The following is a 55,095-nucleotide window of genomic DNA, read 5'->3' as shown; positions in this document are numbered from 1 at the left end:
CCGTCTTCAACGAGCACGGCGAGCCGCGCTACGACCGTCTCGCCACCGGACTCGTCGCCGTCGCCGGGGTGGCCATCGTGCTGGGCCTGGCCCGGCGCATCTTCTACAAGGGGTGACCCCCTGATCGTCGACCGGGCGGTCTATCGCGAGGGCCTCCGTCACGAGTGCGGCGACCTCAGCGACGATCTCGCCAGTGTCCGCGCCGGCGACCCCCACGACTTCCTCTGGATCGGCCTGAAGGACCCGACCGACGCCGAGTTCGCCGTGGTCAACGACGAGCTGGGGCTCCACCCGCTGGCGGTCGAGGACGCCGTCTCCGGTCGGCAACGGGTCAAGATCGAGCGCTACGGGTCGACGGTCTTCGCCGCCGTCAAGACGTTGGCCTACATCGAGGCGACCTCCGACATCGAGACCGGCGAGATCATGGTCTTCGTCGGGGACCGCTTCGTGGTGACGGTGCGCCGAGGTGACGTGGCCCCGCTCGCACCCGTGCGGCGTCTGCTGGAGGCCGACCCCCAGCACCTCGCGGCCGACGGCGCGGCCGGCGTGCTCCACGCCGTCCTGGATGCCGTGGTGGACACCTATGTGGAGATCGACCGCGAGGTGGCCGCCGACCTCGACGACATCGAAGAGGCGGTCTTCGGCAGCAACGACCCCGCGCACTCCGGCGCGATCTACCGGTTGAAGCGCGAGGTGCTGGAGTTCCGCCGGGCCGCCGCACCCCTGACCCACCCGGTCTCCTGGCTCGCCAGTGAGGAGGGGCCGATCGGGTCGGCCGAGCTGCGACTGCGCTTCCGTGACGTGAGTGACCACCTGATCCGTGTCGCCGACCACGTCGAGACCTACGACCGGCTGCTCGCCGACATCTTCAACGCCCACCTGGCGCAGATCTCGATCCAGCAGAACAACGACATGCGCAAGATCTCCGCGTGGGTGGCCATGGCGGCGGTGCCGACGATGGTGGCCGGGATCTACGGCATGAACTTCGACCACATGCCCGAGCTGCACTGGACCCTGGGCTACCCGCTGGTGCTGGGCCTCATGGCGGTGGCCTGCCTGCTGCTCTACCGAGCGTTCCGCCGCAGCGGCTGGCTCTGACATCCTGGGCCGGTGGACAGGGAGGATCTGGTCCGGCTGCGCCGGGTGCGTGACCTGATCGACCGGGAGTATGCCGAGCCGCTGGACGTCCCGCGGCTCGCCCGGGAGGCGCTCATGTCCGTGGGCCACTTCCAGCGCAGCTTCAAGGAGGCGTTCGGGGAGACGCCGTACTCCTGGCTGATGACCCGTCGGGTCGAGCGGGCGATGGCCCTGTTGCGCTTCGGCGACCAGAGCGTGACCGACGTCTGCATGGCCGTCGGCTTCACGTCCCTGGGGTCGTTCAGCGCCAGGTTCACCGAGCTGGTGGGGGAGACCCCGAGCGCCTACCGGGCGCGCGGCCACGACGAGCTGGTCGGCATCCCGGGCTGCTTCGTCAAGCACGCGACGCGGCCCACACGCAGCCGGTCAGGATCGGAGAAGCGCGAGGAGCGTGACGCGCCCTAACGTGGCGCACATGGAAACCACCCAGGCCACGAGCCCGATCCTCAACAACTGCTTCGTGATCGTCGACGACGTCGACGCCGCGATGTCCTTCTATCGCGACGCCATCGGCCTGGAGGTCAACCAGGACGTCTCCCAGGGAGACTTCCGGTGGCTCACCTTCACCCCGCCCAACCAACCCGACATCGAGATCGTGATCCAGGACTACCGGGCGTTCGGTGTGCCGATGAGCGAGGACGACAAGGCCGCCGTGGCCGACCTGATGGCCAAGGGTGTCCTGTCCTCGCTCGTGTTCGAGGTGGGCGACGTCGACGCGCTCTTCGAGCAGGTGCGGGCCACCGGTGCCGAGGTGCTCCAGGAGCCGGCCGACCAGTTCTACGGCGTGCGCGACTGTGCCTTCCGGGACCCGGCCGGCAACATGATCCGGTTCAAGACGCCGCTGGCCGCGCCCGGGGCCTGAGATGTGCTGGCCGGGGCGGGCGAGGACGCTAGCCGACCCCGACGTGCTCGGGGCAGTCGACGCGCAGGTCCCCGCGCGCAAGGTCCATGGCCAGGAGCGTGCAGTGGTGCCGACCCGGCACCAGCTCCTTGTGGAAGCGGCAGGTCAGGCAGGTCCGCGCCACCGTGATCACCCCGGCGTCGACGAAGCCGGCGATGAGTCCGAGCAGCGACCGGAGCGTGTCCTCCTGGGCAGTCGGGTCGAGTGCGGCGACCGCATCGCGTAGCGGGCCGTCGACCTGCTGGAGCTCCGTCGCGAGAGCCGCTCCTCGGGGCGCCAGCTCGACCACCCTGCGTCGGGCATCGGCCGGGTCGCGCCGCCGGGCGAGCAGACCCTTGCGCGCGAGAGTGTGCACCGCATCCGTGACCGTGGGCTGGCTCACCGCGAGCTCGCGCGCCAGCTGGCCGACCACCGGCTCGGGCGGGGCCCCGTCGGCGACGACGCGCAGCAGGTCGAGCTGCAACGGGGTCAGGCTGTGTCGCTCCGCGACCGTCTGGCGGTGCGCCCGCTGGGCGCGGGCCAGCCGGTCCAGGGCAGCGACGATCCGGCCGGGCAGGTCAGCGGGGCGGTCGCCGGAGGTCACCACATCTGCGGACTGTACGGGCGTGCCCACAACGCCACGGACAGGACGACAGCCTTGAACCACGCCTGGTGCTGCGCCTCGACCTCCGCGGGGTCGGCCCCCTCGACCTCCAGGAACGGCCGGACCGTCAGGGTGATCGGCACCGCGAGGGCGATGAGGTCGCGCAGGGCGACGTGCGACGCGGGGGAGTCCACGTGGTCGGTGCGGCTCTTGGACGTCGTGTGCCGCAGCGCGATCTCCTCCTGGTAGGCCAGCCACTGGGCGTTGTGCTCGCGGGTGCAGAGGTCGGTGATCCAGAGCCCGAAGCGCTTGCGCACCGCAGCGAGGTAGTCGGCGTCGGGCTCGCCGTCGGCACCGGCGAAGGCCGCCACGAGGTGCGGGTTCCCGGCGACGAAGCCGTACCAGACGTCGAGGATCGCCTCGGTCTGCGGCGCGAGGACCTCGCCCGCGCGCCGGAGGGCCGCGGCGTCGTCCTCGGTCCACAGCACGGACGCGTGGAGGGCCGCGAGCTCCTCCGCGGAGACGGGTGACGGCGGCAGGTGGCGGGAGTCGTGGGTGTAGCCGGCTGGTGCGTCGGTCGATGTCTCAGACATTGCTGCTCCTCGGTGAGGTGATCGCCAGATACCCATAGGACTCCTATCTATCCCTGCTGTCAAGGGTCCGGTGCCCGCAGCCGGAAAACCGGTCGTCCCGGCTCGTGGTGGCGGCTACGGTCGCGGCATGCCCGACTCCGTGTTCGACGACCCCCGCCTCGCCCCGCTCTACGACATCCTCGACCCCGACCGCAGCGACCTGGACACCTACCTGGCCATCGCCGACGAGATCGGCGCCCGGTCGGTCCTGGACGTCGGCTGCGGGACCGGCACCCTCGGCATACTCCTGGCCGAGCGTGGGATCGAGGTGACCGGCGTGGACCCGGCCGGTGCCAGTCTGGACGTGGCCAGGAGCAAGCCGTATGCCGAGCGGGTCACCTGGATCCACGGCGACGCCACCACCCTGCCGCCGCTGCAGGTGGACCTGGCCACGATGACCGCCAACGTCGCCCAGGTCTTCCTGACGGACGAGGACTGGGCTGCCACCCTGGCCGGGGTGTACGCCGCTCTTCGGCCGGGCGGGCACCTGGTCTTCGAGACGCGGGTGCCGGCCGTGCGCGCCTGGGAGGGCTGGACGCCCGAGCGCACACGCGCCACGACGGACGTGCCCGGTCTCGGACCGGTGACCGAGTGGATGGAGGTCACCGACGTCCGGGAGGACCCCCTGCTGGTGAGCTTCACCGCCCACAACGAGTTCCCGGACGGGGAGGACGTCGTGTCCACCTCCACGCTGCGGTTCCGCTCGCGCGAGGAGCTGGACGCCTCGCTGGGCAGGGCCGGGTTCGACGTGCGCGAGGTGCGGGACGCGCCCGACCGGCCGGGGCGCGAGTGGGTCTATCTCGCTCACCGCCCGTTGTCCACCGCGTGATCTGTAGGTCTCGCCCGGAGGCCCGAGCGGGCTGGAGCCGGGGGAGGTCCACCTCGTCCCTGAGTCTCAGGTCAGCTCGTCATCAACCCATGTCGGGCGCGCGACGCGCAGCCCGGCCAGCGTGAGCACGACGCCGCTGGCCATCAGCAGCAGGAGCACGATCGTCCAGCCGCCGGTGGCCTGGTAGAGGAGGCCGACCACGAAGGGCCCGATCGCGGCCAGCACGTAGCCCAGTGGCTGCACGAACCCCGACAGCCGGGCCGTGACCTGCGGGTCGCGGGAGCGGGCGGTGATCATCGTGATGGCCGTGGGGAAGGCAAACCCGGACACCCCCAGGATCATCGCCCAGAGCCAGGGCGCCGTCGCCGGCGCCAGCAGCAACCCACCGTTGCCGATCACCAACAACACACCGAAGCCGTACATCCACGGCTTCAGCGACGGAGAGCGCGCGATCACCGTGGGCATCATCAGGGCGCCGATGAGCGTGAGTGAGGTCAGGAGGGACATGAGTATGCCGGCGTACCCGGCGGAGAGGCCCGCGTCCCGGTAGATCTGGGGGAGCCACCCGAACTGGATGTAGGCGTTCATCGCCTGGATGCCGAGGAGCACCGCAAGGGCGATCGCGGTGGGGGAGTTGGCGATCCGTCCCGGACTCGCTGCTCGCGTCCGCGACCCGCGCCCTCCGGGAGTCTGCCGCTCGCGCAGGGCGATGAGCCCCCAGGGCACCGCCGCTGCCAGCGCGACGATCCCCCACGAGCCCAGGGCCGCGCGCCACCCCAGGCCGGAGGCGGCGCTGACGGGGGCCACGAGCGCGGCAGCCGCGGCACCACCGAGGGTCAGGCCGACGCTGTAGACCGTCATCAGGCGGACCCCCCCGTCGGTCGAGTGCCGCTTGATCCAGGCGGGCACCAGCACGTTGCCGATCGCGGCGCCGCCCAGGGCAAGTGCGGACAGCAGCAGGAACAGGAGGGTGCTGTCGATCGCGGCCCGCGCGACCAGACCCACGACCACGGCGAGCAGCCCCAGGAAGATGCCTGTCGTCATACCGACCCGTCGGGCGAGCAGCACGGCGACGGCCCCCACGGCACCGAAGCAGAGCCCCGGCAGTGCGGTGACGAACCCTGCGGTGCCGGTGCTCATGCCGAGTCCGGCCATGACCTCCTCCAGCACCGGTCCGACCGACGAGGCGCCCGGCCGCAGGTTGATCGCGATCAGGATGGTGGCGACGAGGGCGAGGCCGGCGCCGACAGGACGGGCGCGGCCGGCGTGCTCAGCCGGAGTCGTCACTCCGCATCGAGGTGCTTGACCACGCGGGCGGGGTTGCCGACCACGACGACACTGCCCGGCACGTCCCTGGTGACAACCGACCCGGCCCCGACCACCGCGTTGTCGCCGATGGTGACGCCGGGCAGCACGATGGCGCCGCCGCCGATCCAGACGTTGTCCCCGATGGTGATCGGCGAGGCCGCCTCCAGCCCGTCGCGGCGCGGACCGGGCTCCACGGGGTGCCACGGGGTGAGCAGCTGGACGTGGGTGGCGATCTGGCAGCTGCGTCCGATCGTGATCGGGGCGACGTCCAGGGCGGTCAGCCCGTAGTTGACGAAGGTGCCCTCGCCGATGCTGATGTTGCTCCCGTAGTCGACCCACAGCGGTGGCCTGACCTCCACGCCGTCGCCCACCTCACCGAGCAGCTCGCCCAGGACGACCCGTGCCGCGTCGCGGTCCTCCACGTAGGCGTTCGCGTAGTCGACCGCCAGCTGTGTGGCGCGGTAGGTGCCCTCGTCGATGCGCGGGTCGTCCGCGCTGTAGAGGTCACCGGCGGTCATGCGCTCGTAGTTGGTGCGGTCGTCTCCGGCGAAGTGGTCGGTCACACGGCCCAGGCTAGCCGCGCAGGTCGGTGGGGCTGATGGTGGCGGTCAGCGCGGCGCCGTAGGCGCGGTAGCCCTCGGTGGTGGGGTGGAAGGCGGCGCCCGGGGGCGCGATCGCCCCGTGCAGCCAGGGGTCGTCGGCGTTGACCCCGTGGCCCTCGAACCGTGAGGTGACGTCCACGAACCCGAAGCCGTGAGCCACGGCCCGGTCCGCGATCACCTGGTTGAGCAGGTCGGCGGCGTCGTTGGCGGCCTGCTGCTCGGCGACGGACATGAGCAGCCCCGGCGCCTGGGGGACCGTGTAGTCACCGGAGCCGGGCGAGAACAGGTGGGCGTAACCGGTCACCACCACGTGCGCGTCGGGCGCGGCCGCGGTGACCGAGGCGAAGGCGGTGTCCAGCACGGCGGGCAGCGCGCCCGCGATCAGACCCTCGACCGCCGCGATCTGGGCCAGACAGGTCGCGTCGTCGACCACCAGACAGACCGCGACGGTCTGGCTCCAGGGGATGTCGTTGCCGCCGATCGTCAGGGTCACCAGGTCGGTGTCTGCGTCCAGGGCGCCCAGCTGCATCGCCAGGCTGTTGCCCGAGGGGCCCGCCGTGGCGCCGGGGACGGCGGCGAGGTCGTCGAGGGCGATCTGCATCCGTCCGTCCAGGACCTCGGGATAGGCGGCGCCGTCAGGGGCTCCCGACCCGGCGGCATACGAGTCGCCGATCGCGTCGTAGGTGACGGCGGTCGGGGCGGCCGACGCCGGCCCGACCGCGACCAGCAGGGGCAGGAGCAGACCGGTGGTGGCTGCCAGGGACGTCATCGTCCGGGAGGAGGGGTTCATGCCAAGCCAGCGTATCGCCCTCCGGACCCCCTGCACAGGGGGAAGATCGCCCCCGGGATGGCGGCCAGGGGTGGACGGCAACGGCGTGGTCCGGTAGGACTGCGGCGTGGAGTTCTCCTGCACCGGACCGGTCATCGAGTGGCGCGGGCCGGCACCGTTCTGGTTCCTCGCGATCCCCCCGGAGGAGAGCGAGGACATCAAGGAGGCGGCGCGCGGCCTGGAGTACTGGGGGCAGGTCGCCGTCGAGGTCCGCATCGGGCAGACCGACTTCCGCACCGCCCTGTTCCCCAGGGAAGGGTGCTACCTGCTGCCCCTGCGCGTGGCGGTCCGCAGGGCAGCCGGCATCGAGCCCGGCGACCGGGTCACCGCGTCCATGACCCTGGCCGAACGACGCGTGTGACCATGCCGGCACGGCACCGGTGAGCAGGCAGTGACCTGGCCGCGGCCCGCGCTCGCCATCGACGTGGGAGGTCAGCCGACCTCGTCGCGCGCCGCCACGAAGGCCGCCACACACGCTCGGACGTCGTCCTCGGAGTGCGCCGCGGACAGCTGCACCCGGATCCGAGCCTGCCCCCTGGGCACGACGGGGAAGGAGAACGCGATGACGTAGACACCCCGGTGCAGCATCGCGTCGGCGATCTCCGTGGCCTTCCGGGCGCCGTCCTCACCGGGGAACATCACCGGCACGATCGGGTGCTCACCCGGCAGCAGGTCGAAACCGGCGTCGGTCATCAGCGACCGGAACAGCTCGGCGTTGGCCCGCAGCCGGGCCCGGGGCTCGTCGGAGTCGCGGGCGATCTCCAGGGCCCTGGCCGACCCGGCGACCACCGACGGGGCCACGGCGTTGGAGAACAGGTAGGGGCGCGCGCGCTGCTTGAGCAGGTCGACGATCTCCTGGTGGGCGGCCACGTAGCCGCCGGAACCGCCACCCAGGGCCTTGCCGAGCGTGCCGGTGAGGATGTCCACGCGGCCCATCACGCCACAGTGCTCGTGCGAGCCGCGCCCGCCCTCGCCGATGAAGCCGGTGGCGTGCGAGTCGTCCACCATGACCATCGCGCCGAACTCCTCGGCGAGGTCGCAGATCTCCTCCAGCGGCGCCAGGTAGCCGTCCATCGAGAACGCCCCGTCGGTCACGACGACCGTGCGGCGCGCGTCGGCGGCCGCCTCCAGCTGGGCGCGCAGGTCGGCCATGTCCCTGTTCCTGTAACGGAAGCGCTGCGCCTTGGACAGCCGCACCCCGTCGATGATCGAGGCGTGGTTGAGCTCGTCGGAGATGATCGCGTCCTCGGGCCCGAAGAGCACCTCGAAGATGCCGCCGTTGGCGTCGAAGCAGGAGGGGAACAGGATCGCGTCCTGCGTGCCGACGAAGTCGGCGATCGTGCGCTCCAGGTCGCGGTGCTGGGCCTGGGTGCCGCAGATGAACCGCACCGAGGCCATCCCGAAGCCCCACTCGTCCAGCGCCGCGTGGGCGGCCGCGACGACGTCCGGGTGGTCGGCCAGACCCAGGTAGTTGTTGGCGCAGAAGTTCAGCGCCTCCGCCTTCAGGTCGTCCGCGGTCTTCGTGGTGACGTGGGAGGACTGTGGCGAGGTGAGCTCCCGCTCGACCTTGAACAGTCCGGCGTCCCGGATCGACTGCAGCTCGTCTGCGAGAGCCTGCTTCACGGCATACATCTGATCAGCTCCAATCCATGATGACCTTGCCGACCTCGCCCGTCCGGGCCGCGGCGAAGGCGTCGGCCCACTGCTCCGCGGGGAAGCGGTGGGTGATGACGGACCGGATGCGCTCGCGGAGCTCCTCGGAGGTCTGCAGCATGAACGTCATCCGGTACCAGGTGTCGTACATCTCGCGGCCGTAGATCCCCTTGATCGTGATCATCCGGGTGATCACCGGCCCCCAGTCGATCGCGAACGGCTCCTTGGGGAGGCCGAGCAGGGCGACCTTGGCGCCGTGGGTGGCGTTCTCGATCATCTCCGCCAGGGCGCTGGGGGAGCCGGACATCTCCAGGCCCACGTCGAACCCCTCGGCCATGCCCAGCTCGGCCTGCACCGGGCGCACCCGTTCCCGCGAGACGTTGACCACGCGGTCGGCGCCGGCCGCGGTCGCCAGGCCCAGCCGGTAGTCGGACACGTCCGTGACCACGATGTAGCGGGCGCCGATGTGCCGGGCGATCGCGGTGGCCATGACCCCGATGGGCCCGGCGCCGGTGATCAGCACGTCGTCGCCGGACATCGGGAAGCTCAGGGCGGTGTGCACCGCGTTGCCCAGGGGGTCGAAGACCGCGCCCAGGTCGGGGTCGATGTCATCGGGCTGCTCCCACACGTTGGTCGCGGGGACGACGACGTAGTCGGCGAAGGCGCCGTCGCGGTTCACACCCAGGTTGGAGGTCTGGACGCACATGTGCTGCCGGCCGGCCCGGCAGTTGCGGCAGCGCCCGCAGATCACGTGCCCCTCGGCCGAGACCCGCATGCCGACTCGCAGGTCGTACTTCCCGTCGCCGGTCGCCACACCCTCGCCCAGCGCGACGATCTCGCCGTAGAACTCGTGCCCGACCGTGAGCGGCGGCTTGAGCATGCTGGCGGCCCAGTCGTCCCAGGACTCGATGTGCAGGTCGGTGCCGCAGAGGCCGGCGCGGAGCACCCGGATCTTGACCTCACCCGGACCGGCCTCGGGCTCGGGGACGTCGATGAGCTCGAGGCCGGGACCGGCGGTGGTCTTGACGAGGGCGCGCATGGGGTCCATCCTGACGCACGCCGTCCTCGATTTCCGACTCGCCCCACGGCGGTGCTAAAGTTCCTCGCTGTTGCGCCATTAGCTCAATCGGTTAGAGCAACTGACTCTTAATCAGTGGGTTCGGGGTTCGAGTCCCTGATGGCGCACCACCAGATCCCCGTCCGGAGCACTCCGGGCGGGGATCTCTCGTATGCCGTGCCCGTCACCTGGTGTCGTCCGGCGGCTCCTGTCCCTACGGCCACACCCTGTCGGACGGCGCCCCTGCCCAACCTTTGGCAGACTGGCGAACTGGACCCGACACCGACTCCAGGAGGGTTTGCCCAGTGAGTCCCGAGCCGAGCGCTCCCGCCAAGGTCAGTCTGTGGGCCGTGTTGAAGCGCACGGTGGCCGAGTTCAGCGATGACGGCGCCACCGACCTCGCTGCGGCGCTGACCTACTACAGCGTGCTGTCGCTCTTCCCGGCGATCCTGGCGCTCACCTCGCTGCTCGGTGTCTTCGGGCAGGGGCCGCAGACCACCCAGGCGCTGCTGGACGTGGCCCTCGACATGGGTGCCACGGAGAAGCAGCTGGAGCCCATCCAGGGCTACATCACGGGCCTGCAGGAGACCGGCGGTGCCAGCATCGCCCTCTTCATCGGTCTGGCGGGCGCCCTGTGGGCCGCCTCCAACTACGTCAACGCCTTCTCGCGGGCGATGAACACGATCTTCGACGTCCGGGAGGGGCGCCCGGTCTGGAAGCTGCGCCCCGTGATGGTGCTGATCACCCTGGTGGTGCTCCTGCTGGTGGTGGTCGTGGCCCTGTCGCTGGCCCTGTCCGGGTCGGTGGCCTCCGCCGTCTTCGGGGTCATCGGGCTCAGCGAGGAGGCCACGATGGTGTGGGGTCTGGCCAAGTGGCCGGTGATGTTCCTCATCGTCGTGCTGGCCATCGGACTGCTCTACTGGGGCACACCGAACCTGAGGCGCAGGTTCCGCTGGTTCAGCCCGGGCGCGCTGGTGGCGATCGTGGCGATGGTGATCGCTGTGGCCGGGTTCGGCTTCTACGTCTCCAACTTCGGCAACTACGGGGCGACCTACGGTGTGATGGCCGGCGCGATCCTGATGCTCCTCATGCTGTGGGTGATCAATGTGGCCCTGTTGTTCGGCGCGGAGTTCGACGCCGAGTTCGAGCGCGGCAGGGAGCTGCGCGCCGGCCTGCCGTCCGAGGAGGAGCTCCAGCTGCGCCCGCGCGACGACCGCCAGCTGATCAAGAAGTCCGAGAAGCGCCAGGAGATCATCGAGGAGAACCGGCGCATCCGCATGGGGGCCTCTCGTGAGCACACCAGACGGGACGGACCCAGCCAGACTTAGCCAGGATCCGACGTCGCTCCGGAGGTGTTCGATGGAGACGATGCCGGGATCGGTGCCATGTTCTCTGGCGGGTCCGATGCGTGAGGGGCCTGCTGCCGATGACCTCGCCCTGCTCACCTCCGACCGGCCCCTGCCCGACCTCCGTCTGGAAGGGGTGCGGACGCTCGGGGCTGGTCGCCCGGACGTGCCACGTCACGAGGTCGGGGGGGCCTCCGGAGCCGTCGCGATCAGGTGCCGCGAGCCGTCGAGCAGGAGCGCCGCGCCGAGCGTCGTGAACCGGACGGGCACGACGATCCGCCCCTCGCCGTCGGGGGCGTAGGCCTGGGCGACCGCGCCGGTCATGATGTTGTGCGCCCGGACCGTGTCCCCGACGCGAAGGTAGACGAAGGCGCCACCCAGGCCCACGACCGTCGTGTCCGCGTCGACCGAGAGGGACCAGAGCTCCGTGCCGTCGGGGCTCAGGGCCTGCAGGTTGGCCCCGTCGTGCCGGATCGTGTTGCCCGTCGTCGAGTCCACCCACGTGCCCTCCTCCTCGCTCACCTCGGAGCCCGCCTGCGGGCCGGGGGGTGCGACCGGGCCCCAGACCGGCTCTCCGGTCTCGAGGTCGTAGCCGCTGACGGTGGACCCGCCGTCCGCGGGCTCAGTCGGCTCGGTGTCGGGCAGGACGGCGAGGGTGCGGCCGTCGGCGCCGGTCCTGATCGAGAAGTCGGTGCTGCCGGCTGGGCGGTCGGCGGCCCACAGCACCTCTCCGTGGACGTCGACCGCGGTGAACTCCAGGCTGCCGTCCTCGTGCTCGGTCGCGCCGAGGAAGATGCCGTCCGCGTGCTGCGGCGGGAGGTCCCAGCCGGGGTCGACGACCGTGAGCCCCTCGAAGGACAGCGGGAGCCACAGCTCGGAGGTGTCCACCTCGGGGAGAGTGCCATCCGACGGGTGCGGGTCACGCTGCAGCTCGCGCGCCTGCACCGGTTGCTGCGAGCTCGCTGACTGTGTCGGCTCGGTGGAGCTGCAGGCGCCCAGGACCAGCAGGCCGGCGGTTAGCCCGGCGACGACCGGGATGGCCCTCACGGTGCCTCGCTCCCCTTCACCGGCTCCCGGCGGCGCGCCCAGACCACGAGGACCAGTCCGGCGAGCACCAGCACCGCCGCGGCGTCCAGCAACGGGTTGGCCAGCACCGAGGACGCCTCCTGCAGCCAGGCCTGCGCCTCATAGGGCAGCAGCTCTGGTGCGCCGACCAGCCCGTTGGTCGTCCAGAACAGGACTCCGACGGCGATGATCAACAGACCCGTCAGGACCGAGGTGGTGTGCAGCTCGCGCCCGAGCACCGGGAACGTCCGGCCACGCAGGGCCGTCCGGCCGCCGACACCGAGACGTTGCCAGAGGGCCGCGATGAGCAGCAGGGGCACCACCATGCCGGCGCCGTAGACGGCCAGCAGGCCGCCTGCGGACACGGCGTCCCCGCGGGCTGCTGCCAGCGTCAGGACCGCACCGAGGATCGGGCCGGCGCAGAACCCGGCGACACCGCCGGCGGCGCCGAGCAGCAGGGTCTTCACCAGCCCCGTCGTCGTGGCAGCCCGCGTCTGCAGCTGGTGGCCACCGGGCAGCAGCCGCGCGGGGTCGAACCCGAGGCCGAGCACCTGGACGACGCCCAGTACGACCAGCAGGATCGAGGAGCCGAGGACGATGGCCTGCCGGTGGGTGACGAAGAGGGACCCCAGGGCACCGGCTCCGACGCCGAGCGGGACGAGGACGAGGACGAGGCCGACATAGAACACCGCCCCGTGCAGGAGCAGTCGCGGCCCGGCCCCGACGGTGGAGCCGAAGAACGCCGGCAGCAGCAGTGCGGCGCACGGGCTGAGTAGGGCGAGCACCCCGCCCAGGAAGGCGCTGACGAGTCCGATGTCCACGGCTCAGCGGGCCTGGCTCAGCGCCGTCTCGAAGGCGTCGACGAACACCTGGGAGGGCTGGGCGCCGACGATCGGCTGGCCGCCGAGGATGAACGCGGGGGTGGAGTAGGCGCCCAGGTCCAGGCCCAGCGTCGCGTTGCGGTCGATCTCCTGCCGGGTCTGGTCCGAGCCCATGTCCGCGGTGAACTGCTCGGTGTCCAGCCCCAGCTCCCCGGCCAGCGTGACCAGCGCCTCCTGGCTCAGCTCCCCCTCGGTGCGGGTCTCGCCCTCGGGGTAGAGCGCGTCGTGGTAGTCCCAGAACGACCCCTGCTGCGCGGCGGCGTAGGAGGCGAGGGCGGCGCGCTCGGAGGCGTCACCGAAGATGTTGACGTCGCGCCACTCGATGCGCAGCTCACCTGCCTCGGCCCGCTCCATCATCAGGGGCAGGGTGTCCTCGCTCCAGCGGGCGCAGTAGGGGCACTGGTAGTCGGAGAAGACGACGAGGGTGACGGGCGCGTCCACCGGGCCCGCGGCCAGCAGGTCGCCCTCGTCGCGCCGCTCGATCTCGGTGAGGTCGGGCTGGACGGGTCCCTGGACCGCAGTGGGGGCCGAGTCATCCGTCGACCCGTCTGCCTGCTCCGTGGCCGCGGCGCCGGCAGGCGCGGCGGAGGAGTCGGGTCCGGCCCCCGGCTCGCGGTTGAGGGCGAAGACCAGCGCGATCAGGAGCGCGGCCACCACGAGGACGGCGACCGGCATCGCCCACCGACGTGCGGGACTCTGCTCTGACGCTGTTGACATGGGGCTCCTCGGGAAGGTCTGGTGGCGTGCCGGATGTCGACCGGCAGCCGTGTGGACGGCTGGCGCCCTTACTATGCCTCATAGTCGACTATGGAACATAGTCGACTTCGGGCATCATGGGGGCATGCGCTCTGTACCCAACCGGTCCGCAACCGGCCGCAGTCTCCCGCTCGCGCTCGGCGCGCTCCGCGCGTGGAGTGCCCGCCAGGTGCTGGTCGCGGCCGGCGCCGCGCTCGTGGTGGCGGTCGTCATCGGCCTGGCCACCGTCCTCATCCCCAACCCGGTCTTCGGCCGGGACATTCCCCCGGTGTGGTGGAACTACCCCGTGTGGCTGGTCACGTCGGCGTTGTCCGGCATGCTCCTGGCGACCTACGTGCGCCCGTCCGGCACAGCGTCGGACGGCGTGCGACCGCCGGACCCCGAGGCCGGTCACGCCGACCGGCGCAGCGGGCGCTTCGGCGTCACGGGCGGGGTGCTCGCGTGGTTCGCCGTGGGCTGTCCGGTGTGCAACAAGCTGGCGCTCCTGGCCCTCGGCTACAGCGGCGCGATCACCTGGTTCGCCCCGCTGCAGCCCTTCCTGGCCGTCGCGGCCCTCGCCCTCACGGCAGCCGCCCTCGTGTGGCGCCTCCGGGGACAGGTCTACTGCCCCGTGACGGCACCGGCCCCGGCGGTGGTGGCATGAGCCGCCGGACGCCCCACGCGTCGGACCTGCCGCGCCTGGGCACGTTGGAGGCGCAGGTGATGGACGTGCTGTGGGACCACGGCCCGGCGACCGTCCGGGAGGTCATCGACCAGCTGGCCGGCTCGCCGGCCTACACCACCATCGCCACCGTGCTCACCAACCTGGACCGCAAGGACCTGGTCACCATCACCAGGCAGGCGCGGTCGACCCGGTATGCCGCTCGGCTGAGCCGGCAGGAGCATGCGGTGAGCCTGATGGACCAGGTCCTGGAGGCGAGCCGGGACCGGACGGCCTCGATCCTGCACTTCGTCGACACGATGCCGGAGAGCGATCTCGCGCTGCTGCGCGACTACCTCAGCGCCCGGGGCCCGGGGGAGCGGTCGTGACGCCCGGACTGCTCGCCGGGCTGCTGGCCGTCGCGCTGCTCGCGGCGGCCGTCCTCGGTCCGTGGATGCTCCGCGGGGCCGCGCCGGCCCTGGTCCACGCCCCTCGGCTGGCCGTCGGCCTGCTGTTCGGCAGTGTGCTCATCTGGCTGGGGACGGCGCTGGCCCTCGGCCCGCTGCTGGCCTGGGTGGTCACCGGTCCGGACGTCCTCCCCGCCCCGGCCGCCCAGGCCTGTCAACAGTGCCTGAACGCGGCCAACCCCTTCCTCAGCGGCGGCACGGTGGACACGGCCGTGCCGGTCGTGCTGCTCCTGGCCCTGCCCGCGCTGGTGACTGCCGCGCTGGGCACGGCGGTCACGCGCGAGTGCTGGCGCCGGCAGCGGGAGTCCCGGCGCACCGCCGACCGGGTGCTGGCCGGAGCCACCCACCGCAGACTGCTCGGCCACGACGTGCTCGTCCTCGACGACGAGCGACCGCTGGCCCTGACCTTCCCGGTCCGCCACGGTGGGATCGCGCTGTCCACCGGCGCGCTGCGCAGCCTCGACCGTGCCGAGCTCGCCGCGGTGCTGGCACACGAGGAGGCGCACCTGCGTCAGCACCACCACCTCGTCACCGGGTTGGTCTCCAGCCTCGCGCGGCACCTTCGGTGGGTGCCGCTGGTGGCGGCGGTGGAGGCGGCCCTGCCGGACTACCTGGAGATCGCGGCCGACAACCACGCCCGCCAGCGCGCCGGCACGCCGGCTCTGGTGAGCGCGCTGGTCCGCCTCGGCGAGCGGGCCTCGCCGGTCCCGGAGGGACAGCTCGCCGGTGCGCTGCACGCGGCGGGTCCCGAGCGCATCCGGCACCTGGTGCTGCCCGGCAGCGGTGCGGCCGGCGCGCTCCCGGTGCTGGCGGTCACCACCCACCTGCTCGTGCTCGCGGTCGTCGGCGCCGCGGTCCACCTGCCCTACCTGCTCGCGGCACTGAACGGCTGCTGAGAACCGCACGCCCGCAGGTCTGGACGTGCGGGAGACAGGACAGGCCCCGGCGAGATCGCCGGGGCCTGTCCGCTGGGGTGAGTGACGGGACTTGAACCCGCGACATCCGCGACCACAACGCGGCGCTCTACCTGCTGAGCTACACCCACCATCGGTGCTGCCTGACGCCGGGGCGTTCGGGCAACGGCGACCATGGTACCTGTTTCAGGGCCGTGGTCCGAACGCGGTCCGCGCTGCCCGGCCGGCCACCCTGGACCGCGCACGGTCCAGCCTCGGCCGGCCCCGCGGCATACGGCCCCGGCAGGTCAGTTGTCGTGCTCGGCCGCGGCCTGTGCCGCCAGGTCCTTGAGGGCCGCCGACTCCAGCCCCGGCTGGGCCTGGAAGACCGCCTGGCGGTAGTAGCGCAGCTCGGTGATGCTGTCCCGGATGTCGCCGAGGGCACGGTGCCCGCCCGTCTTGGCCGGCGCCGCGAAGTAGGCCCGGGGGAACCAGCGACGGGACAGCTCCTTGATCGAGGAGACGTCGATGATCCGGTAGTGCAGGTGCGACTCGAGCTCCGGCATGTCGCGGGCCAGGAACGCGCGGTCGGTGCTGACCGTGTTGCCGCCGAGCGGGGCCTTGCGCGACTCGGGCACCCAGTGGCGGACGTAGGCCAGGACCTGCTCCTGCGCGTCCTCGAGGGTGGTGCCGTCGGCCAACCGGTCCAGCAGGCCGCTGTCGGTGTGCATCTGCCGCACGAAGTCGCCCATGACCTGCAGCGCCGCGTCCGGCGGGCGGATGACGAGGTCGACGCCCTCGCCGAGCACGTTCAGCTCGAAGTCGGTCACCAGCGTGGCGACCTCGATGAGCGCGTCGTTGACGATGTCCAGACCCGTCATCTCGCAGTCGATCCACACGATGCGGTCGGCCTGTGCCTTGGTGATGGTCTCGGTCACGCACCCACCCTACCCAGGACGTTCGGTACCGTGACGCCCATGTCGCAGCAACTACCGCCGTACCGCGGCGACCAGGGGGTGGGGGCGCCCGCCGGGGTCCGACCGGGACCACCGACCGGCAGGCCGCCGGGGCCGCACGGGCCGTATGCCGGGTTCCAGGGGGAGCCGCTCAACGTCACCCCCCGACGGGCACTGCGCCGGTCGGTCCTGTGGGGCGTCTCGATCACCCTGTTCGCCCTCACCGGGCTGTTCATGTCCTTCCTGGTCACCGAGAGCACGGGTGTCACCGCCGCGCTGCTCGGCCTGCTCACCGCCTCCACGGCCCTGGGCATCGTCGTGCCCGTCCTGCTCTGGGTGGACCGCCTGGAGGCCGAGCCCGCCCGGATCATGTGGTTCGCGTTCCTCTGGGGCGCGCTGGTCAGCACCGCCGGCGCGCTGATCCTCAACGAGCTGGGGATGGCCTTCTTCGCCGGGCTCGAGCTGGACCCGGTGTTCACGGGGGCGGTCCTGGTGGCGCCGGTCGTGGAGGAGGTCCTGAAGTGCCTGGGCGTGCTGGTGATCTTCCTGGTGGCGCGGCGCGAGTTCAACGGCGTCGTCGACGGGATCGTCTATGCCGGCATGGTCGCGGTCGGCTTCGCCTTCATCGAGAACATCATCTATCTGGGCGGCGCCTTCAACGAGCTGGGCACCCCCGGGCTGGTCGGGCTCTTCGTGCTGCGCTGCCTGGTCAGCCCGTTCGCGCACCCGATGTTCACCGCGTGCTTCGGGATCGCCCTGGGGCTGATCGCCTACCGCCGGCGGTGGAGCTATGCCTTCGTCCCGGCGCTGGGGCTCCTCGCCGCGGTGTTCCTGCACTTCCTCTGGAACTTCGCCGCGCTGAGCAGCCTGGACGGCTTCCTGCTGGTCTACGTGCTGGTGCAGGTGCCGCTGTTCGTCGGGTTCGTGCTGGTGCTGGTCGTTTCCCGGCGCCAGGAGCGGCGGATGCTGCGTGAGCACCTGACCGGCTACGGCCTCAACGGGTGGTTCACCCCGGCCGAGGTCGCGATGCTCATCTCACCGCGCGAGCGGCGCCGGGCGCGCGCCTGGGCCCGCGGCGTCGGCGGCAGCCGGGCGGAGCAGGCGATGGAGGCCTTCCAGGACGAGTCCAGCGAGCTCGCGATCGCCCGGCACCACCTCGAGCGGGGCGATGAGGACCCGGTCTGGCGGCACCGAGAGCAGGCCCTGCTGCACACGGTGCAGGCGCGCCGGGCCCTCTTTGCCCCGCCCCTGCGCACCCCTCTGCCGTATGCCGCGGGGCAGCACATCCATCCGGCTCCCCACAAGCTGTAGCCGGCTTCCCCGCGCTCCCGGGTAGGCCTAGCGTGGGCGCGCGGGTCTGCCGAGCCACACGCAGAGACAGCCGAGGGCGAGGATGACGGCGCCCCAGACGAGCCAGGCGGTGTCATAGCCCCAGGCCGTCGCGGCGGTGCCGAAGAGCGGGGGAGCGGCCGAGCCGCCGACGGCGCCACCGAGGAGCAGCTGGCCGACGACGGCTCCGGACGTGCCGGGGTGGAGCCGGGCGCCCTTGGCGATCAGCAGGCCACCGAAGGCCCACCCCAGGGCGAACACCAGCACGCAGCCGACCAGCAGTCCACCCAGGTTCAGGGTGGAGATCAGGACGCTGCCCAGTCCTGCGGTGACAAAGGCCGGCCCGACGAGGCTCACCTCGTCCCGGCCGGTCCGGTCCGTCAGGCGTCCGGCCAGCACGCGCCCCACGGCCGCCAGCGAGCCCCCGATCAGCAGCAGGGTGCCCGCCCAGCCCTCGTGGCCCCCCGCGGCCAGCACGGTGTCCGGGATGAAGGTGGTGGAGATGTTCGTCAGGGCGAAGCCCACCCCCATGAGGACGGCCAGCAGCAGGACGTCTCCGCGCAGAGGCACCCGCGGCGTGGCGGCAGGGTGGGTGGGGACCAGCCGGTTGCACCAGAACGTCAGGACCACACCGAGCGAGCTGGTCACCGCGACAACGAGCAGGAAGCTCCACCGCCACGGCAGACCCACCACCGCCAGCAGGCCGAAGCCACCCGCAAGTGCCACGGCGACGGGCTTCGCGCTCTGGAACCAGCCGAACGCCGCTCCGTGGCCGGTGGTGAGCAGCTGGCCGAGGATCCGTCCGATGGACATCTGGATCGCGCTGCTCCCGACGCCGCTCACGCACAGCCCGAGCGCGAGCACGGGGAGGCCGGCGGCCAGCGCCGTGATGACGCCGCCCGTGGCCACCGGCACCAGGGAGAACGCCGCCGCCCGGACGAGGGGACCGGAGTCCAGCCAGCGGCCCAGGGCGAGGGAGGCGACCGCCAGGCCGGCGGTGTAGCTGCCCGCCGCGATCCCGATGCCGGTGGCATCCAGACCGAGCTCGTCCATGATGGCCGGCCCGTTGACGCCGAGCAGGAAGACGGGCAGCACCGACCCGACCGTGACCAGTGTCACCAGGGTGATGATCCGGCCGTGACGGGCGGCGACCACCGCTACTCGACGAGGAACTCGGCGTTGGCGCGGCGGCGCCGCTGCTGGACGACGGTGAAGACGAGCAGGGCCGCTGCGAGCAGGATCACGCCGAGCGAGATCGGCCGCGAGACGAAGATCGACCAGTCGCCGCCGGACATCACGAGACCTCGGCGCAGGTTGCTCTCGATGATCGGGCCCAGGATCAGTCCCAGCGCGACCGCGGCGATCGAGTAGTCGAACTTGTTCATCAGGTAACCGATGAAGCCGAACGCCAGCGCGACCCACAGGTCGTAGACCCGGCCCGTGGCCGCGAACGCCCCGACGAAGGAGAACATCGCGATCCCGGGCAGCAGGATGCTGTAGGGCACCATCGCGATGCTGGCCAGCGGCTTGGCCAGCGCCATAGCGACCACGAACATGAGGATGTTGGCCAGGAACATGCCGAAGAAGAGCGGATAGACCAGGTCCCCGCCACCGGCGAAGAGGCGCGGGCCCGGCTGGATCCCCTGCACCATGAGGGCCCCGAGCATGACGGCCGTGACGGCGTCCCCCGGGATCCCGAGCGTCAGGAGCGGCACCATGGCGCCGCCGGTGACACCGTTGTTGGCCGAGTCCGCGGCGGTCAGCCCCTCGATGGACCCCTTGCCGTACTCCTCGGGGTGCCTGGAGTAGCGCTTGCTCTCGCCGTAGGCGAGGAAGGAGGCCATGGCGCCGCCGCCTCCGGGGAGGATCCCGACGAGGATGCCGATGACCGACCCCAGCGAGATGGGTCGAACCGTCCTGCGGAGGTCCTGGCGCGTCGGGAGCACCCGTCCGATGGTCGCCACGGCGCGGCTGCCGAGGTGCCGCTCGCCCGCGAGACGGAACACCTCCGCCAACGCGAAGAGCCCGATGATGGCCGGGAGGAACGGGATGCCGGTTGTCAGCTCCCGCTGACCGAAGGTGAACCGCGACTGGGTCACCAGGGGGTCCATCCCGACGGTGCCGATGAGCAGACCGAAGGCGGTGGCCACCACGGCGCGCGGCACGGACCGGCCGCTGACAGCGATCACGGTGGTGAGGCCGAGGAGGCCGACGGCGAAGTACTCGGCGGGGGAGAACTCCAGCGCGATCGAGGCCAGGGGCGGCGCCAGGAACGTCAGGGCGATGACGCTGAGGAGGCCTCCGACGACACTGGCCCACGCGGCCAGACCGACCGCCCTGCCGGCCTCGCCCCGGAGAGCCAGGGGATAGCCGTCCAGGATGGTGACCGCGCCCGCGGGGTTGCCGGGAGTCCGCAGCGTGATCGACGTGATCGAGTTGGAGTACATGCTGCCGCTGAAGATGCCCGTCAGCATCAAGAGGGAGTGCAGCGGGTCGAGGTTGAAGGTCAGCGGCACGAGGAGGGCGATCGCCACCGTCGCGGTCAGACCGGGGATGACCCCGACGAGGAGGCCGGCGAGCACGCCGACCATGATCCACAGCATGCTCGCGGGGTTGAGGACCTCGCCGAGGACCTGACCGAAGTCCATCAGAACAGCACTCCCTTCGGCAGCGGGGCGTGCAGGCCCACGGCAAAGCCGTAGTACGCCGCGGCGACCAGGCCCCCGGCGATGAGGGCTGCGCCGACGACGCCCCGGACGCTGCGGTCACGCAGCAGCAGGGAGATGGCGAAGCAGTACAGGAAGGTCGTCACGACGAAGCCCGCATAGGGGGTGACGACGACGTAGAGCGCGCTGAGGACCGTGACGGTGACCGCACGCGCCCAGGTCCGGCGGGAGTCACGGCGCTCCTCGTCCGTCACGGCAGTGACGGGGGCGGCCGGCTCCGTTCTGCGCCGTCGCACCGCGAAGAGCTCCCCGATCGACAGCAGGCTCGCGACGATGAGCACGACCGAGACGATCCCCGGGTACAGACCGGGTGCAGTGACGGCGGCAGCGGTGTCGGGGAACTGGGTCGAGGCGACGAGGATCATCGTCCCGACCACGAGGAAGCCCAGCGGCAGGACCAGCTGCCAGCCGAGCTGCCCCGAGGCCTCGGGATCGGTGGTGTCCAGTGCGTTGTCGGGGTCCAGGTCGCTGGTGGGCACGCTCATCCTGGGGCGACTACTCCGTGAGGCCCAGGTTGGTCAGCAGCTCGGCGACGGTCGGAGCCATGGTGTTGAGCTGCCCGGTGAACTCCTCGGAGTCCAGGTAGGTGAGCTGGAGCTCCAGGTCCTCCGCCTTGGTCTGGAACTCCGGGGAGTCGTAGGTCTCCTTGAGGGCCTCGACCAGTGTCGTGCGCACCTCATCGTCGAGCCCCTTGGGGGCGGCGATGCCCCGGAAGCTCGAGTGCGCCGGCACGTCGTAGCCCAGCTCCTGGAAGGTCGGCACGTCGGGGAACGCCTCGGACCGCTCGTCGGCGAACACGGCGAGCATCAGCAGGGTGCCGTCCTCGACATACTGCTGCGGGGCCGTCGGACTGATCACGATGGCATCCACGTGCTGGCCCACCATGGCGGTCAGCTGGCCGCCACTGCCGTCGAAGGGGACGTAGGAGAACTCGCGGTCGACGCTCTGGGCGAGCAGACCCGCCCCCTGGTGGAAGACCCCGCCCAGCCCGGAGGTGCCGAAGGTCACCTGCCGGTCGGCCTCGACGATCTCGTCGACCGACTGGAAGTCCCCCTCGGAGTGCACGTAGAGCGCGAGGGGCTGCTCCTCGAACTGCATGAGGAAGTCGAGCTCGTCGAGCTGCGTGGCCGACGGGTCCATCGCCTGGTTGGTCAGGATGTCGTAGGTGATCAGGCCGATCGTGTTGCCGTCCGGCTCGGAGGCCGCCAGGTCCGCCCAGCCCTGCGCGCCGTTGGCGCCGGGGATGTTCATGGCCGTCACGGTGGTGCCGAGCGCGTCCTCGAGATGGCTGCCGAACAGGCGCGCGGCCAGGTCGGACGAGCCCCCCGCATCCCACGGGATGACGAGTTCGACGGCGCCGGAGGGATACGTGCTGTCGCCCTCGGCGGTGCCACAGGCGGTGAGGGACAGGCCCAGTCCCACGACGGCCAGAGCCGCCATCTTCTGTCGAGTGTTCATGCTGCTCCTCCTCGTGGCGCCACGGCTGCGTGGCGAACCGCTTTTCACATCGCTGTGGTTGGGGTGCAAGTCAGTATGCAGGCTTGCATGCGAATCGTCAACGGTGAGTTTCTTCGGTCCGGTTGGCGGGCGCCTGCGCCAGGGTCGCCACGAGGTCCGCGACGCCCTCCGGCCGCCGCAGGTCACCGCAGGACTCCCAGACGCGGTCCGCGAACGTGCCGTCGTAGCCGCGCAGGAGCCTGGTGAACCGACGGTGGACCTCGCCGGCGTCCAGGGGGTCCTCCGGGCCGCCGCGCCCCGCCTCGCGCTCGGCCGTCCGAGCCGTGCCGTCGGCGTACCGGACCTCCACCCGGGCCGGTCGCACCCGGTCGTCCTGCAGGTGGCGGCGCGTCGCCTCCTCGTCCGGCACGACCCGGACGCGCGCGGCCAGCCGCCTCAGGGCCGGGTCGGCCAGCGCGCCCGGGTCGGTCTCACCGGGAGCAACCTGACCACGCAGCAAGGCGGCGGCCACGAGCCACGGGATCGAGAACCGGGCGCCCTGGGGGGTCTGCGGGTCCTGGTCATCGAGACGGTCCGCGAAGACGTGCGTGGCCACGGTCACGTCCGTGATGTCGTCGGCGGTGCCGCCCGGCCGGTGGAGCTCGAGGGCCGCGTCGATGGGGGAGTGCGAGAAGCTGCACGCGGCGTGCACCTTGACGTAGGTCTCCAGGATCCGCCATCTCTGACCCAGGCCCTGCGTCGCGGCGGCCGCGGAGTCGGGGGAGGCGCCGACGGCGGCGAGCCAGCCCATGGAGTCCTCGAGCAGGCCGGTCGGCCCCGGGATGCCCTCCGCCACGAGGTCGTTCCCGAGCAGGCCCATCGCCGCCGGCCATCCGCCGTAGAAGTCCTTCACCGCGGCGCCCGCGCTGAAGGCGGAGAACGGGGTGAGCGGGCCGAGGACGATGGTGCCCAGGGCCGCCTCGGTCGCGGCGGCGTCGACTCGCCGCATCCGCGCCGTGGCGACCGTCGCACCGATCGTCCCGACGAGTCCCGGGATGTGGAAGCCGCGCTCGTACTGGGCAGCCGGGCTGATGGCCTCGCCGATCCGGATGCTGGTCTCGTAGGACGCGATGAGACCGCTGAGCAGGTCGTCACCGGAGGTCGGGCGCCGCTGGGCGTCCATCAGCAGGGCCGGAACGGTCGTGACACCCGGGTGGACATGCCCTCCCCGGTGGCCGTCGTCGAGCTCCGCGTGGTGCGTGCTCGTGCCCATGACCGCGGCACCCCAGAACGCCGAGAGGCGCTCGGGGCGGCCCGGCAGGACGCAGTCTCCCGCGGCACCCGCGAGGTGCGCCACCCGCACGAGGCGGTCGGTGAGCGGGGAGCCGGCCTCGGCCAGGGCGATCCCCAGGAGGTCGCGCAGCGCCAGCACGGCACGGTCGATGACAGTCTGCGGTGCGTGCTCGAGGCGTAGCCCGGAGGCGAACGCGCTCAGGCGGGCGGTGAGCGGCGGCATGGGATCTCCTTCGACCCGGTGTCACGGCCGAGTGGCATTGACGCGGAAGGTTTCGCATGCAATATTGCATGCTCAGTGGTGGGATGCAACAGGCATCACCTCAGGCACAGGAGGAACGGGCAAGCATGGCAATGGTGCGAGGAGCTGACGTCCTGGCCGAGTCGTTGATCGGGCTCGGCGTCGACACGATCTTCGGTGTTCCGGGCGACACGGGAGTGGTGTTCTACGACGCGCTCCACGCCGTCCCGGACCAGCTCCGCCACGTGCTGGCGCGGGACGAGCGGCACGCCGCGGCCATGGCCGACGGCTATGCGCGGGTCTCGGGTCGGGTCGGGGCCGTGGAGGTCTCCTCGGGCGGTGGCACGACCTACGTCGTGGGTGGGATGGGCGAGGCGATGGCCTCCGGGGTCCCGGTCCTGCTCATCACCTCCGACATCCACCGCAGCAGCCGCGGCTCCGGCGCCCTGACCGAGATCGACCAGCTGGCGCTCTTCTCGGCGGTCACCAAGCACAGTGCGGTGGTCGAGCACGCCGCGGACATCCCGGCGATGGCGGCGCAGGCGGTCCGAGCGGCGACCGAGGGCCGCCCCGGGCCGGTGGCGCTGATCTTCCCCGAGGACGTCTTCGACGAGCTGGTGGAGCGCGAGACCCTCGACCTGGGGCCCGCTGCCTCGCGGCTCGTCGATGTCCCGGGCCTGCGGGAGGCCGCGCAGGCCGACCGCGTGACCGAGGCGGCGCACCTCCTCGCCGGGGCCGAGCGGCCGGCGATCATGGCAGGGTCCGGGGTGCACAGCTCCCAGGCGTGGAGCGAGCTGGCCGAACTGGCCGAGACCGGGGCGATCCCGGTGGCGACGACGATCCACGGCCGTGGCGTCATCGCCGACACGGACAACTGGGCCCTCGGCGTCGTCGGCAACAACGGCGGCCGACCGTATGCCAACGAGTACCTTGCCTCGGCCGACGTCGTGCTGCTGGTCGGCACCCGGGCCAATGCCACCGACACCAACAGCTGGCAGGGTCCGGCGCGCGAGGGCACGGCCGTGATCCAGATCGACATCGACGAGGACCGCGCCGGTCGCAACTTCCCCGGGGCGGTGCGTCTGGTGGGCGACGCCCGCACGGTGCTCTCCCAGATCCTCGCCGAGCTGCCCAAGGCCGCCGACGACGTGCGTGAGGCACGGGCGGGTGGCGTGGTCGCGACGCGCACGGCCTGGCGGGAGCAGCGGGACCCGGTCGACCTCAAGGAGCACCAGCTGCTGCCGAGAGACGTCGTGGAGCTCGTGGACGAGGTGCTCGGTGGGGCGGCCGTGTGGGTCGCCGACCCGGGGACCCCCACCCCGAATGTCGCGACCTACCGGCAGATCACCACGCCGGGCCGCGACGTCATCATCCCCCGCGGACACGGACCGATGGGCTACGCCATCCCGGCGGCGGTCGGCATCTCGGTCGCCGTGCCCGACCGGCCCGTGGTGTCGGTGACCGCCGACGGTTCCTTCGCCATGGCCTGTGGGGAGCTGGAGACGGTCTCGCGCCTCGACCTGCCGATCCTCTACCTGCAGTTCACGAACCACTCCCTGGGCTGGATCAAGATGCTCCAGCACCTCTATGTCGGCCAGCGCTACTTCGGGGTCGACCCGGGGACCATCGACGCCGTCAAGGTGGCCGAGGGGTGTGGTCTGCGGGCCGAGCGGGTAGCGACCCTTGAGCGGCTGCGCGAACTCGTGGCAGAGTTCGCCCGGAACCCGCAGCCGCTCTACCTGGACATTGAGGTGCCGCACATGATCGACGTCCTCCCACCCGTTCCCGCGTGGCAGACGGCCCTGGACGGGGACGCGGAGAGGCCCGTGTACTGACATGTCGACCTCGGGGAGTCCGGCAGGAGGCCCGGACGGCGGTGGCATGCTCTCGGAGCGGGTGTACCAGACGCTCCGCGCCGAGATCGTGCACGGTGACCTCTGGCCCAACCAGCCGATGATCGAGGCAGAGATCGCTGAGCGGCTCAAGGTGAGCAGGACGCCGGTCCGTGAGTCGATGCAGCGCCTGGCCGCCGACGGGCTGATCGTCTCCCGGCGGCGGCGGTGGGTCGTCTACGAGCACACTCCCGAGGAGATCCAGGAGATCTACGAGGTGCGTGCCGCCCTCGAGGGACAGGCGGCGCGGCTGGCCGCGGACCGTGCCGACGAGGAGGACCGCGCCGTCCTCGCCGGGGTCCTGGACGCCGACGCCAAGCAGCGGTTCCTCTCCGGTCGGGCGCGCGTGGAGGCCAACGAGCAGTTCCACGACGCCGTCGTCCGGGCCGCCCACAACCAGCGGCTCACCTCCGAGCTGATCCGGATGCGGCTCTACGGCTTCAACACCAGGGTGGTCAACAGCTATGACGCCGACCTGCTCAGCCGGTCCTGGAGCGAGCACGAGGCCATTGCCACGGCGATCCTGGAGGGACGGCCCGACCAGGCCGCCGACCTGGCCAGGCGCCATGTCGAGCACTCGATGACCATCATCTTCGAGCGTTCCTGAGCCGGTGCCAGCCTCCGGAGGCGCAGGCCCGGTCGTCCGGTTCGACCACGCGGTCGTCGGGGTGCGGGACCTGGCCGGTGGCCGGTCCGCGCTGGAGGCCGCGGGCTTCACCCCGGCCGGTGGCGGGGTGCACACGGGGCGGGGGACGGCCAACGAGCTGGTGCGCCTGCGGACCGGCTACCTCGAGCTGCTGACCGTCGTCGACCGGACGCAGGCACTGGCGTCCGGCGGCAGCCGGCGCCAGGCTGCCGAGTTCCTGGACAGCACGCCGGCGGGTCTGCTCGGCTTTGCCATGGAGGTCGGGGACGTGGTGGCCTGCCAGCAACGGCTGGCCGGGGCCGGGGTGGCCACGAGCGGGCCCCACGCGATGGCGCGCGTGCAGGCCGACGGCCGCCGGGTGAGCTGGCGCACGGTCCTCATCGAGGACCGGCAGTGGCTCTCGCCGCACCCGTTCCTCATCGAGTGGGACGGCGAGGACGACCGGTGGGCCGGCGCCTCCGCGACCCACCCGAACAGGGCGGACCGTGTCCGTGGCGTCGTGGTCGGCAGCACGGACGTCGACGCGAGTGTCGCGGTGTACCGCGCGCTGGGGGCCAGGGACGTCGTGCCGGCGGGCGACGGCACGACCCTGAGGCTGGCCGACATCACGGTGGACATCCGGGAGGCGCCACCGGGCACGGAGGGCCCTGGCCGGTTGCTGGGCGTTGCGCTCGACGGACAACCGGACGGGGAGCTCGCCCGTCGGCTCCGGGCCGGGGTGCTCGGCACCTGGTTCAGCGTCTAGCGGTAGGTCATGACCCGTCGGTGCGACTGGGATGCGGGTCGGGCCTCACTCGCGGGACTCCTGCCGCGTAGGGGTCGCCTGCACGGCCCCTCCGACACTCGTGGGAGGCCTCGGTGTGTACTGAGCGTGCGACGTGGGGCTCGATGTGCACGCACGATCGGTTGGGCCTGCCTCGATCGATGGCGTCACGGGCGGGCTCATCCACGGACCCGCCGGCGGCCCGAGGTCGCGCTCGTGAGTGACATCAGCGCCCCTATAGGGGAGCAAGAACCACTCACGAGCCGCGAGCATGGAGGGCAAGGGCCCTCACGAGCGCGACCTCAGTCCTCCCACCAGCCGACTGTCGGCAACCTCCGGGCCGGATAGCCCTAGCGTTGCGCGTCGGCGTGCGCGAGCAGCGTCTGGCTCTCCGCGAGGAAGCGCTCGGCGTGCGGACCGAACCAGGAGCCGATCTCCCGGAACCGGGCGATGAAGGCCTCGCGGTCGCCGGCGCGGAGGATCTCCAACGCCTCCGCGAACCGGTCGTGGTAGCGCTCGATCAGGGCCAGGTTGTCGGGTGAGGCCATGATGATGTCCGCGTAGAGTTCGGGGCTCTGGGCGAAGAGCCGGCCGATCATGATCAGCTCCAGCCGGTAGATGGGGGAGGAGAGGGCGAGGAGCTCGTCCAGGGACCGGTCCTCACGGATCAGGTGCAGCCCGTTCGCGAACGTCGCGAAGTGACGCTGGGCCTGGATGAGCCCCATCGCGTGGTCGTGGTCCTCGGCGGACACCTCGTGCAGCCGCGCACCCCAGAGGCGGATCTGCTCCAGCAGCCAGGTGCTGGCGTCCGGGAAGCGGCCCGGCACGTAGGCGACCACCTGCTTGGCCAGGTTGTCCACGTCGGGCCCGAACATCGGGTGCAGACCCAGGACCGGCCCGGGGTGCACCTCCAGCATCGCCGCCACCGGGGCGCCCTTGGTGGAGGTGAGGTCCACCAGCAGGCAGTCCTCCGGCAGGGCGGGCAGGCGGTGCAGCACCTCCACGGTGTCGTGGATCGGCACGCTGACCAGCACCATGCCCGCGTCGGTGAGCAGCTCGTCGGCCCGGTCCCAGTCGTCACGGTCCAGCGTCCGCACCTCGTAGCCGGACAGCCCGAGCATCCGCCCGAAGAGCCGCCCCATGCGTCCCGCGCCGCCGACGATCACGATGTGACGCAGGTCCGGGGCCTGACGGCTGAAGCCGAGGTTCTTCTCGTGGGCGTAGGCCTCCCGCATGCACCGGCGCAGCACGTCCTCGATGAGGTCCGGCGGCAACCCGCGGCGCTCGGCCTCGGCCCGCCGCGCGGCGATCATCCTGCGCTCGCGGTCCGGCGCGTAGATGGGCAGTCCGTGCCGGCCCTTCACCTCGCCGACCTCCGACACCAGCTCGAGACGGCGGGCGAGCAGGGACATCACCTGCTGGTCGACGGCGTCGATCTGGTCGCGCAGCTCGGTCAGGGGGGCCTCGGGGCCGGCCGCGGGGTCGGGATGCTCCATGGCTGCTGAGCGTAGTCGCGCGTCCTGTGGCGGCGACGTCCGCCTTGCTCGCCGCCTCTAGACTGGAGCACCGGTCCGCCGCCGCGGACCACTGCCCCCGTAGCTCAATGGATAGAGCAACGGCCTTCTAATCCGTAGGTTGCAGGTTCGAGTCCTGCCGGGGGCGCCGTGCGGTGCGGGACGGAGGTGCCCGCAGTGCCCCTCAGCCCTGTGGCACCCGGCCCGTCGGCCGGAGGGCTCCCGTATGCGGAGTGGTCGGCGGACCGCTGTTCGGCGGCCTGCCGCGGCCCCGGTTTGTCTGAATGCCCCCGAGGCGGCAATCTTGGGGCGTGACTGAGACGGACTCCGGTGGGGCGCTGCTGCGCGCGGTCGAGCGACTGCGCGCCGCGGCCGAGCGGGTCCAGCTGTCCCTCGACCTGCCCGGCGCCGAGGACGCGCGCCGCACGCGGGGCGACCTGGTCCACCAGCTCGACGACTACGTGCTGCCCCGACTGCGCTCGCTGGACGCGCCGCTGCTGTGCGTCGTGGGCGGGTCGACCGGCGCCGGCAAGTCCACGCTCGTCAACTCGCTGGTGGGGGAGACCGTGTCCCGTGCCGGCGTGCTCCGTCCCACGACGCGTGCGTCCGTGCTGGTGCACCACCCGGATGACCGGGCCTGGTTCACCGGCGACCGGATCCTGCCCGGCCTGGCCCGGGTGACCGGCTCCGTCACCCACGAGGACGACCCCGGCTCGGTCCGCCTGACCTCCTCCGACATGCTCCCGGCGGGCCTGGGGCTGCTGGACGCCCCCGACATCGACTCCGTCGTCACCTCCAACCGCAACCTCGCCCGGCAGCTGCTGGCCGCCGCGGACCTGTGGCTCTTCGTGACGACGGCGGCGCGCTATGCCGACGCCGTCCCGTGGACCCTGCTGCGCGAGGCCGCCGAGCGCGGGACCAGCGTCGCGATCGTGCTGGACCGGGTCCCGCCCGAGGCGATGGAGGACATCCGCGTCCACCTCGCCGAGATGCTGCGCGACCAGGGCCTGGACAAGTCACCGATCTTCGTCATCTCGGAGTCGCGCCTCGGCGAGGACGGCATGCTGCCCGAGCGGGACACCGAGCGGCTACGCGGCTGGTTGCACACCCTGGCGGGCGACGCACGGGCCCGCTCGGTCGTCATCCGCCGCACCCTGGAGGGTGCCCTCGGTTCCCTGGCGGCCCGCTCCCAGCAGCTGACCGACGCCGGCCTGGCCCAGCTCGCTGCCCGGGACGGTCTGCGCGGGGCGGCACGCACGGCATACTCCGACGCGGTGCAGGGCGTGGAGGACGGCATGGAGGACGGCACCCTCCTGCGGGGTGAGGTCCTCGCCCGCTGGCAGGAGCTGGTCGGCACCGGCGAGTTCCTGCGCCAGGTCGAGGTCGGGATCAGTCACCTCCGCGACCGGCTCACCACCTTCTTCACTGGGAAGAAGGGCTCCACCGAGCCGCTCGGCGCGGCGATCCAGACCGGCGCCGCGGCGCTGATCACCTCGCACGCCCAGGTCGCGGCGGGCACTGTCACCCGCACCTGGAAGGGCGCGGACGGCGGCGCTGCCCTGGTCGCCGCGCACCCCGAGCTGGCCAGGGCCAGCCAGGACCTCGAGGGCCGGGTCGAGCGGACGATCCGCGACTGGCAGGGCGAGGTCCTGGAGATGGTCCGCACGGAGGCCGGCAGGAAGCGCACGACTGCGCGCTACCTCGCCTTCGGCGTCAACGCCCTCGCCGTCATGCTCATGCTGATCGTGTTCACCTCCACCGCTGGGCTGACCGGCGTCGAGGTCGGCATCGCGGGCGGCTCGGCCGTCCTGGCGCAGCGGCTGCTCGAGGCCATCTTCGGTGACCAGGCGGTGCGTGAGCTGGCCGCCAGGGCACGGAAGTCGCTGCTGGCCAAGGTCTCCGAGCTGTATGACGCGGAGCTGGCTCGGTACGAGACCGTCCTGGACGAGGTGCACCTGTCTCCGGAGGCCGTCTCCGAGCTCACCGCCGCGGCCGGCCAGGTGGAGGCGAGCCGATGAGCCGCGGCACCCGCCAGCAGACACTGCTGTGGCGCACCGAGCAGCTCGACGATGCCCTCGAGGCCGGTGGGCAGGAGCTGGACCCCGCACGCGCCGAGGCGGCCGGTGCCCTGGTCGAGAAGGTGCGCGAGCGGTGGGCGCTCAAGGGCGGGCGCACGGTCGTGGCGCTGGCCGGAGCCACCGGCTCGGGCAAGTCGACCCTGTTCAACGCCCTCGTCGGCGAGGACGTGTCGGTCATCGGCGCCCGCCGCCCCACGACCTCCAGGGCCACTGCGGCGATCTGGGGTGGCGGGGACGACCCCAGCGAGCTGCTCAGCTGGCTCGGGATCGAGGCGCGCCACCACGTCGGCTCCGGTGACGCGGGCTCGCTGGACGGGCTGATCCTCGTCGACCTGCCCGACTTCGACTCCACGGAGGTGTCGCACCGCGTGGAGGCCGACCGGATCCTGGAGCGCTCCGACGTGTTCGTCTGGGTGACCGACCCCCAGAAGTACGCAGACGCACGCCTGCACAACGAGTACCTCGCCCCCCTGCAGGACCACGAGACCGTGATGCTCGTCGTGCTCAACCAGGTGGACCGGGTCCCGGACGAGGACGGCGTCCAGCAGATCAAGGACGACCTGGCCCGCCTCGTCAGCGCCGACGGCGCCGGTGACTTCGAGGTCATCGGGACCTCCGCGCGGCAGCGCCAGGGACTGGACGACCTCCGCGCGGCGATCGGTGAGGTCGTGGCCCGGCGCAACGCCGCCGAGCAGCGTCTCGTCGGAGACCTGAAGGGCACCGCCCGCCACCTGCTCGAGGACGTCGCCGACGCCGACCCCGCGCTGGACCGGGACGCCGACCGTGCGCTCGTGGCGGCCCTGAAGCAGGCCGCGGGGGTCCCGGTCGTCCTGGACGCCGTCCAGCGCGACTACCTCCGCCAGGCCGGCAACCACGTCGGGTGGCTGTTCACGCGGTGGGTCAGCGCCCTGCGGCCCGACCCGTTGCGACGGCTGCGGCTGGGGGGCAGCGGGGACCGTGCCGTCATCACCGACGCCGACGTCCGGACCGCCCTCGGCCGCTCCTCCCTGCCACCCCCGAGTCCGGCCGCCCGCTCCGCGGTCGACCTGGCCACGCGCCAGGTGGGGGAGGCGGCCGGTGCCGGGCTGCCGCCCCGCTGGGCCGACGCGGTGGCCGCCGCCGCGACCCCGCAGGACGCGGCGCTCGCCGACGCGCTGGACCAGGCCGTGATGAGCACGCCCCTGCGCGCCCGCAACCCGCTCTGGTGGCAGGCCGTCAACCTGCTGCAGTGGCTCCTCGCGCTGGTCGCGATCGGTGGCCTGCTCTGGCTGGTCGTGCTCGCGGCGCTCGGATTCCTGCAGATGCCGCAGGAGGTGCCGACGTGGGGTCCGCTGCCGATCCCGGTGCTCATGCTCGCCGGCGGGCTCCTCGTCGGCATCCTGCTGGCCCTCGTGTCACGGGCGCTGGCCCGCGTCGGTGCCCGGCGGCGGCGCCGGGCCATCGAGGAGCGCCTCGGCGCCGCTGTCGCCGACGTCGCACACGCGCACTTGAGCACGCCGGTGAGCGCCGTCCTCGAGCGACACCGGCAGACGCGGCAGCAGCTGCAGGCCGCCGCGCGCTGACCTCTAGCCAACATCGGGCTGACCACCCTGCCGCCGCGCGCTGACCACCCTGCCGCCGCGCGCTGAGCACCCCCTGCCGGCTCCCGCTGCCGGTCGTCCTCCTCTGCCCGGTCGGGAGACGCGAGCCCTTCCACAGCCGCGCTGCCCGAACTGTGGTCATCCACAGGCCCGACCCGACCCCTCCCACCCCGCGATCCGTCGCGGCACGGTGGTGCACACCCACGAACCCGTGGGACGAACCGAAGGGGAAGCACATGAGGGACGCACTCGTGACCGTGGCGGGCCGGCTGACGGCCAAGCCGACCTGGGGCACCACCAAGAACGGCGACGTGTTCGCCAACTTCGACGTCGCGGTCAACCACGGCTACTACGATCGGGAACAGAACCAGTACATCGAGACGGGCGCCAGCTACTTCAGCGTGTCGACCTTCCGCAACCTGGCCATCAACGTCATCGAGTCGCTCGACAAGGCCACCCCGGTCGTCGTGCAGGGCAAGCTGCGCCTGATGAAGTGGGAGAACGGCGAGAAGCAGGGGATGACCGCGCGGATCGAGGCCAGCGCCGTCGGCCCCGACCTCACCTGGGGCCAGGCAGACTTCACTGTCATCAAGCGCCCGTTCGCGCCCAACAAGGATCCTATGAACGACCCGCACGTCGCTGCCGCGGCCATTGGTGAGGAGTCGGCAGCGTTCGAGGAGTCCCCGGACGACCAGCCACAGGGGGACTCCTACGAGGATGGTCAGGGGCCCGGCTACGCGGACGAGCAGGATCCTGGCGAGGGGCACGAGCAGGCGGCGAGCGACGTGGACGGGCAGGAGACCAGCTACGCCGACGAGCCGGATCCGGTGGGCGTCGTGGCCTGAGACGGCCCGTCCGATCGGGGGTGCGGCTTCGGCGAGCCGTTTCTCGGGAGCGGTGCGACGCTCCCAGAAAGAAGCGTCTAGGAGGCTGTCATGCGAATTCACCGGGACATCTGTGCAGGGGCGGGCGCCATCGCCCTGGCCCTGGCACTGACCGCCTGCGCCGAGGGCACCGCCACCCAGGAGGGTGACGAGGAGACCGCATCCTTCGACCCCGAGGCCGCCCCCACCGGCTCGCTCCAGATCATGGGCTTCGGCGCTGGGGACGAGATCGCCACCACCCGTTACGAGGCCGCCCAGCAGGCGCTGCCGGAGGTCGACTTCACCCTCGTCGAGGGTGACCTCGACATCCAGCAGTTCCTGTCGGCGGTCGCCTCCGGCGAGCCGCCGGACCTGGTCTACGCCAACCGGGACCAGATCGGCACGTTCGCCTCACGGGGGGCGATCGTCCCGCTGGACAGCTGCATCGAGGGCGAGGGCATCGACACCTCGGCCTTCCGCGAGGCCGCCCTCAACCAGGTCACCTTCAACGACCAGGTGTGGGGCATCCCGGAGTTCAACTCCATCCAGATCACCATGGCCAACCAGGAGCTGCTGGACGCCGCCGGCGTCGGCATCGAGGACGTCAACGGCTCGGACTGGGAGGCCGTGACGAGCGCGAGCACCGCGTTGGCGGAGCAGACCGACGGCGGCATCGGCTACGACAGCAAGCTTCCCGAGTTCCTGCCGCTGTGGGCGCACGCCAACGGGGTGGACCTCATCTCCGAGGACGGCCGCACGGCCCAGCTGAACGACCCGGCCGTGGTCGAGGCGCTGGAGTGGGCGGTCGGCATCTACGACGACCAAGGCGGTTTCGCCACGGTGAAGGGGATCCGCGACTCAGCTGACTTCTTCGGCTCGGGCAACCAGTTCGCCAGCAGCACGCTGGGGGCGATGCCCATGGAGCAGTGGTACGTCAACGTCCTCAACGACGTGTCGCCGGAGGCGCCGATGGCCTTCGACACCGTCCAGACACCGGAGGGTGAGCCGGTGGCCTACGCCTCCGGATCCGCCTGGGCGATCCCCGCGGGCACAGACACCGCCGCCGCGGCGTGCCGGTTCATGAAGGTGATGACCGCGACGGACACCTGGCTCGCAGCGGCTCAGGCGCGCGTGGACCTGCGCGAGGAGAGCGGTCAGCTGTTCACCGGCGTGCTCACCGGCAACGTCGAGGCGGACGAGCAGATCCGGGAGATGATCCCGGCAGACGCTCCTGAGCCGTGGGCCTCCGCCATCGAGGCGGTCTACGAGGCCAACGACAGCGCCTTCAGCTTCCCGGCCAACCCGGCCGACGCCGAGTTCAAGACCGCCTGGCAGGACGCCGTCAACCGGGTGCTCAACGGCCAGCAGGAGCCGCAGGAAGCGCTCGACCAGGCACAGGAGGAGGCGCAGGGCGCACTCGATGAGGCCTGGGCCAGCTGGGACGGCGACAGCGGCGGACGATGAGCCACGCCGCACCACACCCTGCACCCCTGACGTCGCAGGACCGCGCCCTGCGGCGGCCGGGGAGGGGACGTGCGCCACGGCGGGCGGGGCAGGACCGTGCGCGGCGACGCCGCAACCTGGCGCCGCTGCTGTTCATCAGCCCCTGGATCCTCGGCTTCCTCATCTTCACCCTGTGGCCGGTGATCTACAGCGCGTACCTGTCGTTCACCGACTACGACGTCATCAACGCCCCGAACTGGGTGGGCCTCGACAACTACCGGCAGCTGGCCGAGGACCCCAAGATCGGGCTCTCGCTGTGGAACACCGCCTACTACACGTTCATCGGCGTGCCGCTGCACATCCTCGTCTCGCTGGCCCTGGCCCTGCTGCTCAACCAGGCGGGGCGGTCCGCCGGGTTCTTCCGCACGGCCTTCTTCCTGCCCAAGATGACCCCGCCGGTCGCCGCGGGCATCCTGCTCCTGCTGCTGTTCAACGGTGAGCAGGGCCTGGTCAACGAGGTGCTCGGCTGGTTCGGCTTCGACGGACCGTCGTGGACCACCGATCCCACGTGGGTGAAGCCCGGACTCATCCTGCTGAGTCTCTGGTCGATCGGCTCCTCCACGATCATCCTGCTCGCCGCCCTGCGCAACGTGCCGAACGAGCTCTACGAGTCGGCCCGGGTGGACGGCGCAGGCTTCCTCCAACGCACGGTCCACGTGACGCTCCCGATGATCTCCGGCACGATCTTCTTCCTGGTCATCGTGAACACGATCGGCCACTTCCAGACCTTCACCGAGGCCTACACCGCCTACTTCGGGTCCGGCAACACGACCTACTCCAACGACGCCGCCCTGTTCTACGTGATCTACCTGTTCCAGCAGGGCTTCGAGTTCCTGCACATGGGTTACGCCTCCGCCATGGCCTGGCTGCTGTTCGTGATCATCATGATCTTCACGGCCATCCAGCTGTGGTTCTCCCAGCGGTTCGTCTTCTACGAGGGAAGGCAGTGATGGCCACCACCACCTCGCTCCCCACCGGCGACACGTTCCCCGAGCCGGAGCTGCTGGCCGTGTCGCGGCCCTCAGAGGCCGCCCGGCGGCGCCGACCCCGGGGCCTGCTCGGCCGGGTCCTCGTCCTGCTGGCCCTGAGCGCCCTCACGATCGTCTTCATCTACCCGTTCGTGTGGCTCATCTCGGCGTCCTTCAAACCTCGTGGGGAGGTGTTCGACAACAAGCTGATCCCCGAGACGTTCACGTTCCAGAACTACCTGGACGTCTGGCAGGAGGCGCCGATCGGGCTGTGGCTGCTCAACACCGCGATCGTGACGGTCCTGGCGGCGGTGACCGTGACCATCTCCAGTGCGATGGTCGCCTGGGGGTTCAGCTACTTCCGGTTCCGCGGACGCGAGGTGCTCTTCGGGGTGGTGCTGGCCACGATGATGCTGCCGGGTGCCGTCACGCTGATCCCGACCTTCCTCATCTGGGACGCCCTCGGGCAGGTCGGCACCCTCACCCCGCTCTGGGCCGGCAACCTGTTCGGGTCGGCGTTCTACATCTTCCTGATGCGTCAGTTCTTCCTCACCCTGCCGCGCGAGACCTTCGAGGCCGCACAGATCGACGGTGCGGGCAACTGGCGGATCTTCACCAGGATCGCGCTGCCCCTGGTCAAACCCGCCCTGGTGGTGACCCTGCTGTTCGAGTTCCAGGCCGCGTGGACGGACCTGATGCGCCCGCTGATCTACCTCCGCGACTCCAGCACCTTCACCATCCCGCGCGGGCTCAAGGCGATGCTCGACCAGTTCGGCTTCGGCGGCGAGTGGCACTGGGAGATCGTGGTCACCGCGAGCGTCATCGCCACGGTGCCGATGATCGTCATCTTCTTCATCGGGCAGCGCTACTTCATCGAGGGCGTGGCCACCACCGGCACGAAGGGCTGAGCGGGCCCCACCGATTCGGGCGGGACCCCCCGCGAGGGCTAGCCTGAGCACCATGGCCGAATTCATCTACACCATGACGCGTGCCCGCAAGGCGGTCGGCGAGAAGCTGATCCTCGACGACGTCACGATGTCCTTCTACCCGGGCGCCAAGATCGGCGTGGTGGGCCCCAACGGGGCCGGCAAGTCGACGATCCTCAAGATCATGGCCGGCATGGACCAGCCCTCCAACGGTGAGGCCCGGCTGTCGCCCGGCTACACCGTCGGCATCCTGCTGCAGGAGCCGCCGCTCAACGAGGAGAAGACCGTTCTCGGCAACGTCGAGGAGGGCGTGGGCGAGATCAAGGCCAAGCTCGACCGCTACAACGCGATCTCCGAGGAGATGGCCAACCCGGACGCCGACTTCGACGCGCTGATGGCCGAGATGGGCCAGCTGCAGGAGGAGATCGACCACGCCGACGCCTGGGACCTGGACGCCCAGCTCGAGCAGGCGATGGACGCGCTGCGCTGCCCGCCCGGCGACGCCGACGTCACAGTCCTGTCCGGTGGTGAGCGCCGTCGCGTGGCGCTGTGCAAGCTGCTCCTCAGCAAGCCCGACCTGCTGCTGCTCGACGAGCCCACCAACCACCTCGACGCCGAGTCGGTGCAGTGGCTGGAGCAGCACCTCAAGGACTACCCCGGCGCCGTCCTGGCCGTCACCCACGACCGGTACTTCCTCGACAACGTCGCCCAGTGGATCGCCGAGGTCGACCGCGGCCGGCTCTACCCCTACGAGGGCAACTACTCCACCTACCTGGAGAAGAAGCGCGAGCGGCTCCAGGTGCAGGGCAAGAAGGACCAGAAGCTGGCCAAGCGCCTGGAGAAGGAGCTGGAGTGGGTCCGCTCCAACGCCAAGGCCAAGCAGACCAAGAGCAAGGCCCGCCTCGCCCGTTACGAGGAGATGGCCGCCGAGGCGGACAAGACCCGCAAGCTGGACTTCGAGGAGATCCAGATCCCGCCGGGTCCGCGCCTGGGCTCCCAGGTCATCGAGGTCGACAGCCTGCGCAAGGGGTTCGGCGACCGCATCCTGATCGACGACCTGACTTTCACCCTGCCGCGCAACGGCATCGTCGGGGTCATCGGCCCCAACGGTGTCGGCAAGACCACCCTGTTCAAGACGGTCGTCGGGCTGGAGGAGCCGGACGAGGGCACCGTCAAGATCGGTGAGACGGTCAAGATCTCCTACGTCGACCAGTCGCGCGGCGGCATCGACCCGAACAAGTCGCTGTGGGAGGTCGTCTCGGACGGCAACGACTACATCCAGGTCGGCAACGTGGAGATCCCGTCCCGCGCCTACGTCAGCCAGTTCGGCTTCAAGGGCCCGGACCAGCAGAAGAAGGCCGGCGTCCTGTCCGGTGGTGAGCGCAACCGTCTCAACCTGGCGCTGACGCTCAAGGAGGGCGGCAACCTGCTGCTGCTCGATGAGCCCACCAACGACCTGGACGTGGAGACGCTCGGCTCGCTGGAGAACGCGCTGCTGGACTTCCCCGGATGCGCCGTGGTCATCAGCCACGACCGGTGGTTCCTGGACCGCGTCGCGACGCACATCCTGGCCTACGAGGGCACCGAGGAGAACCCGTCGGCCTGGTACTGGTTCGAGGGCAACTTCGGCGCCTACGAGGAGAACAAGGTCGAGCGGCTCGGTGCCGACGCGGCGCGCCCGCACCGCGTCACCTACCGCAAGCTCACGCGCGACTGAGCGAGCACCACATGGACCCGCGGGTTCCCGACGGCCCCGTGCCGGCGCGGGGCCCGCGGGTCCGTCGTCCGGCGCCGGTCCGGGCACGGCGGGGTCACCGCCCGGCACCGCTGCCGGACCGCGACGGGGTGCCCCCGGCCCGGTTCAGTATGCCGACCGGCACCTCCTGGGGGACCGTCGCCGAGTTCCTCCTGGACCGGACCAACGGTGCCGCCGAGGTGGCCGGGCGGCTCTCCCGCGGTGAGGTCCTCCTGGGTGACGGGACCGTGGTCACCGAGCACACGGCATACCGGGCAGGGGAGTGGATCTATCTGCACCGGGACGTCGCCGACGAGCCCGAGGTGCCCGGTGAGCTGGGCGTGGTGCACCGGGACGGGCACATCATCGTCGTGGACAAGCCGCCGTTCCTGGCGACGATGCCGCGCGGTGCCCATGTCACCCAGACCATCGTGGTGCGGCTGCGCCGCCGTCCCGGGCTGGAGCAGGTCTCCCCGGCGCACCGGCTGGACCGGCTGACCGCCGGCCTGCTGCTGCTGACCACCGACCCGGGGGTGCGCCGCGACTACCAGGAGCTCTTCGCGCAGCGGCAGGTCGAGAAGGTCTATCACGCTGTCGTGCACCTGGATCCGGCGCTCGAGCTGCCCGGCGAGGTGCGCTCACGGATCGAGAAGCCGAGGGGTCGGCTGCAGGCCGTCCAGGTGCCGGGCGAGCCCAACGCGGTCACCCGCATCGAGCTCCTGGATCGGTCGGGTGCCCTGGCGCTGGTGCGCCTGCGACCCCTGACGGGACGCACGCACCAGCTGCGGGTGCACCTGGCCGGACTCGGTGCCCCGATCGTGGGTGACCCGCTCTATCCGGCTGTCGTTGACGTGGCCCGTGGGGACTTCTCGCGGCCGCTGCAGCTGCTGGCGTCCGAGCTGGCGTTCACCGACCCGCTCAGCGGCGAGCCGCGCCGCTTCGTCACCGGCCGCGCCCTGACTGTCGGCCCGTGGGGTGCGCCGGGAGCCGACGCCCGTGAGTCGGGTGTCGACCTCGGCAACCCGCCGCTGGTCGGTCCGTGATGGACTGGCGCCCATGGAGCAGCAGCCCGTCATCGCCCTCATCCAACCGGCCGACCAGCCGCCCGACCGCATGCTCGGCGCGGCCCGCGCTGCGGAGGAGGCCGGTCTGGAGGAGCTGTGGCTGTGGGAGGACTGCTTCGCGGCCAGCGGGATCGCCCCGGCGGCCGCGATCCTTGCGGCCACGAGCGCCATGCGTGTCGGCATCGGCCTCATGCCCACGCCGCTGCGCGCGCCCTCGCTGACCGCCATGGAGATCGCGACGCTGGCCGCGATGTTCCCCGGACGCTTCCTCCCGGGCCTCGGGCACGGGGTCCAGGACTGGATGACCCAGATCGGTGGCGCGGTCGCCTCGCCGGTCACCCTGCTGCGTGAGCAGCTCTGCGCCATCGGCCCGCTCCTCCGCGGCGAGGAGGTCACGACCAGCGGCCGCTATGTGACGCTCGACCGGGTGCAGCTGCGTTTCCCGCCCGCGGTGGTCCCGCCGCTGCTCGTCGGCGGTCGCGGGCCGAGGACCCTGGCCCTCGCCGGCGCGCTCGCGGACGGTGTGATCCTGGACGACGCCGCGCCGAGGGGCCGGACCGACCCGTCCCGGGTGGCCGAGGCCGTCGGCACCGTGGTCGCCGCCCGCGCGGAGGCGGGGCGAGAGGGCTCACCGGAGGTGGTGGCGTTCCTGCCCACGGCCGACGACGTCAGCCCCGCCCAGCTGGCCGAGCAGATCCTTGTGCTGGGCACCTCGGGTGTGCACCGCGTGGCTGCCTTTGCCGGTGGGGTGGACAGCGCGCCGGCGTCGGGTGACCGGGTAGTGGCCTTCGTCGACGTCCTCGCGGAGGCGCGTGACCTGGTGCGCCGCGGCTGAGGCGCGTGCCCTGGTGCGCCGCCACTGAGGCGCGTGCCCTGGTGCGCCGCCACTGAGGCGCGTCTAGCGTGAGAGCCATGGCTCTGGAGAACATCAACATGCAGGCGCGTGACCCGCAGCGCACCGGCGAGTTCTGGGCGGGTGCGCTCGGGCTCACCGACGGGCGCCTGGGCGCCGACGGGGTCTGGGAGGGTCGGCTGGACCTGCAGGAGCTCTCCCTGGACATCTGCATCGATCCGGTGCCCCACCCGCCACCCCCGGGCTGGAGGCTGCACCTGGACCTCCTCGGCGGCGCCGAGCAGGAGGCCGTCGTGCAGCGACTGCTCGGCCTGGGTGCCCGCCACGTCGACATCGGCCAGGGTGACGTGCCCTGGGTGGTCCTGGCCGACCCCGACGGCAACGCGTTCTGTGTGATGGAGGAGCGCGAGGTCTACCGCGACACCGGGCCGATCGCTGCGCTGCCGCTGGACAGCGCGGATCCCGAGCGCGACGGTGCCCTGTATGCCGCTCTCACGGGCTGGGTGCCCTCCGAGGGGCTCGCGCCGGTGTCCCTGCGGCACCCCAGCCTGCGTGGTCCGTTGCTCGAGCTGTGCGTGGAGCCCGCGCCCAAGGTCCGCCAGAACCGCACGCACCTCGATGTCCGTCCCGAGGCCGTCGGCCCCGACCAGGCCGGGCTCGTCGACCTGGCACTGTCCCTGGGCGCGAGCCGGGCCACCGAGGACTGGGCCCAGGGCCTTCCCTGGGTCGTGATGCGGGACACGTCGGGCAACGAGTTCTGCGTGCTGGCCGACCGGTGAGCAGTCCCGGGTCCGGCGCCTGGCCTCGTGGCCACGGAGCCCGTCCCGCGAGACCGTGACGGGCACCCTCCGCGGCCGGCGCCGCGCACGGTCCGCCGTGCGTACTCGCTGCCGTGCCGTAGGCTGACGCCCATCGGGGTCAGGGAGGTCAGGGAGGTGTGCGACGTGGGTGTCGCAGGGGAGAACGGACGGGTCGAGACGCTGCACTCCCTGGGGGTGCTGGACGCACCCGTGGAGGAGCGCTTCGACTGGATCACGCGACTGACGCAACAGATCTTCGGCGTCTCCTACGCCGGCATCAACCTCATCGACGCCGACCGGCAGTGGAGCCTGGCACACACGGCGCACGATGCTCCCCGGGAGGTGCCGCGCTCGGAGAGCATGTGCGACCACACCATCCGGACGCCGGACCCGCTGGTGGTGCCGGATGCCCGGGGGCGACGAGCGCTTCAGTCACAAGGCGGCGGTTCGGGCCGGGGTTCTCCGGTTCTACGCCGGCCAGCCGCTGGACGTCAACGGGGAGCGGGTCGGTGCGCTCTGCATCGCCGACGACTCCCCACGCGAGCTCTCCGAGGAGCAGGTGGCGCTGCTCGGGGACCTCGCGCACCTCGTCGAGGTCGAGCTGTCCAGGACTCGTGAGCTGTGGCAGGCGGCGGAGGTGCAGCGCAGACTCCTGCCGGCGACGTCGCCGGACCTGCCGGGGTTCGACGTCGCCGGGCGCTGTGTCCAGGCCCGGGTCGTCGGCGGTGACTTCTTCGACTGGCACGTCACGGACGGGCACCTGCAGCTCGTCATCGCGGACGTGATGGGCAAGGGACTGAGCGCGGCGATCCTGGCCGCCAGTGTGCGAGCCACGCTGCGGGTCGCGACCAGGTTCAACCCGCTGGACGTCGCGGTGACGAAGGCGGCCGCGAGCATCGCGGACGACTTCGAGGACCCCGGCACGTTCGTCACGGCCTTCCTCGTCAGTCTGGACTACCGCACCGGCCGGTTGGAGTACATCGACGCAGGCCACGGTCTGGCGATCATCATCGACGCCTCGGGGGAGGCCCGCCGGCTGATCGGTGAGTACCCGCCCTTCGGCATCGACCTCGGGCACGCGTGGCACACCCAGGAGGGCGTGCTCGAGCCCGGGGAGACCCTCATCGCCGTCAGCGACGGCTTCATGGACTTCTTCGACGACCCGTGGGACTCGATCGGCGCCGCGGCCGAGGTCACGGCCAAGGCCACCAGCGCCTCCGGGCTGGTCGACGACTTCATCGACTAGGCCGTGAGCCGCGTGCCCAGGGACGACGTCAGTGTCGTCGCCATCCGGAGGACCCGTTGAGCCTCCGGCGCCTTGCGCTGGTCAGACTGCTGGTCGTCCTCACCCTCGGGACCGGCCTCTGGTACGTCGGATGGCGCTGGATGTTCTCGATCAACTGGGCCAACTGGTGGATCGCCCTGCCCCTCGTCCTCGCCGAGACCTACGCGCTCACCGACGGCTTCCTGTTCGGCATCACCATGTGGCGCGCCCGGCGCCGGCCCGACCCGCCCGCGCCGGCTGCCGATGCGACGGTCGACGTGCTGATCACGACCTACAACGAGCCGGTCGAGATGGTGGCCCGCACCGCTGCCGAGGCACAACGGATCCGGCACCCGCACACCACCTGGATCCTGGACGACGGCAACCGTCCGGAGATGCAGGCCGCGGCAGAGGACCTCGGCGTGGGCTACCTGCGGCGCAGCGACGACTGGTCCGACCGCCCCCGGCACGCCAAGGCCGGCAACCTCAACAACACCCTGTTCGAGACCGACGGGGAGTTCCTGCTCGTGCTGGACGCCGACCAGGTGCCCGACCCCCTTATCCTCGAGCGCACCCTGGGCTACTTCCAGGACCCGGAGGTCGCGCTTGTCCAGACGCCGCAGTGGTTCACCAACGTGACCGACTCGGACCCGCTGGGCAGCCAGGCACCCCTGTTCTACGGCCCCATCCAGCAGGGCAAGGACGGGTGGAACGCCGCCTTCTTCTGCGGGTCCAACGCGGTGCTGCGACGAGAGGCGCTGATGCAGCTGGGCATCGTCGGCTACGTCCGCAGCGTCCGGGAGGCGGTCGACGACTCGCTGCGTGCGTCCCGCAGGGTCATCGCCCGTGCCCGGCGTCGCGCGGCCGACCACGGACCCGTCGCCGTGCGGGCCCTCGACGACGTCGCGGCAGCCGTCCCCGTCGCGCAGCGCCGGCTGCGCAGCGGTGAGCCGCTGGCGGACATCACCTACGACTTCCGACAGGTGGTGCACCAGGGGTCGCGCAGCATCGTCGAGCACGACCTGGAGCAGATCCGCTCCGACCTGCAGGAGCTGGAGGGGCTGTCCGGGGAGGGGACCCCACCGGTGTCGCTGGACGAGGAGCTCGGGCTCCCGGTCGTGGACGACGACGCGATGGACCGCCTCGCTGCGCGTGACTTCTCCCCGCTGGGGGCACTGCAGTCGGTGACCACCCTGCTGCGCGCCGTCGACGTGGACCGCGACGAGGAGGCCCAGCCGATGATGCCGCTGGCCACCATCTCCGTGACCGAGGACATGGCCACGGCGATGCGGTTGCACGGCCTGGGCTGGCGCTCGGTCTACCACCACGAGGTCCTCGCCCACGGCCTGGCGCCGGAGGACCTGCGCACCATGCTGCAGCAGCGGCTGCGCTGGGCGCAGGGCACCATGCAGGTCTTCCTCCGCGAGAACCCGCTCGTGCAGCGCGGCCTGTCGGCCGGGCAGCGGTTGATGTACCTCGCGACCATGTGGAGCTACCTGTCCGGGTTCGCCGCCCTGGTGTTCATCGCCGCCCCGGTCCTCTACCTCTGTTTCGGGGTGCTGCCCGTGAACGCCTACGGTTGGGAGTTCGTGCAGCGGTTCGTGCCCTACATCGTCATCAACCAGCTGCTCTTCCTCGTGGTGGGCTACGGCGTGCGCACCTGGCGGGGGCACCAGTACAGTCTCGCCCTGTTCCCGCTCTGGATCCGTGCCTGCTGGACCGCCGCCGCCAACGTCTTCCTCGGTCGGCCGCTGGGCTTCGTCGTCACCCCGAAGACCCGGCAGGCCACGGAGCCCGGGTTTCCCTGGCGCCTGGTGCTGCCCCAGCTGGTCGCGAGCGTGCTCCTCGTCGTCGCCTGCGTCATCGGTGTCGTGCGACTGTGGACGGGGGCTGCCGACAGCATCACCGGCACCCTGGTCAACATCGGCTGGGTCGCCTACGACCTGGTCGTCATCAGCGTGATCTTCGAGGCGGCACGGTACCGTGCCCCCGAACCCGACAAGGAGAGTGTCGACTGATGCAGATCACTGACAGCGCCCACGGTGAGGTCACGGTCCTGCAGTGCGAGGGCCGGCTGACCATGACCACCGCACGGCCGTTCCGCGAGGCGATCGAGGCCCGCATTACCGGTGGCACGACCCGCCTGGTGCTCGACCTGAGCGCGACGGAGTTCATCGACTCCTCCGGGCTGGGCGCGCTCATCGCAGGCCTGAAGCGGGCCCGCCAGGCCGGCGGAGACCTCCGCATCGCGGGCGCCGGCACCCAGGTGCTCACCGTCCTCAACCTCACCAACCTGGACCGTGTGCTGCGGCCCCACGACTCGGTCGAGGAGGCCTGCGATGGCTGGTGACCAGCACCTGCGCTCTGGGCTGGCCCTGCCGGCGGCCCTCGACGAGGTGCACGATCTCCTCTCCGAGGTGGGCGCGGCGCATCCCGATATCGGGGCGACCGAGCTCATGCGCCTGGAGACGGCGCTGATCGAGCTGGTGGGCAACATCGTCGAGCACGGCCGTCCCCCGGGCGAGGTGGCCTACACAGTGCGTGTCTCTGTCGAGCCCGAGCAGCTCATCGCGGTGCTCACCGACACAGCGCACGACCTCGCCCCGGAGCCGGGGGAGGAGATGCCCGAGACGTGGGCCGAGTCGGGTCGTGGCCTGCCGCTGGCCGGCGCCGTCGTCGACGAGCTCGTGCACCAGCCCACCGAGGGCGCGGCGCCCGGCAACACCTGGCGGCTGCGGCTGCAGCGGGAGCCCGGCGGGGGCTGAGACGCCGGCCGCGCGCGGAGGCCGCCGATCGCCCAGACTGGTGCGATGAGACTCGGGCTGCAGATGTCCTACTGGTCGTGGCCGGACGCGCCACAGTCGATCGGGCCGACCTTCGCCCGGATCGCCCGCGACGCCGAGGGCGCCGGGCTGTCCAGCCTCTGGGTGATGGACCACTTCTTCCAGATCGGGACGATCGGTCCGCCGGAGGCGGAGATGCTGGAGGCCTACACGACGCTCGGGTTTGCTGCCGGGGTGACCTCGCGCATCGAGCTGGGCGCGATGGTGACCGGCGTGACCTACCGGCACCCCGGCATACTCGCCAAGACGGTGACCACCCTCGATGTCCTGTCCGGCGGGCGCGCGCTGCTGGGCATCGGCGCGGCGTGGTTCGAGGGGGAGCACCGCGCCCTCGGGGTGCCCTACCCGCCGGTGGCCGAGCGCTTCGCGCGGCTCGAGGAGACCCTGCAGATCCTCGCGCGGATGTGGGACGGCGACGAGTCGGAGTATGCCGGCACGTACTACCACCTGGAGCGTCCGCTGTGCTCCCCGCCGCCGGTGCGCCGGCCGCCGGTGCTGATCGGCGGCGGTGGGGAGCGCAAGACCCTGCGGCTGGTCGCGCAGTACGCCGATGCGTGCAACATCTTCGACATGGGCCCGGACCGGATCCGCGGCAAGTACGACGTGCTCGCCCGGCACTGCGCCGACCTCGGACGCGACCCCGCCCAGATCGAGCACACGGTGCTGTCGCGGCTCTCCCTGACCCGCTCCGGCGGCGAGACGATGGCCTCGGGCGAGACCTCAGTGAGCGTGGCGCAGGCAGTGGACAAGCTGGGCGAGCTGGCTTCCATCGGGACCGACACCGTCATCCTGGGGATGGCGAACGACACCGACCCCGGGGCCTACGAGCTGGTGGCTGAGCTGGTGGACCAGGTCAGCTCTTGAGCCGGACCATGCCCTCCTGGCCCACCGTGGCCAGCAGCGTGCCGTCCTCGGCGAACATGTGCCCCATGCCCAGGCCGCGCCCACCCTGCGCCGACGGGGACAGCTGGGTGTAGAGGACCCACTCGTCGACCCGGGCCGGGCGGTGGAACCACATCCCGTGGTCCAGGCTGGCGATCCGCAACCGTGGGTCGCCCCACATCACGCCGTGCCGGCGCAGCACCGGCTCGAGCAGGCTGTAGTCCGAGGCGTAGGCGAGCACGGCAGCGTGCAGGTGCGGGTCGTCGGGCACGTCACCGGGCAGTCTCATCCACACCGACTGGCGCTCGCGGGGCTCCACCTCGCTGCCGGGGTAGAGCTGCGGGTCGACGTGCCGCAGCTCGACGGCCCGGGCCGCGGCGTGCCGGGCCAGCGGGTGGTCGATCTGGGCCAGGGCCTGCGCATCCGGGGGGAGCTCCTCGGGCCGCGGGACGTCCGGCATGGGGATCTGGTGGTCCAGCCCCTCGGAGACCTCCTGGAAGGAGGTGATCATCGACAGCAGGATCCGGCCGTCCTGCACCGCGTGCACCCGCCGTGCGGAGAACGACCCGCCGTCGCGCATCCGGTCGACCAGGAACCGGATGGGGCGGTTCGCGTCGCCGGGCCGCAGGAAGTAGCCGTGCAGCGAGTGGATGTGGCGGGCCCCGCCACCGTCCTCGTCGCCGACGGTCCGCCCGGCGGCCACGACGCACTGGGCCAGGACCTGGCCGCCGAAGACGCGGCCGTGCGGCATCGGCTGGCTGCGTCCGGCGAAGACCTCGCCCTCGCTGTCGCGCAGGTCCTCGTCGACACCCTCGACCGAGGCCACCCGCACGCGGGTCTTGCCCTCGAAGGTCAGGTCGAGCACGTTGAGCAGGTCGGTCAGCTGGTCTTCCGGTGTGGTGCTCACGCGGGCACTGTAGTCGACCGGAGGCCCCCTGAGAGGATGGGCGCATGCCCCGTCCCGCTCCCTCCGTGCCGCCCACCGCCGCCACCGTCGAGGTGCCGGTCCGGTGGTCCGACATGGATGCCTATGGCCACGTCAACAATGTGCAGTACCTCCGTTACCTGGAGGAGGCCCGCGTCTACGCCTTCAACCAGTGGTTCGGCCAGGAGCGTTCGCTGCTCGAGGACGGGGTGCTGGTCGCGCGCTCCGAGATCGACTACCTGGCACCCATGACGTTCAACTACCAGCCGGCGCTGGTCACGCTGTGGTGCTCCCGCATCAGCGGCGCCAGCTTCGACATCGCGTATGTCGTGCGGCAGGGCGGCACGGACCTCACCTTCGCGCAGGCCGAGTCGACCCTGGTCACCTATGACCTGACGGCGGCGCGCCCGCGTCGCCTCGCCGACCACGAGCGCGCGGCCATCGAGACGGTCCTCGGTGAGCCCCTGCTGCTGCGCAGCCACAAGGAGCGGCGTCATGAGCACTGACCGCGGCGTCGCCCTGGAGTTCCCGGACGTCGAGAGCCTCCAGGACCTCGGCATCTTCGTCGGTCGCGCCCGGACCCTGATGGAGGAGGGGGCCGTGCGGCTGCAGGTCAGCGGCACCGTCCTGGCCGCGTGGGTGTGCGTCCTGCCCGGGCGCGGGCTCGTCGGTCAGGGTGTCGTGCTCGGCCTGCGCACCATGCCCCTGGCCGCGCTCCGGGGCGCCACCGCCCTGGACGTCACGGTGCCCCTGGCGGCCGTGAGCGACCGGCTGGCCCGCCGCGGCAGCTCCGGAGACGTGGGGACGGTCCTGCCGGTGCCACCGATGACGACGACCGAGCAGTGGACGGCGCTCACCCCGGCCCGGTCGGGGTGGGAGCAGGTCGGGGTCATCCCGGCCGACGACCTCCTGGAGGCCGCTCGGGCGGGCATCGCCGAGATCGCCCAGGGCGCGCCCGAGGGGTCGGGCGGCCATGCCGTGGCGGCGCTGCGCGAGCGGGTCTGGGGCCGACCGGTCGGGGACGGGACCCTGACCGCGGGAGCCGGCCTCGCGGCATACGGCCTGGGGTTCGCCCGACCCGGGGGAGAGGTGAGCGTCTTCCGCGCCGGTCCCTGGCTCCGGGCCAGCACCCCGGTCGGCCACATCCTCACCCGCTGACCGGGGCCCGGTCCCGGCTACTGACCGCCGCGGCGGGGAGTGGACGTGTCCGGGTGCATCGCGATGAACACCGAGTGCGGCGGCGTCTGCGGGTCGCGCGGCCGGTTGTGGAAGTCGTTGACCAGCTCGTAGAGCCGCTTCTGGAACTCCTCGACGTCGCCGCCGTTGATGCGGAGCCGCGCCAGCTCGCGCTGCTCGGGTGGCACGCTGGCGATCTCGGAGACGAACGCCTCCACGATCGGGCCGGTCATGACGCCGGGCGCGTCGAGGTACCAGGACTTGCCGGTCGCCCGGTAGGGGATCTCCCGCGCGCCGCGCTCACCCCGGCGGACCGGCTCGGCCCGCAGGAAACCGGTCTCGACCAGCGTGCGCACGTGGTGCAGCACGGAGGCGGGATTGCGGTCCAGCGCCTCCGCGATCTCCTTGTTGGTCAGCGCCTCGTCCAGGGTGAGACGGAGGATCCGGAGCCGCAGGCTGGAGGCCAGGGCCCGCGCCTCGGTGTCGGTCGCGGCCCGGCGCTCGAAGTGCTCCGCGACGCTGGGAGGGGGGCCGCTGGGCCCGCCTTCTCCCGCGGTCTCCGGGGCGGTTATCTGGGCGTTCTCGCCGGTCATGGGCCTCAGTGTAGGCACGCAAAAGCGTGATTGGCTTGTCTCAATCGCCGGTGTGCCCGCGGGCAGGTAGCGTCGTGCCGTGGACTCACAAACTCTGGTGAACCTCGGTCTGGTCCTGGTCTTCGTGCTCATCGGCGGTGTCTTCGCCGGCACGGAGATGGCGATCGTCTCATTGCGGGACGGACAGGTCCGCAAGATCGAGGCGAGCGGAGCACGGGGCGAGCGGATCGGTGCCCTGGTGCGCAACCCCAACCAGTTCCTGTCCGCCGTGCAGATCGGCGTGACGGTCGCCGGGTTCTTCTCCTCGGCCTACGGCGGGTCGACGATCGCGCCGGACCTGGTGCCGGTGCTGACCGGCTGGGGCCTGCCCGACGGGCTCGCCGACACCGTTGCGCTGGTCGTGATGACGCTCGTCATCGCCTACCTGTCCCTGGTGCTCGGCGAGCTGGTGCCCAAGCGGCTCGCCATGCAGCAGGCGGTGGCGTTCACGAAGGTGCTGGGCCCGCCGCTCAACCTCTTCGCCAAGCTGGTGCGGCCGGTCATCTGGCTGCTGTCGGCCTCGACCAACCTCGTCGTCCGGCTCGTCGGCGGCGACCCGAACGCCAAGGCCGAGGAGATGACCACTGACGAGGTCCGCGAGATCATCGAGGGCCACCAGGGGCTGCGTCCCTACAGCCGCCGCATCCTCACCGATGTCTTTCGCGTGCACGACCGCAACCTCGACCGCGTCATGCGCCCGCGCCCCGACGTGGAGTTCCTCGCCGGCGACCAGACCGTCCAGGAGGCCCACGGGCTGATGGTCTCCTCGACCCACTCGCGGTTCCCCGTGACCGGCCGCTCGGTCGACGACGTGCTCGGGTTCGTGCACATCCGGGACGTCCTCGCCGTGCCGCTGGGGGAGTGGTCCACGCGCCGGATCGCCGACATCACCCGGCCGATCGTGCCCCTCCCGGGGAGCCTGCACGTGCTGCCGGCGATGACCCGGCTGCGCGCGGAGAAGCAGCAGATCGCCCTGGTCGTCGACGAGTACGGCGGCACCGACGGCATCGTCACCATGGAGGACCTCGTCGAGGAGGTGGTCGGGGAGATCTACGACGAGTACGACGCCGTCACCGACCCCGAGGACGCCACGCTCAGCCACGGCGAGTCGCTGGTCGTCGACGGCAGCCTCAACGTCGAGGAGTTCGAGGACCTCACCCAGGTGGAGCTGCAGGGGGACAACTACGACACCGTGGCTGGCCTCGTGCTGGAGCAGCTCGGCAGGCTGGCGACCGCAGGGGACACCGTCGAGTGCTTCGGCCTGCGCCTCGAGGTGCTCGGCATGGAGGGCATGCGGATCGACCGGGTGCGGGTGACCGTCGTGGGCGAGCCCGACGCCGGCTGAGCACCGGACCACGCTTCACCCGAGCAGGCGCCCGAGCCGGGTGCCCGCCCGCCCCGGCCCCTGCGCGCCCGTCCACCCCGCTCGCTGCGGCTCTGCAAAAGGTGGCGTATGCGACGTCTTCTGCAGAGCCGTGGGCGCTGGTGCGGTGGTGCGTTCTGCAGAAGGTGGCGTATGCGACGTCTTGTGCAGAGCCGTGGGCGCTGGTGCGGTGGTGCGTTCTGCAGAAGGTGGCGTATGCGACGTCTTGTGCAGAGCCGTGGGCGCTGGTGCGGTGGTGCGTTCTGCAGAAGGTGGCGTATGCGACGTCTTGTGCAGAGCCGTGGGCGCTGGTGCGGTGGTGCGTTCTGCAGAAGGTGGCGTATGCGACGACTTGTGCAGAGCCGTGGGCGGGCCCGACGGCAGATGGCCCGCCCGCGTCGGCTCAGACGCGGAGCCAGACGGTCGTGTCCGTGGGAACCGTCCCGTCGGTGAGGGCGGCGCTGCTGAGGAGGGGCTCGGCGCCCTCGGGCAGGGGCAGCGGCTCCGCTCTGAGGTTGGTGATCACCCGCACGCCCGAGCCGTCCCGGTCGGTGGTGCGGAACGAGACGACGTCCTCGCCCAGGCCGTCCTCCCACGACAGCTCGCCGACGCCGAGGTCCAGCTCACGGCGGGCCGCCAGGAGCGTGCGGTAGAGCTCCAGCGACGAGCCGTCCACGCCGACCTGGCGGTCGACGGCGAGGGCGCCGTAGATCTCCGGCTGCGGCAGCCAGGTCTGTCCGCTCGGTCCGAAGCCGTATGACGGACGGCCGGCCTCCCAGGGCATCGGCACCCGGCACCCGTCCCGGCCGCGCTCCGCGTGGCCCGAACGCTCCCAGGTCGGGTCCTGGCGCACGTGGTCCGGCAGGGCGGTGTGGTCGGGCAGGCCGAGCTCCTCGCCCTGGTAGACGTAGGCCGATCCCGGCAGGGCCAGCATCAGCGCGGTCGCCGCGCGGGCGCGGCGGGCACCGAGGGCAGCGTTGGGCTGCACGTCGCCGACTCCGATGCCGTTGGGACGCTGGGACCCCACCTTCAGCCCCAGCCTGCTGGCGTGGCGCACGACGTCGTGGTTGGACAGCACCCACGTGCTGGGTGCGCTCACCAGCTCGGCCGCGTCGAGGGAGTCGGTGATCACCTCGCGCAGGTCCGCGGCCCGCCACGGGCACTCCAGGAACCCGAAGTTGAACGCCTGGTGCATCTCGTCGGGACGGGTGTAGGCGACGGCGCGCTCGACCGAGTCCACCCAGGCCTCGGCGCACAGGATGCGGTCGCGGGCCGGGTCGCCCGCGGGGTTGTAGCTGTCGAGCAGCTTGCGCCACTCGCGGTAGATCTCGTGGACGGCGTCCTGGTCCCACATCGGGGCCCGCTCCGGCTCCTCGCCCTCGGTGGCGTGCTCCTCCTCGTGGCTGCCCAGCATGCCGGTGCGCTCGTGCCAGTCCGGCAGGCCCTCGGCCTTGACCAGCCCGTGGGCGACGTCGACGCGGAAGCCGTCGACGCCGCGGTCCAGCCAGAACCGCAGCACGTCCAGGAACATCTCCCGGACCTCCGGGTTCTCCCAGTTCAGGTCCGGCTGGGTCGGGTCGAACAGGTGCAGGTACCACTGCCCCGGGGTGCCGTCCGCCTCCTCGAGCCGGGTCCAGGCCGGCCCGCCGAACACGGACTGCCAGTTGTTCGGCGGCTCGGAGCCGTCGGCCCCCTTGCCCTCCGCGAACATGTAGCGCGCCCGCTCCGCCGAGCCCGGTGCCGCGGCCAGCGCCTGCTGGAACCACGCGTGCTCGCTCGAGGTGTGGTTGGGCACCAGGTCGACAATGACCCGGATGCCGAGGTCGTGCGCCTGGTCGATGAGCGCGTCCGCGTCATCGAGGGTGCCGAAGACGGGGTCGATGTCGCGGTAGTCCGCCACGTCGTAGCCGGCGTCGTTCATCGGCGAGACGTAGAACGGTGACACCCAGATCGCGTCGACGCCGAGGTCGGCCAGGTAGGGCAGCCGGGCGGTGATGCCGGCCAGGTCACCGACACCGTCCCCGTTGCCGTCGGCCCACGACCGGGGATAGATCTGGTAGATCACCGCGTGACGCCACCAGGGGGCGTCGTGGGGCTCGGCCGGGTGGTGGGCGCGCGTGGAGATGGTCACGGGTCACCATTGTGGGCGACCCGGGACCACTCGGCGAAATCTCTGCCCGGGTGACCCTCACCGGTGGTGCCTGGCCCGCCCGAGCTGCCCCTCGGCATACGGCTCAGCGCGCCACCCGCCGGGGGAAGACGTAGGCCGTGAGGGCAGCGGCGACCGCGATGATGCCGAAGCACCACAGGATCGCGACCAACGCGTGGCCGCCCGGCGGGGAGCCGGCCAGCAGGGCCCGGGTCGCCTCGATGACGGGGGTGATCGGCTGGTGCTCGGCAAAGCCGTGGAGCCAGGAGGGCATGGTCGCCACGGGCACGAACGCGCTCGAGGCGTAGGGCAGGAACAGCAGGACGAAGCCGTAGCCGCTGGCTGCCTCGGGCGAGTGGGCCAGGAGGCCGAGCATCGCGAACACGGTCGTGATGGCCAGGATGTACAGCCCCAGGAGGGCGACCACCGCGAGCCACTCCAGCGCACCGGCGGCGGGCCGGAACCCGATGAGCACCGCGGCGAGGACGACCACCGCGGTCGCGAGCAGGTTGCGCGCCAGGCTTGCCACGACGTGTCCGACCAGGACGGTGCCGCTGGGCACCGGCATGGTGCGCAGCCGGTTGATAGTGCCTGTGGTCATGTCCTGGGCGACTCCGACGGCCGTCGAGGCCGCTCCGAAGCCGGCGCATGTGAGCACGATGCCGGGCACGACGTAGTCGAGGTAGTCGCCGCTGGGCGAGATCGCGCCGCCGAAGACGTAGGTGAAGACGAGCATCAGCATCAGGGGCAGGACGACGGCCATGAGGAGGGCCTCGACGTCGCGCAGGCTGTGTCGGGTGGCCCGGCCGACGAAGGCCGCTGAGGCGGTGAGTATGCCGCTGCCCGGCGCGGGCGACGGCGTCCGGTCGGTCGGGGGACGGGTGGGCGTGGTCGGCGGGGCGCTCATCGGGCCACCTCCAGGCCGTGGGGTGCGTTGTCGTCGGGCCGGTCTGCGCTGTCCTCGGTCGGGTGGGCGCGGTGCCCGGTGAGGTGCAGGAAGGCGTCGTCGAGGGTGGGTTGGCGCAGCTCGACGCGCAGCCCCGGTGCGGTCGCCGCGACCTCGGCGCTGACGCGGGCCAGGTCCGCCGCGGACCCGTCGGTGGCGACCTCCTGCACGACGGTGCCGGACCCGTCGAGCACCCGCAGGAACGCCCCGCCGACCAGCGACTTGAGGTGCCCGGCGCTGCCCTGCGCGACGATCCGGCCGCCGTCCAGGACAGTGATCTGCTCAGCGAGCTGGTCGGCCTCCTCGAGGTACTGCGTCGTGAGGAACACCGAGGTGCCCTCGGCCGCCAGCGTCCTGATCTGGTCCCAGAGCGCGATCCTGCTGCGGGTGTCGAGCCCGGTCGTCGGCTCGTCGAGGAAGAGCACCTCCGGTGGCCAGATGAGGCTGATCGCCAGGTCCAGCCGGCGCCGCATGCCTCCGGAGTAGGTCGCCACCCGGCGGCCGCCTGCCGTGGCGATCTCGAAGCGCTCGAGCAGCTCGTCGGCGCGGGCCCGGGCGGCGGCGGGGCGCAGCCCGAGCAGACGCCCCATCAGGACGAGGTTCTCCCGACCGGTCAGCACCTCGTCGACTGCGGCGAACTGACCGGTCACGCTGATCCGGTGCCGGATCCGGCCGGCCTGCGTCGCCGGGTCCAGGCCGAGGACACGCACCGTGCCCGAGTCGTGCGGGACGAGCGTCGTGAGGATGTTGATCAGGGTGGTCTTGCCGGCACCGTTGGGGCCCAGGAGTGCGTGCACTCCCCGTCCCAGTGACAGGTCCAGCCCCCGGAGCACCGGCTCGCCGCCGTAGCCCTTGCTCACACCGGCGAGCTCCAGGACAGGGCTTTCTGTGTACATCATGCACTGAGTATGACATACATAGTGTGCGGCGTAGACGAAAAAACCGGCCCGCTGCATACTGTGGGGCTATGGGCGAGACAACCGAGTCGGGGCTCCCGCGCGTGGTGGCCATTGCCTGGGGCACCCACGCGGCGCCGCAGCGCGGGCCCGCGCGCGGGCTCAGCCACGAACGCATCGTCGAGCGGGCGATCGAGATCGCCGACGAGGACGGGCTGGCCGCCCTGACGATGCAGCGCCTGGCCGAGTCCCTGGGCTTCACGACGATGTCGCTCTACCGCTACGTGGCCAACAAGGACGAGCTGCTCATGCTGATGGCCGGTTCCGAGGTGCTCCTGCCCGCACGGGTCGAGCCCGCAGCCGACTGGCGCGACCGGCTCCGGGTGTGGGCCAGCCAGCTGCGCTCGACCTACCAGGCGCACCCCTGGATGCTCGAGATCGTCCGGGGGCCGGTGTCGGTGCTCCTGCCCGGGTCGGTAGAGATCGTCGACCGGGGGCTGGAGGCCGTGGACGGCCTGGACCTGACCGACCAGGAGCGGATCGGCATCATCCTCGCGGTGAGCTCCTACGTGTCCGCGTTCGCGACCCTCGAGCGTGATCTCGCCGGGCAGGAGGACCTGGAGTTCGGCCCCGAGGCGATGAGTGAGCTGGGCGAGGTGATCACGCCGGCACGGCTGCCCTTCGCCGCGCCGCTGTTCCTGTCCGGCGGTTACGTCGGGGGACCGGTGACCGAGGAGACCCAGGGCGTGGACTTTGAGTACGCCTTCGGGCTCGAGCTGTTGATCGAGGGGCTGGCGGCGCGCGCTGACGCCCGGCAGGCGAGGCCCACGCGCCGCTGAGCACTGGTCCTCGGGTCAGGTCGCGAGGCGCCCGGGAGCCCCGAGGTCCGCACGGTCTGCGGCCGAGGTGCCCGACACCCAGCCCTCCGGGTCCAGCGACGCCCGGCTCCGTCGGGTCTGCAGGCGCGGGAACCGCTCCGCCACGGCTGCCTCCACCTCCTGGTCGCGCGCGGCCAGCACCAGTGACGTGCGGTCGCTCCTGTCCGTCGCGCGGTCACCGGCGCACTGTCGGGACACGTCGCCCCCGGACTCCAGCGACTCGGCGTCCGCCCACTCCTGCTGACCCTCCCGGGCAGCCAGCTCCAGGCGCTCGCCGATCCGCACGGCGAAGGCGGTGAGGAAGCTGCGGCGGAACGAGCGCGTGCGGTTCTGGCCGGTCCAGTGCTCCCGTGACCCCGCGGCTGTCATGGCGGTCGTGGCCTGGACCATGAGGG

At 71.6% G+C, this 55,095-nt stretch carries 56 protein-coding genes and 3 tRNA genes (2 of these 59 cut by a window edge); 35 read left to right on the top strand and 24 right to left on the bottom strand.

Features of this window, described 5'->3' with window-relative positions:
• The 4 genes in view from DA085_RS18715 to DA085_RS18700 are tightly spaced (at most 12 nt apart) and all read left to right on the top strand, a layout consistent with a single transcriptional unit that may run on beyond the window.
• On the top strand, positions 1-116 hold the 3' portion of the coding sequence (locus DA085_RS18715; RefSeq protein WP_109474500.1) for a DUF3618 domain-containing protein. Its footprint begins 166 nt before the window's first position; the window shows 116 of its 282 coding nt (coding positions 167-282); its start codon lies beyond the left edge, outside the window; its stop codon occupies positions 114-116.
• Positions 117-120: 4 nt separating this feature from the next.
• Positions 121-1,098 (top strand): magnesium/cobalt transporter CorA, encoded by a 978-nt coding sequence (gene corA / locus DA085_RS18710; RefSeq protein ID WP_109474538.1) that lies wholly within the window; start codon positions 121-123, stop codon positions 1,096-1,098.
• Positions 1,099-1,110: 12 nt separating this feature from the next.
• Positions 1,111-1,542 (top strand): helix-turn-helix transcriptional regulator, encoded by a 432-nt coding sequence (locus DA085_RS18705; RefSeq protein WP_109474499.1) that lies wholly within the window; start codon positions 1,111-1,113, stop codon positions 1,540-1,542.
• Positions 1,543-1,552: 10 nt separating this feature from the next.
• Positions 1,553-1,999: a VOC family protein gene (locus DA085_RS18700; RefSeq protein WP_109474537.1), complete on the top strand. Its 447-nt coding sequence runs from the start codon at positions 1,553-1,555 to the stop codon at positions 1,997-1,999.
• A gap of 28 nt (positions 2,000-2,027) precedes the next feature.
• On the opposite strand, the gene DA085_RS18695 is transcribed toward DA085_RS18700, so the two are convergent.
• A complete protein-coding gene (locus tag DA085_RS18695; RefSeq protein WP_161958556.1) occupies positions 2,028-2,624 on the bottom strand; it encodes a MarR family winged helix-turn-helix transcriptional regulator in 597 nt (198 codons plus the stop codon).
• Complete coding sequence (locus DA085_RS18690) at positions 2,618-3,214, bottom strand: protoglobin domain-containing protein (RefSeq protein ID WP_109474497.1); 597 nt, start codon at positions 3,212-3,214, stop codon at positions 2,618-2,620. The genes DA085_RS18695 and DA085_RS18690 overlap by 7 nt, the downstream gene beginning before the upstream one ends.
• A 127-nt stretch (positions 3,215-3,341) precedes the next feature.
• Here DA085_RS18690 and DA085_RS18685 point away from each other — a divergent pair, with 127 nt between their 5' ends.
• On the top strand, positions 3,342-4,082 hold the full coding sequence (locus DA085_RS18685) for a class I SAM-dependent methyltransferase (protein WP_109474496.1): 741 nt from the start codon (positions 3,342-3,344) through the stop codon (positions 4,080-4,082).
• A 66-nt stretch (positions 4,083-4,148) separates the two neighbouring features.
• On the opposite strand, the gene DA085_RS18680 is transcribed toward DA085_RS18685, so the two are convergent.
• From DA085_RS18680 to DA085_RS18670, 3 genes are read right to left on the bottom strand one after another with little or no spacing between them, the layout of a single operon-like run.
• Positions 4,149-5,369 (bottom strand): MFS transporter, encoded by a 1,221-nt coding sequence (locus DA085_RS18680; protein WP_109474495.1) that lies wholly within the window; start codon positions 5,367-5,369, stop codon positions 4,149-4,151.
• Positions 5,366-5,908, bottom strand: coding sequence for a sugar O-acetyltransferase (locus DA085_RS18675; RefSeq protein ID WP_109474536.1), 543 nt, complete (start codon positions 5,906-5,908; stop codon positions 5,366-5,368). The genes DA085_RS18680 and DA085_RS18675 overlap by 4 nt, the downstream gene beginning before the upstream one ends.
• 55 nt (positions 5,909-5,963) lie before the next feature.
• Complete coding sequence (locus tag DA085_RS18670; RefSeq protein WP_202619313.1) at positions 5,964-6,782, bottom strand: SGNH/GDSL hydrolase family protein; 819 nt, start codon at positions 6,780-6,782, stop codon at positions 5,964-5,966.
• 106 nt (positions 6,783-6,888) lie between these two features.
• Between DA085_RS18670 and DA085_RS18665 the strand changes: the two genes are divergently transcribed.
• Positions 6,889-7,182 carry a DUF1905 domain-containing protein gene (locus DA085_RS18665; protein ID WP_109474494.1) on the top strand — a complete coding sequence of 98 codons (294 nt, stop codon included), beginning with the start codon at positions 6,889-6,891 and terminating at the stop codon, positions 7,180-7,182.
• Between the two features lie 71 nt (positions 7,183-7,253).
• Here DA085_RS18665 and DA085_RS18660 read toward each other — a convergent pair whose 3' ends face one another.
• Entirely contained in the window at positions 7,254-8,453 is a 1,200-nt protein-coding gene (locus tag DA085_RS18660) for a glycine C-acetyltransferase (RefSeq protein ID WP_109474493.1), read from the bottom strand.
• Between the two features lie 4 nt (positions 8,454-8,457).
• A complete protein-coding gene (gene tdh, locus DA085_RS18655) occupies positions 8,458-9,513 on the bottom strand; it encodes an L-threonine 3-dehydrogenase (protein WP_109474492.1) in 1,056 nt (351 codons plus the stop codon).
• Between the two features lie 72 nt (positions 9,514-9,585).
• Between tdh and DA085_RS18650 the strand changes: the two genes are divergently transcribed.
• Positions 9,586-9,662: transfer RNA gene (locus tag DA085_RS18650), tRNA-Lys, on the top strand.
• 219 nt (positions 9,663-9,881) lie between these two features.
• The gene (locus DA085_RS18645) at positions 9,882-10,859 is read left to right on the top strand and encodes a YihY/virulence factor BrkB family protein (protein ID WP_161958555.1); all 978 of its coding nucleotides are present in this window, start codon (positions 9,882-9,884) and stop codon (positions 10,857-10,859) included.
• A gap of 192 nt (positions 10,860-11,051) precedes the next feature.
• Here DA085_RS18645 and DA085_RS18640 read toward each other — a convergent pair whose 3' ends face one another.
• From DA085_RS18640 to DA085_RS18630, 3 genes are read right to left on the bottom strand one after another with little or no spacing between them, the layout of a single operon-like run.
• The gene (locus tag DA085_RS18640) at positions 11,052-11,924 is read right to left on the bottom strand and encodes a hypothetical protein (RefSeq protein WP_109474490.1); all 873 of its coding nucleotides are present in this window, start codon (positions 11,922-11,924) and stop codon (positions 11,052-11,054) included.
• A complete protein-coding gene (locus DA085_RS18635; RefSeq protein WP_109474489.1) occupies positions 11,921-12,763 on the bottom strand; it encodes a cytochrome c biogenesis CcdA family protein in 843 nt (280 codons plus the stop codon). The genes DA085_RS18640 and DA085_RS18635 overlap by 4 nt, the downstream gene beginning before the upstream one ends.
• A gap of 3 nt (positions 12,764-12,766) precedes the next feature.
• Positions 12,767-13,540, bottom strand: coding sequence for a DsbA family protein (locus DA085_RS18630; RefSeq protein ID WP_109474488.1), 774 nt, complete (start codon positions 13,538-13,540; stop codon positions 12,767-12,769).
• Positions 13,541-13,664: 124 nt separating this feature from the next.
• On the opposite strand from DA085_RS18630, the gene DA085_RS18625 reads away from it, so the two are divergent.
• Genes DA085_RS18625 through DA085_RS18615 form a run of 3 tightly spaced genes read left to right on the top strand, consistent with a single transcriptional unit; the run spans position 13,665 to position 15,582 of the window.
• Positions 13,665-14,222, top strand: coding sequence for a hypothetical protein (locus DA085_RS18625; RefSeq protein WP_109474487.1), 558 nt, complete (start codon positions 13,665-13,667; stop codon positions 14,220-14,222).
• The gene (locus DA085_RS18620) at positions 14,219-14,608 is read left to right on the top strand and encodes a BlaI/MecI/CopY family transcriptional regulator (RefSeq protein WP_109474486.1); all 390 of its coding nucleotides are present in this window, start codon (positions 14,219-14,221) and stop codon (positions 14,606-14,608) included. The genes DA085_RS18625 and DA085_RS18620 overlap by 4 nt, the downstream gene beginning before the upstream one ends.
• Positions 14,605-15,582 carry a M56 family metallopeptidase gene (locus tag DA085_RS18615; protein ID WP_202619312.1) on the top strand — a complete coding sequence of 326 codons (978 nt, stop codon included), beginning with the start codon at positions 14,605-14,607 and terminating at the stop codon, positions 15,580-15,582. Before DA085_RS18620 ends, DA085_RS18615 begins: the two co-directional genes overlap by 4 nt.
• A gap of 73 nt (positions 15,583-15,655) precedes the next feature.
• On the opposite strand, the gene DA085_RS18610 is transcribed toward DA085_RS18615, so the two are convergent.
• Positions 15,656-15,731 (bottom strand) — tRNA-His (locus DA085_RS18610).
• A 156-nt stretch (positions 15,732-15,887) separates the two neighbouring features.
• Complete coding sequence (orn, locus tag DA085_RS18605) at positions 15,888-16,517, bottom strand: oligoribonuclease (RefSeq protein WP_109474485.1); 630 nt, start codon at positions 16,515-16,517, stop codon at positions 15,888-15,890.
• 39 nt (positions 16,518-16,556) lie between these two features.
• On the opposite strand from orn, the gene DA085_RS18600 reads away from it, so the two are divergent.
• Positions 16,557-17,846, top strand: coding sequence for a PrsW family intramembrane metalloprotease (locus DA085_RS18600; protein ID WP_109474484.1), 1,290 nt, complete (start codon positions 16,557-16,559; stop codon positions 17,844-17,846).
• Positions 17,847-17,873: 27 nt separating this feature from the next.
• On the opposite strand, the gene DA085_RS18595 is transcribed toward DA085_RS18600, so the two are convergent.
• The 5 genes from DA085_RS18595 to DA085_RS18575 all read right to left on the bottom strand — a co-directional run bounded on the left by DA085_RS18595 (position 17,874) and on the right by DA085_RS18575 (position 23,543).
• A complete protein-coding gene (locus tag DA085_RS18595) occupies positions 17,874-19,019 on the bottom strand; it encodes an MFS transporter (RefSeq protein ID WP_161958554.1) in 1,146 nt (381 codons plus the stop codon).
• Between the two features lie 2 nt (positions 19,020-19,021).
• Positions 19,022-20,512, bottom strand: a complete 1,491-nt coding sequence (locus DA085_RS18590) for a tripartite tricarboxylate transporter permease (protein ID WP_109474483.1) — start codon at positions 20,510-20,512, stop codon at positions 19,022-19,024.
• Positions 20,512-21,075, bottom strand: a complete 564-nt coding sequence (locus tag DA085_RS18585; RefSeq protein ID WP_109474482.1) for a tripartite tricarboxylate transporter TctB family protein — start codon at positions 21,073-21,075, stop codon at positions 20,512-20,514. The genes DA085_RS18590 and DA085_RS18585 overlap by 1 nt, the downstream gene beginning before the upstream one ends.
• 10 nt (positions 21,076-21,085) lie before the next feature.
• On the bottom strand, positions 21,086-22,048 hold the full coding sequence (locus tag DA085_RS18580; RefSeq protein ID WP_109474481.1) for a tripartite tricarboxylate transporter substrate binding protein: 963 nt from the start codon (positions 22,046-22,048) through the stop codon (positions 21,086-21,088).
• Between the two features lie 97 nt (positions 22,049-22,145).
• Positions 22,146-23,543 carry an MmgE/PrpD family protein gene (locus tag DA085_RS18575; RefSeq protein ID WP_109474480.1) on the bottom strand — a complete coding sequence of 466 codons (1,398 nt, stop codon included), beginning with the start codon at positions 23,541-23,543 and terminating at the stop codon, positions 22,146-22,148.
• A gap of 125 nt (positions 23,544-23,668) precedes the next feature.
• On the opposite strand from DA085_RS18575, the gene DA085_RS18570 reads away from it, so the two are divergent.
• The 3 genes from DA085_RS18570 to DA085_RS18560 are packed head-to-tail and all read left to right on the top strand — an operon-like array spanning position 23,669 to position 26,844.
• Positions 23,669-25,396 carry a thiamine pyrophosphate-binding protein gene (locus DA085_RS18570; RefSeq protein ID WP_161958553.1) on the top strand — a complete coding sequence of 576 codons (1,728 nt, stop codon included), beginning with the start codon at positions 23,669-23,671 and terminating at the stop codon, positions 25,394-25,396.
• A 1-nt stretch (position 25,397) separates the two neighbouring features.
• A complete protein-coding gene (locus tag DA085_RS18565) occupies positions 25,398-26,060 on the top strand; it encodes a GntR family transcriptional regulator (RefSeq protein ID WP_109474478.1) in 663 nt (220 codons plus the stop codon).
• Positions 26,061-26,064: 4 nt separating this feature from the next.
• Entirely contained in the window at positions 26,065-26,844 is a 780-nt protein-coding gene (locus DA085_RS18560; protein ID WP_109474477.1) for a VOC family protein, read from the top strand.
• Positions 26,845-27,212: 368 nt separating this feature from the next.
• On the opposite strand, the gene tyrA is transcribed toward DA085_RS18560, so the two are convergent.
• Positions 27,213-28,358 carry a bifunctional chorismate mutase/prephenate dehydrogenase gene (gene tyrA / locus DA085_RS18555; RefSeq protein ID WP_109474476.1) on the bottom strand — a complete coding sequence of 382 codons (1,146 nt, stop codon included), beginning with the start codon at positions 28,356-28,358 and terminating at the stop codon, positions 27,213-27,215.
• A 93-nt stretch (positions 28,359-28,451) separates the two neighbouring features.
• On the opposite strand from tyrA, the gene DA085_RS18550 reads away from it, so the two are divergent.
• From DA085_RS18550 to DA085_RS18475, 16 genes are all read left to right on the top strand, one after another.
• Positions 28,452-28,524 (top strand) — tRNA-Arg (locus tag DA085_RS18550).
• Between the two features lie 163 nt (positions 28,525-28,687).
• Entirely contained in the window at positions 28,688-30,394 is a 1,707-nt protein-coding gene (locus DA085_RS18545) for a dynamin family protein (protein ID WP_337189793.1), read from the top strand.
• Positions 30,391-32,016 carry a GTPase gene (locus tag DA085_RS18540; RefSeq protein ID WP_109474474.1) on the top strand — a complete coding sequence of 542 codons (1,626 nt, stop codon included), beginning with the start codon at positions 30,391-30,393 and terminating at the stop codon, positions 32,014-32,016. The genes DA085_RS18545 and DA085_RS18540 overlap by 4 nt, the downstream gene beginning before the upstream one ends.
• A 254-nt stretch (positions 32,017-32,270) precedes the next feature.
• Positions 32,271-32,879 carry a single-stranded DNA-binding protein gene (locus tag DA085_RS18535; RefSeq protein WP_109474473.1) on the top strand — a complete coding sequence of 203 codons (609 nt, stop codon included), beginning with the start codon at positions 32,271-32,273 and terminating at the stop codon, positions 32,877-32,879.
• Positions 32,880-32,969: 90 nt separating this feature from the next.
• On the top strand, positions 32,970-34,361 hold the full coding sequence (locus DA085_RS18530) for an extracellular solute-binding protein (protein ID WP_109474472.1): 1,392 nt from the start codon (positions 32,970-32,972) through the stop codon (positions 34,359-34,361).
• The gene (locus tag DA085_RS18525) at positions 34,358-35,350 is read left to right on the top strand and encodes a carbohydrate ABC transporter permease (protein ID WP_109474471.1); all 993 of its coding nucleotides are present in this window, start codon (positions 34,358-34,360) and stop codon (positions 35,348-35,350) included. The genes DA085_RS18530 and DA085_RS18525 overlap by 4 nt, the downstream gene beginning before the upstream one ends.
• On the top strand, positions 35,350-36,276 hold the full coding sequence (locus DA085_RS18520; RefSeq protein ID WP_109474470.1) for a carbohydrate ABC transporter permease: 927 nt from the start codon (positions 35,350-35,352) through the stop codon (positions 36,274-36,276). The genes DA085_RS18525 and DA085_RS18520 overlap by 1 nt, the downstream gene beginning before the upstream one ends.
• A 52-nt stretch (positions 36,277-36,328) precedes the next feature.
• Positions 36,329-38,011, top strand: a complete 1,683-nt coding sequence (gene ettA / locus DA085_RS18515; protein ID WP_109474469.1) for an energy-dependent translational throttle protein EttA — start codon at positions 36,329-36,331, stop codon at positions 38,009-38,011.
• A gap of 11 nt (positions 38,012-38,022) precedes the next feature.
• Entirely contained in the window at positions 38,023-39,072 is a 1,050-nt protein-coding gene (locus DA085_RS18510) for a pseudouridine synthase (protein ID WP_109474468.1), read from the top strand.
• A 13-nt stretch (positions 39,073-39,085) separates the two neighbouring features.
• Entirely contained in the window at positions 39,086-39,928 is an 843-nt protein-coding gene (locus tag DA085_RS18505) for an LLM class flavin-dependent oxidoreductase (RefSeq protein WP_109474467.1), read from the top strand.
• A 77-nt stretch (positions 39,929-40,005) separates the two neighbouring features.
• Positions 40,006-40,725: a VOC family protein gene (locus tag DA085_RS18500; protein ID WP_109474466.1), complete on the top strand. Its 720-nt coding sequence runs from the start codon at positions 40,006-40,008 to the stop codon at positions 40,723-40,725.
• 349 nt (positions 40,726-41,074) lie between these two features.
• A complete protein-coding gene (locus DA085_RS18495; RefSeq protein ID WP_109474465.1) occupies positions 41,075-41,992 on the top strand; it encodes a SpoIIE family protein phosphatase in 918 nt (305 codons plus the stop codon).
• Between the two features lie 56 nt (positions 41,993-42,048).
• Positions 42,049-44,028, top strand: a complete 1,980-nt coding sequence (locus tag DA085_RS18490) for a glycosyltransferase family 2 protein (RefSeq protein ID WP_237565606.1) — start codon at positions 42,049-42,051, stop codon at positions 44,026-44,028.
• Positions 44,028-44,360, top strand: a complete 333-nt coding sequence (locus DA085_RS18485) for an STAS domain-containing protein (protein ID WP_109474464.1) — start codon at positions 44,028-44,030, stop codon at positions 44,358-44,360. The genes DA085_RS18490 and DA085_RS18485 overlap by 1 nt, the downstream gene beginning before the upstream one ends.
• The gene (locus tag DA085_RS18480; RefSeq protein WP_109474463.1) at positions 44,350-44,775 is read left to right on the top strand and encodes an ATP-binding protein; all 426 of its coding nucleotides are present in this window, start codon (positions 44,350-44,352) and stop codon (positions 44,773-44,775) included. The genes DA085_RS18485 and DA085_RS18480 overlap by 11 nt, the downstream gene beginning before the upstream one ends.
• Before the next feature lie 45 nt (positions 44,776-44,820).
• Entirely contained in the window at positions 44,821-45,717 is an 897-nt protein-coding gene (locus DA085_RS18475) for an LLM class F420-dependent oxidoreductase (RefSeq protein ID WP_109474462.1), read from the top strand.
• Here DA085_RS18475 and DA085_RS18470 read toward each other — a convergent pair.
• On the bottom strand, positions 45,707-46,642 hold the full coding sequence (locus tag DA085_RS18470) for an acyl-CoA thioesterase (RefSeq protein WP_237565605.1): 936 nt from the start codon (positions 46,640-46,642) through the stop codon (positions 45,707-45,709). The genes DA085_RS18475 and DA085_RS18470 overlap by 11 nt on opposite strands.
• 44 nt (positions 46,643-46,686) lie before the next feature.
• On the opposite strand from DA085_RS18470, the gene DA085_RS18465 reads away from it, so the two are divergent.
• Entirely contained in the window at positions 46,687-47,166 is a 480-nt protein-coding gene (locus tag DA085_RS18465; RefSeq protein WP_109474461.1) for an acyl-CoA thioesterase, read from the top strand.
• A complete protein-coding gene (locus DA085_RS18460; protein WP_109474460.1) occupies positions 47,156-47,818 on the top strand; it encodes a DUF8185 domain-containing protein in 663 nt (220 codons plus the stop codon). Before DA085_RS18465 ends, DA085_RS18460 begins: the two co-directional genes overlap by 11 nt.
• Before the next feature lie 17 nt (positions 47,819-47,835).
• Here DA085_RS18460 and DA085_RS18455 read toward each other — a convergent pair whose 3' ends face one another.
• Complete coding sequence (locus tag DA085_RS18455; RefSeq protein WP_109474459.1) at positions 47,836-48,429, bottom strand: ArsR/SmtB family transcription factor; 594 nt, start codon at positions 48,427-48,429, stop codon at positions 47,836-47,838.
• A gap of 79 nt (positions 48,430-48,508) precedes the next feature.
• On the opposite strand from DA085_RS18455, the gene DA085_RS18450 reads away from it, so the two are divergent.
• Entirely contained in the window at positions 48,509-49,813 is a 1,305-nt protein-coding gene (locus tag DA085_RS18450) for a hemolysin family protein (protein WP_109474458.1), read from the top strand.
• Positions 49,814-50,234: 421 nt separating this feature from the next.
• Here the strand turns inward: DA085_RS18450 and DA085_RS18445 are convergent, their stop codons facing one another.
• The 3 genes from DA085_RS18445 to DA085_RS18435 form a co-directional block, all read right to left on the bottom strand.
• The gene (locus DA085_RS18445; RefSeq protein ID WP_109474457.1) at positions 50,235-51,962 is read right to left on the bottom strand and encodes a glycoside hydrolase family 13 protein; all 1,728 of its coding nucleotides are present in this window, start codon (positions 51,960-51,962) and stop codon (positions 50,235-50,237) included.
• 103 nt (positions 51,963-52,065) lie between these two features.
• Entirely contained in the window at positions 52,066-52,887 is an 822-nt protein-coding gene (locus DA085_RS18440; RefSeq protein WP_109474456.1) for an ABC transporter permease, read from the bottom strand.
• Entirely contained in the window at positions 52,884-53,825 is a 942-nt protein-coding gene (locus DA085_RS18435) for an ATP-binding cassette domain-containing protein (protein WP_237565604.1), read from the bottom strand. Before DA085_RS18435 ends, DA085_RS18440 begins: the two co-directional genes overlap by 4 nt.
• A gap of 68 nt (positions 53,826-53,893) precedes the next feature.
• Here DA085_RS18435 and DA085_RS18430 point away from each other — a divergent pair, with 68 nt between their 5' ends.
• Positions 53,894-54,661 (top strand): TetR/AcrR family transcriptional regulator, encoded by a 768-nt coding sequence (locus tag DA085_RS18430; protein ID WP_109474455.1) that lies wholly within the window; start codon positions 53,894-53,896, stop codon positions 54,659-54,661.
• Between the two features lie 15 nt (positions 54,662-54,676).
• On the opposite strand, the gene DA085_RS18425 is transcribed toward DA085_RS18430, so the two are convergent.
• A protein-coding gene (locus DA085_RS18425; RefSeq protein WP_161958551.1) for a DUF2786 domain-containing protein crosses the window boundary here: on the bottom strand, positions 54,677-55,095 show its 3' portion. It continues 760 nt past the right edge of the window; only the last 419 of its 1,179 coding nucleotides appear in the window; the start codon falls outside the window, past its right edge; it ends in the stop codon at positions 54,677-54,679.

Origin of the sequence: Ornithinimicrobium cavernae, assembly GCF_003121625.1 — a bacterium.
GTDB classification, from domain to species: domain Bacteria; phylum Actinomycetota; class Actinomycetes; order Actinomycetales; family Dermatophilaceae; genus Ornithinicoccus; species Ornithinicoccus cavernae.
The sequence above is the reverse complement of the archived record's forward strand: the minus strand, read 5'-3'. Positions and strand labels throughout refer to the sequence as shown.

Excerpts from the sequence above, each read along its gene's own strand:
- DA085_RS18700 (WP_109474537.1), top strand. The coding sequence starts at position 1,553 with ATGGAAACCACCCAGGCCACGAGCCCGATCCTCAACAACTGCTTCGTG.
- DA085_RS18690 (WP_109474497.1), bottom strand. The coding sequence starts at position 3,214 with ATGTCTGAGACATCGACCGACGCACCAGCCGGCTACACCCACGACTCC.
- DA085_RS18685 (WP_109474496.1), top strand. The coding sequence starts at position 3,342 with ATGCCCGACTCCGTGTTCGACGACCCCCGCCTCGCCCCGCTCTACGAC.
- DA085_RS18675 (WP_109474536.1), bottom strand. The coding sequence starts at position 5,908 with ATGACCGCCGGTGACCTCTACAGCGCGGACGACCCGCGCATCGACGAG.
- DA085_RS18670 (WP_202619313.1), bottom strand. The coding sequence starts at position 6,782 with ATGAACCCCTCCTCCCGGACGATGACGTCCCTGGCAGCCACCACCGGT.
- DA085_RS18660 (WP_109474493.1), bottom strand. The coding sequence starts at position 8,453 with ATGTATGCCGTGAAGCAGGCTCTCGCAGACGAGCTGCAGTCGATCCGG.
- tdh (WP_109474492.1), bottom strand. The coding sequence starts at position 9,513 with ATGCGCGCCCTCGTCAAGACCACCGCCGGTCCCGGCCTCGAGCTCATC.
- DA085_RS18630 (WP_109474488.1), bottom strand. The coding sequence starts at position 13,540 with ATGTCAACAGCGTCAGAGCAGAGTCCCGCACGTCGGTGGGCGATGCCG.
- DA085_RS18625 (WP_109474487.1), top strand. The coding sequence starts at position 13,665 with ATGCGCTCTGTACCCAACCGGTCCGCAACCGGCCGCAGTCTCCCGCTC.
- DA085_RS18620 (WP_109474486.1), top strand. The coding sequence starts at position 14,219 with ATGAGCCGCCGGACGCCCCACGCGTCGGACCTGCCGCGCCTGGGCACG.
- DA085_RS18600 (WP_109474484.1), top strand. The coding sequence starts at position 16,557 with ATGTCGCAGCAACTACCGCCGTACCGCGGCGACCAGGGGGTGGGGGCG.
- DA085_RS18590 (WP_109474483.1), bottom strand. The coding sequence starts at position 20,512 with ATGGACTTCGGTCAGGTCCTCGGCGAGGTCCTCAACCCCGCGAGCATG.
- DA085_RS18585 (WP_109474482.1), bottom strand. The coding sequence starts at position 21,075 with ATGAGCGTGCCCACCAGCGACCTGGACCCCGACAACGCACTGGACACC.
- DA085_RS18580 (WP_109474481.1), bottom strand. The coding sequence starts at position 22,048 with ATGAACACTCGACAGAAGATGGCGGCTCTGGCCGTCGTGGGACTGGGC.
- DA085_RS18575 (WP_109474480.1), bottom strand. The coding sequence starts at position 23,543 with ATGCCGCCGCTCACCGCCCGCCTGAGCGCGTTCGCCTCCGGGCTACGC.
- DA085_RS18570 (WP_161958553.1), top strand. The coding sequence starts at position 23,669 with ATGGCAATGGTGCGAGGAGCTGACGTCCTGGCCGAGTCGTTGATCGGG.
- DA085_RS18565 (WP_109474478.1), top strand. The coding sequence starts at position 25,398 with ATGTCGACCTCGGGGAGTCCGGCAGGAGGCCCGGACGGCGGTGGCATG.
- tyrA (WP_109474476.1), bottom strand. The coding sequence starts at position 28,358 with ATGGAGCATCCCGACCCCGCGGCCGGCCCCGAGGCCCCCCTGACCGAG.
- DA085_RS18540 (WP_109474474.1), top strand. The coding sequence starts at position 30,391 with ATGAGCCGCGGCACCCGCCAGCAGACACTGCTGTGGCGCACCGAGCAG.
- DA085_RS18535 (WP_109474473.1), top strand. The coding sequence starts at position 32,271 with ATGAGGGACGCACTCGTGACCGTGGCGGGCCGGCTGACGGCCAAGCCG.
- DA085_RS18530 (WP_109474472.1), top strand. The coding sequence starts at position 32,970 with ATGCGAATTCACCGGGACATCTGTGCAGGGGCGGGCGCCATCGCCCTG.
- DA085_RS18525 (WP_109474471.1), top strand. The coding sequence starts at position 34,358 with ATGAGCCACGCCGCACCACACCCTGCACCCCTGACGTCGCAGGACCGC.
- DA085_RS18520 (WP_109474470.1), top strand. The coding sequence starts at position 35,350 with ATGGCCACCACCACCTCGCTCCCCACCGGCGACACGTTCCCCGAGCCG.
- ettA (WP_109474469.1), top strand. The coding sequence starts at position 36,329 with ATGGCCGAATTCATCTACACCATGACGCGTGCCCGCAAGGCGGTCGGC.
- DA085_RS18510 (WP_109474468.1), top strand. The coding sequence starts at position 38,023 with ATGGACCCGCGGGTTCCCGACGGCCCCGTGCCGGCGCGGGGCCCGCGG.
- DA085_RS18505 (WP_109474467.1), top strand. The coding sequence starts at position 39,086 with ATGGAGCAGCAGCCCGTCATCGCCCTCATCCAACCGGCCGACCAGCCG.
- DA085_RS18500 (WP_109474466.1), top strand. The coding sequence starts at position 40,006 with ATGGCTCTGGAGAACATCAACATGCAGGCGCGTGACCCGCAGCGCACC.
- DA085_RS18495 (WP_109474465.1), top strand. The coding sequence starts at position 41,075 with ATGCTCCCCGGGAGGTGCCGCGCTCGGAGAGCATGTGCGACCACACCA.
- DA085_RS18485 (WP_109474464.1), top strand. The coding sequence starts at position 44,028 with ATGCAGATCACTGACAGCGCCCACGGTGAGGTCACGGTCCTGCAGTGC.
- DA085_RS18480 (WP_109474463.1), top strand. The coding sequence starts at position 44,350 with ATGGCTGGTGACCAGCACCTGCGCTCTGGGCTGGCCCTGCCGGCGGCC.
- DA085_RS18475 (WP_109474462.1), top strand. The coding sequence starts at position 44,821 with ATGAGACTCGGGCTGCAGATGTCCTACTGGTCGTGGCCGGACGCGCCA.
- DA085_RS18465 (WP_109474461.1), top strand. The coding sequence starts at position 46,687 with ATGCCCCGTCCCGCTCCCTCCGTGCCGCCCACCGCCGCCACCGTCGAG.
- DA085_RS18460 (WP_109474460.1), top strand. The coding sequence starts at position 47,156 with ATGAGCACTGACCGCGGCGTCGCCCTGGAGTTCCCGGACGTCGAGAGC.
- DA085_RS18455 (WP_109474459.1), bottom strand. The coding sequence starts at position 48,429 with ATGACCGGCGAGAACGCCCAGATAACCGCCCCGGAGACCGCGGGAGAA.
- DA085_RS18440 (WP_109474456.1), bottom strand. The coding sequence starts at position 52,887 with ATGAGCGCCCCGCCGACCACGCCCACCCGTCCCCCGACCGACCGGACG.
- DA085_RS18435 (WP_237565604.1), bottom strand. The coding sequence starts at position 53,825 with ATGATGTACACAGAAAGCCCTGTCCTGGAGCTCGCCGGTGTGAGCAAG.
- DA085_RS18430 (WP_109474455.1), top strand. The coding sequence starts at position 53,894 with ATGGGCGAGACAACCGAGTCGGGGCTCCCGCGCGTGGTGGCCATTGCC.